This window comes from Catonella morbi ATCC 51271 (assembly GCF_000160035.2).
Classification (GTDB): domain Bacteria; phylum Bacillota; class Clostridia; order Lachnospirales; family Lachnospiraceae; genus Catonella; species Catonella morbi.
On record NZ_KI535368.1, the window covers coordinates 346,029 to 403,699 of the forward strand.

At 36.0% G+C, this 57,671-nt stretch carries 51 protein-coding genes, 2 tRNA genes and 1 CRISPR repeat array (2 of these 54 cut by a window edge); of the genes, 45 read left to right on the forward strand and 8 right to left on the reverse strand.

Translation table 11 applies throughout. The annotated features are described in order from the left end of the window. The 27 genes from radA to GCWU000282_RS08730 form a co-directional block, all read left to right on the forward strand. Window positions 1-287 carry the 3' portion of a DNA repair protein RadA gene (gene radA, locus GCWU000282_RS08605; RefSeq protein ID WP_023354693.1) on the forward strand. The gene continues 1,060 nt to the left of window position 1, outside the view, so only the last 287 of its 1,347 coding nucleotides appear in the window; the start codon falls outside the window, past its left edge; it ends in the stop codon at window positions 285-287. Next, entirely contained in the window at window positions 287-2,305 is a 2,019-nt protein-coding gene (locus GCWU000282_RS08610; protein WP_023354694.1) for a DNA topoisomerase, read from the forward strand. The genes radA and GCWU000282_RS08610 overlap by 1 nt, the downstream gene beginning before the upstream one ends. 74 nt (window positions 2,306-2,379) lie before the next feature. Further along, window positions 2,380-3,048: an acyltransferase gene (locus tag GCWU000282_RS08615; protein ID WP_023354695.1), complete on the forward strand. Its 669-nt coding sequence runs from the start codon at window positions 2,380-2,382 to the stop codon at window positions 3,046-3,048. Further along, window positions 3,041-3,646 carry a cyclodeaminase/cyclohydrolase family protein gene (locus tag GCWU000282_RS08620; protein WP_023354696.1) on the forward strand — a complete coding sequence of 202 codons (606 nt, stop codon included), beginning with the start codon at window positions 3,041-3,043 and terminating at the stop codon, window positions 3,644-3,646. The genes GCWU000282_RS08615 and GCWU000282_RS08620 overlap by 8 nt, the downstream gene beginning before the upstream one ends. Before the next feature lie 190 nt (window positions 3,647-3,836). After that, window positions 3,837-5,441 carry a phosphoenolpyruvate carboxykinase (ATP) gene (gene pckA, locus GCWU000282_RS08625; protein ID WP_023354697.1) on the forward strand — a complete coding sequence of 535 codons (1,605 nt, stop codon included), beginning with the start codon at window positions 3,837-3,839 and terminating at the stop codon, window positions 5,439-5,441. A 126-nt stretch (window positions 5,442-5,567) separates the two neighbouring features. Then, entirely contained in the window at window positions 5,568-5,690 is a 123-nt protein-coding gene (locus GCWU000282_RS17265) for a hypothetical protein (RefSeq protein WP_023354698.1), read from the forward strand. Between the two features lie 103 nt (window positions 5,691-5,793). Further along, window positions 5,794-6,375, forward strand: coding sequence for a hypothetical protein (locus GCWU000282_RS08630; RefSeq protein WP_023354699.1), 582 nt, complete (start codon window positions 5,794-5,796; stop codon window positions 6,373-6,375). Between the two features lie 102 nt (window positions 6,376-6,477). Then, window positions 6,478-6,792, forward strand: coding sequence for a hypothetical protein (locus tag GCWU000282_RS08635; protein WP_456297519.1), 315 nt, complete (start codon window positions 6,478-6,480; stop codon window positions 6,790-6,792). 23 nt (window positions 6,793-6,815) lie between these two features. Next, window positions 6,816-7,598 carry a CRISPR-associated endoribonuclease Cas6 gene (cas6, locus tag GCWU000282_RS15940; protein WP_023354701.1) on the forward strand — a complete coding sequence of 261 codons (783 nt, stop codon included), beginning with the start codon at window positions 6,816-6,818 and terminating at the stop codon, window positions 7,596-7,598. Then, complete coding sequence (cas10, locus tag GCWU000282_RS08645; RefSeq protein ID WP_023354702.1) at window positions 7,579-9,846, forward strand: type III-A CRISPR-associated protein Cas10/Csm1; 2,268 nt, start codon at window positions 7,579-7,581, stop codon at window positions 9,844-9,846. The genes cas6 and cas10 overlap by 20 nt, the downstream gene beginning before the upstream one ends. Next, window positions 9,843-10,235, forward strand: coding sequence for a type III-A CRISPR-associated protein Csm2 (csm2, locus tag GCWU000282_RS08650; RefSeq protein ID WP_023354703.1), 393 nt, complete (start codon window positions 9,843-9,845; stop codon window positions 10,233-10,235). The genes cas10 and csm2 overlap by 4 nt, the downstream gene beginning before the upstream one ends. Before the next feature lie 10 nt (window positions 10,236-10,245). Next, window positions 10,246-10,914 carry a type III-A CRISPR-associated RAMP protein Csm3 gene (gene csm3 / locus GCWU000282_RS08655; protein ID WP_035040114.1) on the forward strand — a complete coding sequence of 223 codons (669 nt, stop codon included), beginning with the start codon at window positions 10,246-10,248 and terminating at the stop codon, window positions 10,912-10,914. Then, window positions 10,914-11,843 carry a type III-A CRISPR-associated RAMP protein Csm4 gene (csm4, locus tag GCWU000282_RS08660; protein WP_023354705.1) on the forward strand — a complete coding sequence of 310 codons (930 nt, stop codon included), beginning with the start codon at window positions 10,914-10,916 and terminating at the stop codon, window positions 11,841-11,843. The genes csm3 and csm4 overlap by 1 nt, the downstream gene beginning before the upstream one ends. Continuing rightward, window positions 11,843-12,988 carry a type III-A CRISPR-associated RAMP protein Csm5 gene (csm5, locus tag GCWU000282_RS08665; RefSeq protein WP_023354706.1) on the forward strand — a complete coding sequence of 382 codons (1,146 nt, stop codon included), beginning with the start codon at window positions 11,843-11,845 and terminating at the stop codon, window positions 12,986-12,988. The genes csm4 and csm5 overlap by 1 nt, the downstream gene beginning before the upstream one ends. Before the next feature lie 134 nt (window positions 12,989-13,122). Further along, a CRISPR array of direct repeats spans window positions 13,123-16,215; the repeat unit is 36 nt; unit sequence AGAAATAAGAAGAAAACCCCGATAGGGGATGAAAAC. A 33-nt stretch (window positions 16,216-16,248) separates the two neighbouring features. Further along, on the forward strand, window positions 16,249-17,253 hold the full coding sequence (gene cas1 / locus GCWU000282_RS08670) for a CRISPR-associated endonuclease Cas1 (protein WP_035040119.1): 1,005 nt from the start codon (window positions 16,249-16,251) through the stop codon (window positions 17,251-17,253). A gap of 5 nt (window positions 17,254-17,258) precedes the next feature. Next, entirely contained in the window at window positions 17,259-17,546 is a 288-nt protein-coding gene (gene cas2, locus GCWU000282_RS08675; protein ID WP_023354716.1) for a CRISPR-associated endonuclease Cas2, read from the forward strand. Window positions 17,547-18,957: 1,411 nt separating this feature from the next. After that, entirely contained in the window at window positions 18,958-20,310 is a 1,353-nt protein-coding gene (gene csm6 / locus GCWU000282_RS08680) for a type III-A CRISPR-associated CARF protein Csm6 (protein WP_023354719.1), read from the forward strand. A gap of 51 nt (window positions 20,311-20,361) precedes the next feature. Next, entirely contained in the window at window positions 20,362-20,841 is a 480-nt protein-coding gene (locus GCWU000282_RS08685) for a hypothetical protein (RefSeq protein WP_023354720.1), read from the forward strand. 113 nt (window positions 20,842-20,954) lie between these two features. Next, a complete protein-coding gene (locus tag GCWU000282_RS08690; RefSeq protein WP_023354721.1) occupies window positions 20,955-21,974 on the forward strand; it encodes a hypothetical protein in 1,020 nt (339 codons plus the stop codon). Window positions 21,975-22,128: 154 nt separating this feature from the next. Continuing rightward, window positions 22,129-22,401 (forward strand): type II toxin-antitoxin system RelB/DinJ family antitoxin, encoded by a 273-nt coding sequence (locus GCWU000282_RS08695; RefSeq protein WP_023354722.1) that lies wholly within the window; start codon window positions 22,129-22,131, stop codon window positions 22,399-22,401. Further along, window positions 22,398-22,679: a type II toxin-antitoxin system YafQ family toxin gene (locus GCWU000282_RS08700; RefSeq protein ID WP_023354723.1), complete on the forward strand. Its 282-nt coding sequence runs from the start codon at window positions 22,398-22,400 to the stop codon at window positions 22,677-22,679. Before GCWU000282_RS08695 ends, GCWU000282_RS08700 begins: the two co-directional genes overlap by 4 nt. A gap of 148 nt (window positions 22,680-22,827) precedes the next feature. Next, window positions 22,828-24,087 (forward strand): hypothetical protein, encoded by a 1,260-nt coding sequence (locus tag GCWU000282_RS08705; protein ID WP_023354724.1) that lies wholly within the window; start codon window positions 22,828-22,830, stop codon window positions 24,085-24,087. Window positions 24,088-24,105: 18 nt separating this feature from the next. Further along, window positions 24,106-24,618, forward strand: a complete 513-nt coding sequence (locus tag GCWU000282_RS08710; protein ID WP_023354725.1) for a nitroreductase family protein — start codon at window positions 24,106-24,108, stop codon at window positions 24,616-24,618. 273 nt (window positions 24,619-24,891) lie between these two features. Then, window positions 24,892-25,176, forward strand: a complete 285-nt coding sequence (gene groES / locus GCWU000282_RS08715) for a co-chaperone GroES (protein ID WP_023354726.1) — start codon at window positions 24,892-24,894, stop codon at window positions 25,174-25,176. Between the two features lie 38 nt (window positions 25,177-25,214). Continuing rightward, window positions 25,215-26,843 (forward strand): chaperonin GroEL, encoded by a 1,629-nt coding sequence (gene groL / locus GCWU000282_RS08720; RefSeq protein ID WP_023354727.1) that lies wholly within the window; start codon window positions 25,215-25,217, stop codon window positions 26,841-26,843. A gap of 526 nt (window positions 26,844-27,369) precedes the next feature. Continuing rightward, window positions 27,370-28,764 (forward strand): NHL repeat-containing protein, encoded by a 1,395-nt coding sequence (locus tag GCWU000282_RS08725; RefSeq protein WP_023354728.1) that lies wholly within the window; start codon window positions 27,370-27,372, stop codon window positions 28,762-28,764. A 244-nt stretch (window positions 28,765-29,008) separates the two neighbouring features. After that, window positions 29,009-29,653 carry a hypothetical protein gene (locus GCWU000282_RS08730; protein WP_023354729.1) on the forward strand — a complete coding sequence of 215 codons (645 nt, stop codon included), beginning with the start codon at window positions 29,009-29,011 and terminating at the stop codon, window positions 29,651-29,653. A 246-nt stretch (window positions 29,654-29,899) separates the two neighbouring features. Here the strand turns inward: GCWU000282_RS08730 and GCWU000282_RS08735 are convergent, their stop codons facing one another. Next, window positions 29,900-31,915: a TaqI-like C-terminal specificity domain-containing protein gene (locus tag GCWU000282_RS08735; RefSeq protein WP_023354730.1), complete on the reverse strand. Its 2,016-nt coding sequence runs from the start codon at window positions 31,913-31,915 to the stop codon at window positions 29,900-29,902. A 494-nt stretch (window positions 31,916-32,409) separates the two neighbouring features. Here GCWU000282_RS08735 and GCWU000282_RS08740 point away from each other — a divergent pair, with 494 nt between their 5' ends. The 11 genes from GCWU000282_RS08740 (at window position 32,410) to GCWU000282_RS08790 (ending at window position 42,406) form a co-directional block, all read left to right on the forward strand. Continuing rightward, window positions 32,410-33,579 (forward strand): iron-containing alcohol dehydrogenase, encoded by a 1,170-nt coding sequence (locus GCWU000282_RS08740; RefSeq protein WP_035040126.1) that lies wholly within the window; start codon window positions 32,410-32,412, stop codon window positions 33,577-33,579. 333 nt (window positions 33,580-33,912) lie between these two features. Next, complete coding sequence (locus GCWU000282_RS08745) at window positions 33,913-34,389, forward strand: NfeD family protein (RefSeq protein WP_023354732.1); 477 nt, start codon at window positions 33,913-33,915, stop codon at window positions 34,387-34,389. Window positions 34,390-34,681: 292 nt separating this feature from the next. Then, window positions 34,682-35,632: an SPFH domain-containing protein gene (locus GCWU000282_RS08750; protein WP_035040388.1), complete on the forward strand. Its 951-nt coding sequence runs from the start codon at window positions 34,682-34,684 to the stop codon at window positions 35,630-35,632. Beyond that, window positions 35,632-36,267, forward strand: a complete 636-nt coding sequence (locus GCWU000282_RS08755; RefSeq protein ID WP_023354734.1) for a YczE/YyaS/YitT family protein — start codon at window positions 35,632-35,634, stop codon at window positions 36,265-36,267. Before GCWU000282_RS08750 ends, GCWU000282_RS08755 begins: the two co-directional genes overlap by 1 nt. A 402-nt stretch (window positions 36,268-36,669) precedes the next feature. Next, entirely contained in the window at window positions 36,670-38,466 is a 1,797-nt protein-coding gene (locus GCWU000282_RS08760) for an ABC-F family ATP-binding cassette domain-containing protein (RefSeq protein WP_023354735.1), read from the forward strand. Beyond that, on the forward strand, window positions 38,467-39,276 hold the full coding sequence (locus tag GCWU000282_RS08765) for a TraX family protein (RefSeq protein ID WP_023354736.1): 810 nt from the start codon (window positions 38,467-38,469) through the stop codon (window positions 39,274-39,276). Window positions 39,277-39,282: 6 nt separating this feature from the next. Further along, window positions 39,283-40,248: a GNAT family N-acetyltransferase gene (locus GCWU000282_RS08770; protein WP_023354737.1), complete on the forward strand. Its 966-nt coding sequence runs from the start codon at window positions 39,283-39,285 to the stop codon at window positions 40,246-40,248. Between the two features lie 12 nt (window positions 40,249-40,260). After that, complete coding sequence (locus GCWU000282_RS08775; protein ID WP_023354738.1) at window positions 40,261-40,437, forward strand: DUF4250 domain-containing protein; 177 nt, start codon at window positions 40,261-40,263, stop codon at window positions 40,435-40,437. A gap of 586 nt (window positions 40,438-41,023) precedes the next feature. Then, a complete protein-coding gene (locus tag GCWU000282_RS08780) occupies window positions 41,024-41,860 on the forward strand; it encodes a DegV family protein (protein ID WP_023354739.1) in 837 nt (278 codons plus the stop codon). A gap of 45 nt (window positions 41,861-41,905) precedes the next feature. Then, window positions 41,906-42,127, forward strand: a complete 222-nt coding sequence (relB, locus tag GCWU000282_RS08785; RefSeq protein WP_023354740.1) for a type II toxin-antitoxin system RelB family antitoxin — start codon at window positions 41,906-41,908, stop codon at window positions 42,125-42,127. Beyond that, window positions 42,128-42,406 (forward strand): type II toxin-antitoxin system RelE family toxin, encoded by a 279-nt coding sequence (locus GCWU000282_RS08790; RefSeq protein WP_023354741.1) that lies wholly within the window; start codon window positions 42,128-42,130, stop codon window positions 42,404-42,406. It begins immediately after the preceding gene. Window positions 42,407-42,497: 91 nt separating this feature from the next. Here GCWU000282_RS08790 and GCWU000282_RS08795 read toward each other — a convergent pair. Continuing rightward, window positions 42,498-42,570, reverse strand: a tRNA-Thr gene (locus GCWU000282_RS08795). A 90-nt stretch (window positions 42,571-42,660) separates the two neighbouring features. Between GCWU000282_RS08795 and GCWU000282_RS08800 the strand changes: the two genes are divergently transcribed. The 6 genes from GCWU000282_RS08800 to GCWU000282_RS08825 all read left to right on the forward strand — a co-directional run bounded on the left by GCWU000282_RS08800 (window position 42,661) and on the right by GCWU000282_RS08825 (window position 51,563). After that, window positions 42,661-42,734: transfer RNA gene (locus GCWU000282_RS08800), tRNA-Arg, on the forward strand. Window positions 42,735-42,886: 152 nt separating this feature from the next. Then, a complete protein-coding gene (gene gap / locus GCWU000282_RS08805) occupies window positions 42,887-43,912 on the forward strand; it encodes a type I glyceraldehyde-3-phosphate dehydrogenase (protein ID WP_023354742.1) in 1,026 nt (341 codons plus the stop codon). 77 nt (window positions 43,913-43,989) lie between these two features. Continuing rightward, a complete protein-coding gene (locus tag GCWU000282_RS08810) occupies window positions 43,990-45,201 on the forward strand; it encodes a phosphoglycerate kinase (protein ID WP_035040129.1) in 1,212 nt (403 codons plus the stop codon). A 157-nt stretch (window positions 45,202-45,358) separates the two neighbouring features. After that, window positions 45,359-46,105 carry a triose-phosphate isomerase gene (gene tpiA / locus GCWU000282_RS08815; protein ID WP_023354744.1) on the forward strand — a complete coding sequence of 249 codons (747 nt, stop codon included), beginning with the start codon at window positions 45,359-45,361 and terminating at the stop codon, window positions 46,103-46,105. A 634-nt stretch (window positions 46,106-46,739) separates the two neighbouring features. Beyond that, complete coding sequence (thrC, locus tag GCWU000282_RS08820; RefSeq protein ID WP_023354745.1) at window positions 46,740-48,245, forward strand: threonine synthase; 1,506 nt, start codon at window positions 46,740-46,742, stop codon at window positions 48,243-48,245. 336 nt (window positions 48,246-48,581) lie between these two features. Continuing rightward, a complete protein-coding gene (locus GCWU000282_RS08825; RefSeq protein WP_023354746.1) occupies window positions 48,582-51,563 on the forward strand; it encodes an Ig-like domain-containing protein in 2,982 nt (993 codons plus the stop codon). A 1,210-nt stretch (window positions 51,564-52,773) separates the two neighbouring features. Here the strand turns inward: GCWU000282_RS08825 and GCWU000282_RS08830 are convergent. The 6 genes from GCWU000282_RS08830 to GCWU000282_RS08855 all read right to left on the reverse strand — a co-directional run bounded on the left by GCWU000282_RS08830 (window position 52,774) and on the right by GCWU000282_RS08855 (window position 56,629). Further along, a complete protein-coding gene (locus GCWU000282_RS08830) occupies window positions 52,774-53,139 on the reverse strand; it encodes an RpnC/YadD family protein (protein ID WP_023354748.1) in 366 nt (121 codons plus the stop codon). A gap of 129 nt (window positions 53,140-53,268) precedes the next feature. Beyond that, a complete protein-coding gene (locus tag GCWU000282_RS08835) occupies window positions 53,269-54,051 on the reverse strand; it encodes an Rpn family recombination-promoting nuclease/putative transposase (protein ID WP_023354749.1) in 783 nt (260 codons plus the stop codon). 270 nt (window positions 54,052-54,321) lie between these two features. Next, on the reverse strand, window positions 54,322-55,320 hold the full coding sequence (locus GCWU000282_RS08840) for an asparaginase (protein ID WP_023354750.1): 999 nt from the start codon (window positions 55,318-55,320) through the stop codon (window positions 54,322-54,324). Then, window positions 55,317-55,532: a helix-turn-helix domain-containing protein gene (locus GCWU000282_RS08845; protein WP_023354751.1), complete on the reverse strand. Its 216-nt coding sequence runs from the start codon at window positions 55,530-55,532 to the stop codon at window positions 55,317-55,319. Before GCWU000282_RS08845 ends, GCWU000282_RS08840 begins: the two co-directional genes overlap by 4 nt. A 37-nt stretch (window positions 55,533-55,569) precedes the next feature. Further along, window positions 55,570-55,752 (reverse strand): hypothetical protein, encoded by a 183-nt coding sequence (locus tag GCWU000282_RS08850; protein ID WP_023354752.1) that lies wholly within the window; start codon window positions 55,750-55,752, stop codon window positions 55,570-55,572. 25 nt (window positions 55,753-55,777) lie between these two features. Then, the gene (locus GCWU000282_RS08855) at window positions 55,778-56,629 is read right to left on the reverse strand and encodes an RpnC/YadD family protein (RefSeq protein WP_035040131.1); all 852 of its coding nucleotides are present in this window, start codon (window positions 56,627-56,629) and stop codon (window positions 55,778-55,780) included. A gap of 394 nt (window positions 56,630-57,023) precedes the next feature. On the opposite strand from GCWU000282_RS08855, the gene asnS reads away from it, so the two are divergent. Further along, a protein-coding gene (gene asnS / locus GCWU000282_RS08860; protein ID WP_023354754.1) for an asparagine--tRNA ligase crosses the window boundary here: on the forward strand, window positions 57,024-57,671 show its 5' portion. Its footprint extends 744 nt past the window's final position; 648 of the gene's 1,392 nt are visible here — the first part of the coding sequence; its start codon is at window positions 57,024-57,026; its stop codon lies off the right edge, out of view.

Genomic DNA, 57,671 nt, shown 5'->3' on the forward strand with positions numbered 1-57,671 from the left:
ATGTAGCCGGTGGACTTAAGATAAATGAGCCTGCTCTCGACCTTGCTATAGTAGCGGCTCTTATATCAAGCTACAGGAACAGGGAGAGCAAGGGTAAGATTATAGCCTTTGGTGAAGTCGGACTTACCGGTGAGGTGAGAGGAGTAAATCTTGCGAGGCTGAGACTTGAAGAAATAGCCAAGTTTGGAGAAAATCTTATTATCATACCAAAGGTAAATTATACTAAGGATTTACCTTTTAAGGTGTTGCCGGTGAGCAATGTAAGGGAGTTAATGGATATAATATAATGGGAAAAACGTTGATTATAACTGAGAAGCCGTCAGTGGCAAGAGAGTATGCAGACATACTCGGAGTGCCAAAGCGGGGACAGGGAGCTTATAATAATAATGACTACATAATTACCTGGTGTGTGGGACATTTGATAGAGATGAGTTATCCCGAAAAGTATGATGAAAAATACAAAAAGTGGCGGATGGAGGACTTGCCGTTTCTCCCACAGACCTATAAGTATGCGGTTATACCAAGTGTTAAGGAACAGTATGAAATTGTACACGGACTGATGAACTCTGCTGAAGTGGACACCATCCTCTACGCGGGCGACAGCGGACGTGAAGGAGAGGTTATAATAAGGCTTATCAGGAATTTTGGTGGGGTAAGAACAGGAATTGAGGAAAGAAGAGTCTGGATTGACTCTTTTACCGAAGATGAAATAAAACGCGGTATGCGTGAAGCTAAGCCCATTTCAGCCTATGATAATCTGGCAGGTGCAGGGATAATGCGCGGAATAGAGGATTATGCTATGGGAATTAATTTTTCCAGAGCCCTGTCTGTAAAGTATGGTGGTTTGTTAAACAATAAGGCAGGTACTAAAAAATATTCCGCTATAGCCATAGGCAGGGTTATGACCTGCGTGCTTGGAATGGTAGTAAGAAGAGAAAGGGAAATAAGAAACTTCGTTCAGACAAATTTCTATAAAATATCAGGAAATTTTGGAGCAGAAGGAGCAAGCTTTTTAGGAGAATGGAAGTCAGGTAAGACGAGTAAATATTTTGAAAGTCCTTTGCTTTACAATGAAAAAGGATTTAAGAAAAAAGAAGATGCCGAAAAGCTGATTAGTGAACTGGATATTTCTACCGCTGTAGTCCTTAAAAAGGATAAGACCAGTGAAAAGAAAAAAGCGCCTCTGTTATTTAACCTGGCTGAACTTCAGGCGGAGTGCACCAAGCGTTTCCATATAAGCCCCGAAGATACCCTGAAAGCGGTTCAGGGGCTGTATGAAAGTAAGCTTACCACTTATCCGAGAACAGATGCCAGAGTTATAACCAAGGCTGTGGCAGGGGAGATAACTAAGAACTTAAGCGGTCTTTATGCTTATAAACCCGTAAGTGAATTTGTGCTTAAAATCAGGGATGAAGGGCTTTATAAAGGCCTTGAAAAGACACAGTATGTGGATGATAAAAAGGTAACCGACCACTATGCTATTATTCCGACAGGCAATGTAAATGCACTTGCGGGGCAAAGTGATTTGAATAAAAAAATCTATGATGTAATAGTCAGAAGATTTTTAGCCATTTTCTATCCACCTGCTGTCTATGATAAGGTAAGTCTTGTGACGGGAATTAAGCATAAGGAAGGCGATTTCACAGAGGAGTTTTATTCTTATGTAAAGGTACTTAAGGAAAAAGGTTATTTGGAGGTTTCGGGTTTGCCCTCTAAGGAAAAAGAAAAAAAGGAAGAAACTTCGGATAAAGAGGATAGCGAAGATGAAGTTTCCGACAATGAAGCCTTGTTAAACCTGCTTTCTTCGCTTACAAAGGGGAGTTCTCTTTTGGTTAATAAACTTGAAACCAAGGAAGGCAAGACAACTCCGCCTAAGCGCTATACCTCAGGTTCAATGATTCTTGCCATGGAAAATGCAGGTCAGTTGATAGAGGATGAGGAACTGCGTGCTACCATAAAAGGAGCCGGTATAGGTACATCTGCAACAAGGGCGGGAATTATAGAGAAATTGGTAAAAATAGGCTACCTTGCCCTGAATAAGAAAACGCAGATACTTACTCCTATGATGTTCGGAGAAATGGTATATGAGGTTGCGGATATGGCTATTCCTGCCATGCTTAACCCGGAGATGACAGCAAGCTGGGAAAAAGGACTTTCGGGAGTTGAAGCAGGAGAGATAACTACTGCCAAATACGAAGAAACACTCAATACCTATGTAAGGAAGTATATAGAAAATATAAGACATAAAGACCTTAGCAGGGAGCTTGGAAGCAGGCTGGAAACGGTTAAAAAACACAGCAAATAAAAACAAAATATTCTACATATGTAGTAAAAAAAGTATTAAGTCAGAATTAAATTTGTCAATATAAAGGAGTAAAAATGGAAAGTATTAAAATTACGGAACTTTTCGACCCTACCAAAACTATTGCGGTTGATTATTTAAGTAAATTTACTTATCCCTTTGAAGCACTTCAAGGAATAAGCGAGTTGATAATCAGTTTAGGTGAGAGTCTTGACAGCTCGGTTTATGAAAAAAGAGGGGAGAATGTCTGGGTGGCGAAGTCTGCCAAAGTGGCTCCTACTGCGTTTTTGGGAGCACCTTGTATTATAGGTGAAAATACAGAAGTAAGGCATTGTGCCTTTATAAGGGGAAGCGCTTTAGTCGGAAATGATTGTGTGGTAGGTAATTCCGTAGAGCTTAAGAATGTGATTATTTTTGATAATGTACAGGTTCCGCATTATAACTATGTGGGAGATTCCATTCTTGGATATCATTCACATATGGGGGCAGGCTCTATTACAAGCAATGTAAAGTCGGATAAAACTAAGGTGGTAATTAAGTCTGAAAATGAAAGTATGGAAACAGGGCTTAAGAAGGTAGGAGCATTTTTAGGTGACTATGCAGAAATAGGTTGTAACAGTGTACTTAATCCGGGTACAGTGATTGGAAGAAACTCCAATGTATATCCGCTTTCCATGGTAAGGGGAGTAGTGCCTCCAAATAGTATATATAAGAAAAAAGGAGATATTGCAGAGAAAAATGCGTGATTTAACTCTTGATAAATTTTCAGAAGAGCTTTTTAGCAAAAATGCTGTTCCGGGAGGCGGAGGAGCCACAGCTCTGGTTGGTTCACTTGCTGTTTCTCTCGGAGCTATGGCGGCTAACCTTACAGTAGGTAAGGAAAAATATGTAGAGTACACCTCAAGGCTGGAAGAAATTTTAATAAGGGCGGAAGAGCTGAGACTTCGTTTGCTTGAGCTGATAGATGAGGATGCAAAGGGCTTTGGCGAGGTAAGCAAGGCTTATAAATTAAAACCTAAAGACGAGGAAGTAATTGAGAAAGCCCTTGTAAGTGCAGCAACTCCTCCGTTAAATATGATGGAAGCTCTAAAAGAGGTGATAGAACTTCTTGATGAACTTTCAGATAAAACAAGTGTGCTGGTGGTAAGTGATGTGGGAGTTGGCGCCAAACTTGCAGGTTCGGCCTTAAGTTCGGCTTATTTAAACGTAGTGGTAAATACAAAGCTTATGAAGGATAAGAATACAGCGGAAAGTATTGAAAAAAAGGCTGAAAGTCTGCATTCATATCCGGGAAAAGCTGATGAAATATATGAGAAGATTCTTAACAGGTTAAAGGTACAATAAATTACCTGAAAATAATTACCAATAAAAGCAGAAATACTTATAATAATTTTGTAAAAAATAATAATTAATACCTTGATGATTTTTCTTGTCTTTTAGTGTATAATCACACTAGGGAAAATTTTAAAAAAATTTTCATGTTTGGTTAAACTAACAGTACAATATATTTAAAGAAAGAAAGAGGTACAACAGAATGGCGAACATTGATTTAACACAGTATGGCATTACCGGTACAACTGAAATCGTACACAACCCTTCTTATGATGAGCTTTTCAAAGAGGAGACCAAGGAAAGCCTTACAGGGTTTGAAAAAGGACAGGTTACAGAGCTTGGCGCTGTTAACGTAATGACAGGTATTTATACAGGTCGTTCACCTCAGGATAAATTCATCGTTATGGATGAGAATTCTAAGGATACAGTTTGGTGGACAACACCTGAGTACAAGAATGATAACCATCCTGCCACAAAGGAAGCTTGGGATGTAGTTAAGAAGCTTGCTCAGGACGAGCTTTCGGGCAAGAGACTTTTCGTAGTTGATGCATTCTGCGGTGCTAATAAAGATACAAGGATGGCAGTTCGTTTCATCGTTGAGGTTGCTTGGCAGGCTCATTTCGTAACAAATATGTTCATTCAGCCAACAGCAGAAGAGCTTGAGAACTTCAAGCCTGATTTCGTTGTTTACAATGCTTCTAAGGCTAAGGTTGAGAACTATAAGGAGTTGGGACTTAACTCAGAAACAGCGGTAGTATTTAATATTACAAGTCGTGAGCAGGTTATCCTTAATACCTGGTACGGCGGAGAGATGAAGAAGGGTATGTTCTCTATGATGAACTACTACCTTCCGCTTAAGGGAATGGCTTCTATGCACTGCTCTGCAAATACAGATATGGACGGAAAGCACACAGCTATCTTCTTCGGTCTTTCAGGAACAGGTAAGACCACACTTTCAACAGATCCTAAGCGTCTTCTTATCGGCGATGATGAGCATGGTTGGGATGACAACGGAGTATTTAACTTCGAGGGCGGCTGCTATGCTAAGGTTATCAACCTTGATAAAGAGTCTGAGCCTGATATTTATAATGCAATCAGAAGAGATGCTCTTCTTGAGAACGTAACTGTAGATGCTAACGGAAAGATTGATTTTAAGGATGGAAGCACAACAGAGAATACCCGTGTATCTTATCCTATTAACCATATTGAGAAGATTGTACGCCCTGTTTCAGCAGCTCCTGCAGCAGAGAACGTTATCTTCCTTTCAGCTGATGCATTTGGAGTACTTCCTCCGGTATCTATCCTTACACCGGAGCAGACACAGTATTACTTCCTTTCAGGATTTACTGCTAAGCTTGCAGGTACAGAGCGTGGTATCACAGAGCCTACACCTACTTTCTCAGCTTGCTTCGGACAGGCTTTCCTTGAGCTTCACCCTACAAAGTATGCGGAAGAGCTTGTTAAGAAGATGAAGAAGAGCGGAGCTAAGGCCTACCTCGTAAATACAGGCTGGAACGGAACTGGAAAGAGAATTTCTATTAAGGATACCCGTGGTATCATTGATGCCATCCTTAACGGAGATGTAAATAAGGCTCCTACCAAGAAGATTCCTTACTTTGATTTTGAAGTTCCTACAGAGCTTCCGGGCGTTGATACAGGTATTCTCGATCCTAGAGATACTTATGCTAATGCTTCTGAGTGGGAAGAGAAAGCAAAAGATCTTGCAGGCAGATTTGTAAAGAACTTTGCCAAGTATGAGAACAATGATGCAGGTAAGGCACTTGTTGCAGCAGGTCCACAGCTTTAATTTATAACTTAATTATAATATCTAAAAATTTCCTCCCCTTAGCCCGTCTAAGGGGAGGATACTTTTTACTAAGTATTTGTTTCCGGAAGAAAGAACGGACTTTATAAGAATATTTATCATGTAGAAATGATAACAGGATATAATTTATATGGAGTAGATGAAAAAGGGTGTCCAAATGTAGGATTAAAATATGTAAGACTTGCTGAATCTTCGGATAAAATGACAGTTGCAAGAGTGAAGGTGAAATAAATAAAAATATCAGATAGCTATGTTTTTTTGTTATATTTTATTATATAATAGAAAATGTGGTTTGTCTGGTATTTTTTTGTGCATATATTACAAAGGAGGGGTTATGCCATTTTTTATAAATGATGATCAAAGATTAAGTGTTAATCTAAGTGATTTTGCAAATTACATAATTGAGACTGATATGGTAACATTTAGCATAGAAAATAGATCAACTTTTATCAATAGAATGTTAGAGAATTTTATTGATAAAGCCAAATCAACTATCTCTAATTCATCGGATGAATACAGAGCTAACTTAGAAGAAAAGCTTATCAATAGAGGTATAAATATTAAAGAATATAAAAATATTATAGATGCTTTAGTTAATGACTATGTTGATAGTATTAAGAATAAAAAATATAAAAGAGGAAATTCATTTAAAATAAGGTTAAATAATGGTAATACTAAGTATTTTAAAGGGGCAGTCATAGATAGTAAATATTATGATAATACACTGGGAGCTTATGTAAATGCCTTAATAGAAGAATATGCAGAACTTAACTACAAAGATAGGGAAGCTATAATATATAGAGAAGAATTTAATCAAATAACTAGTGCAATTAAAGACGAAAAACTGATTAAAACTACGCTTGTTTTTGGGGAAACTTTGAAAATTAAACCGTATAAATTACTTATGGATAATTAAAAGCTGTACTATTATTTAGTGGGATATGATAGGGAGAGCATGAAAAGCGTATCATATAGAATTATCGATTTTGATAGTATTAACTGTCAGCAGGGAAAATCAGTGTTAACTAAATCAGATATAGAAAATATTGAAAAAGAGATACGTAATAAAGGTGTGCAGTTTATGAGGGGAGAGTCTCATGAGATTAAAATCAGGTTAAATGAAGAAGGTCAAAAATTGTATAACAGAATTCTTCACTTGAGACCTAAATATGTAAGAATTGAAGAAAAAAATATTTATGTTTTTGACTGTAGCTTAAAACAGATTGAATACTATTTTTTTAAGTTTGGCAAAGAGGCTGAGATTATATCGCCACCACAATTAAGGGAAAAATTCAAAAATGACCATTTAGAGGCTTATGAAGTATATAAATAGCAACTTTAGAATTGGAGGAAATAATGCCGGGGAGATTAGTTATTGAGTTAGAAAATAATAAAGGGATACCCTATAATTACAGCTTATCTACAGCTTTTCAGGGCTATCTTATGGATTTGATTGATGAAGGCTTTGCGGATAAAATGCATAGTTCCGGATATCATCCTTATAGCCAGTTTGTGATGATTGCGGATGGGAGGCTAAGATGGATAGTAAATGTGTTAGATGAAGAAGCAGAAAAATTTATTGTAAAAAAACTATTGGAAGATGATGTAAAAACTGTTCATATCAATAAGCTGGAAGATGATTTGAATATAATAAATAAAGAATATTCTGCGACAACCTATGATGAATTATTTAAGGAATGTTACTTTAAGAATGATAGTCGATATATTGAGGTCAAATTTTTGACACCGACTGCCTTTAAGCAGAATAACAGATATCAGTTTTTTCCGGATATAAAGCTGATATTCCAAAGCCTTATGATGAAATATGATGCCGCATCCAGTCAGAATGTAATTTTTGATGCAGAACTATTAATACATTTTGAAGAAAATGCAGAAATAGTATCTTATAATTTAAGAAGCACTAATTTTTTTGTAAATTCAAATAAGATACCTGCATTTACAGGAAGAGTTGTATTTAAGGTAAACGGACCTATGCAAATGGCCAATTTAGCTTACCTATTGCTTAAATTTGGAGCTTTTTCAGGAGTTGGAATAAAATCAGGAATGGGTATGGGAGGAATAGAAGTGAATATAAATAAGGGAAAGGAGAAAAAGTCAGATGTCAGAGAAACAGAATAAAATAATACTTGCAGCTCTGCTTCATGATATTAATAAAGTATTTATTCCGGATACTTCATACAAAACTTTAATAGAGAAATTTAATATTAAAGATAGTGAATTAGAAAATGGAATAAAATGCCATCATGAAAAAGACTTTGAGAATGTAGAACTGGCAGGGAATAGCATAGCCTATGTCATATATGCTGCAGATAAAATTGCTACTGCAGCAGAGAGAGGCAGGGAAGAAAGCGGTAAGTTAGAATTTACACCTCTAAAGAGTATATTCAATACCTTAAATGAAAATAATCAAAACAAGGTATATAACCCTGAGATAATATCGAAGAATAGTACTATAAATTATCCGGTGGAGAACTGTACAGAGGATATTGCAGACAAGTTAGATAATATAAAGCAAGATTTACAGAAGAAGATAGGGACTATAGTTTACGAAAGAGAATACTTGAACTATCTTTTAGAAACTTTTGAAATATATTTATCTCATTTTCCATCTTCATACTTAAATGAAGAAAGAGCTGATATATCGCTTTATGACCATATAAAGATAACTACAGCAATAAGTAGCTGCATATATCAATATTTAGAAGAAAAAGGGATAAAAGATTATAAAAGTGAACTCATTAATTCCAAAGAGGAGTTTGAAAATAAGAATATATTTTTGCTTCAAAGTATGGATCTTTCGGGTATTCAGCAGTTCATATACAAACAGTATGATACTAAGGATGCTTTGAAAAATCTAAGAGCCAGAAGCTTTTATCTGGAAATTTTATTGGAAAATTTTATAGACGAGATTTTGACTGATTTGGAGCTTTCAAGGGCAAACCTCTTATATTCAGGAGGTGGACATGCATATCTCATTCTGCCAAATACTGATAATGTAAAGAGATATTTAGATGAGATAGAAGTGAGAATGAATAAATGGCTTTGTGAAACTTTTGACATAGATTTATATCTGGCGATGGGGTATGAAGCCTGCTCACCACTAAACTTGCAGAATAAACCTGCAGGCTCATATAAGAAAATGTTTATCAATGTATCTCATACTTTGTCCGGCAAAAAGAGAAAAAGGTACAGCTATGAGCAGATACAAGCCTTGAATAACAGAGCGGTAAAGGATGATACAAGAGAATGTAGAATCTGCCATCGTTCAGATAGGGTAGACTCTGATGGAGTTTGCAGGGTTTGTAATGGACTTATAAGATTGTCTAAAGGAATATTGGATAAAGATGTTTTCTGCATTACAGGTGAAGAAACAGAAGCTTCTATGAAGATATTTGAAAATGAATATTTATCTACAGCTACAAATGAAGAGATAGGCAAACTTCAAAGTGAAGGTGTACTGATAAGAAGATTTAGTAAAAATCTCAGAAGTTTCGAACCATTTAAATCCGGTAAGCTTTGGATAGGAGATTATAGCAGTGAAAAGACCTTAAGTGGACTCGTAGATAAAGGAATTGGAATAAAAAGGCTGGGTGTGTTAAGGGCAGATGTTGATAATCTCGGACAGGCTTTTGTAGGAGGATTTAGTGAAGAAAGGCAGACCTTTTCAAGAAGTGCAGCGTTTTCCAGAAAATTATCCTTATTTTTCAAATACCATATAAACCATATTTTAAAAAATGGTGAGTACTTTCTTACATCTGATAGAAATGATAAAAATAGAGGGGCTTCTATCATATATTCAGGTGGAGATGATTTGTTCATAGTAGGTGCTTGGAAGGATATTATTGAATTTTCAGTAGATTTACATAGGGCAATTAAAAAATATACACAGGACAAGCTTACCATATCAGCAGGAATAGGCATATATCCGGATAAATACCCGATTTCCTATATAGCAGATGAGGTAGGAAGGCTTGAGGATTGCTCTAAAAATGTAGATGGAAAGAATGCTGTAACCTTATTTGACAGGGAATTTGCATTTGGTTGGGATGATTTTATAGACAAGGTTTTGGAAGAAAAGTTTAAGCTTATAAATGAATTTTTTGAAACAACTACAGAGAGGGGAAAAAATTTCCTTTATAATCTTCTTGAGCTGCTTAGAAATAAATCAGAGAAGATAAACCTTGCCAGACTAGCTTATACCTTGGCAAGAATGGAGCCTAAGAGTGAGGCAGATGAGAAAGAAAAGAAATTATATGCCAAGTTTTCACAAAAACTGTATGAATGGATGCAGAATGATGAAGATAACAGGCAGTTGATAATGGCAATATATATTTATGCATATTTAGTGAGAGGAGAAGAAGAATGATATTAACAAATGAGAACTATCTGAAGGAAGCAGAAAAGGTTATTGACAATCTCTGCAAAGACAAAAGAACAGGAAAACAATTGTATGCACCTAAAATAACAACAACCAAACTCAGGAAAATATTATCTATGGTTTCTGAGATTTATAGTGATGCCAGCAGATTGAGAGAAGAGAAATTAGATACAGAGATGAAAAGCAGGTTGCAGTATCTAAAGCTTCATATAATATATGAGGAAGGAAGAGAAGCGGTAGTTAAAGAATTTGTAGAAGAGTCAAAATTGACAGCAGCACTTGATGAAGTTAAAGATAGTAAGTCACAACTTATTAATTTTTGTCACTATGTAGAAGCTCTGGTAGCATATCGTAAATTTAAAGGTAATGATAAATAGGAGGGGAATTATGTTTGCAAAAATTGAAATATCAGGAATAGTGGAAGCAGTTACAGGTATACATATAGGCGGTAATGACCAGTTTTCAGCAATAGGTGCTGTAGATTCACCTGTAATTAGGGATAAGATGTCAGATAACCCGATAATACCCGGCAGCAGTCTTAAGGGAAAGCTTAGAAGTCTTTTAGCCAGACAATATAATACCGGAATGGTAAAGGATTGTAATGAAGATGATGTAAGGATTAAAAGACTTTTTGGTTCTTCAAAGAAGGATGAGAAAGGAAGAATATATGCCAGTAGGCTGATATTCTCTGATTTAATGCTTGATAATGCTAAGGAGCTTAAGGAAATAGGAGTGTCAGTAACAGAGGTAAAATTTGAAAATACCATAAACAGATTGACGGCTATTGCAAATCCAAGGCAGATAGAAAGAGCTATAAGAGGAACAAGATATAAGCTAAATATCATTTATAACCTTGAGAATGAAGCAGAATTTGAAGAAGATATGAAGACCTTAAAAGACGGAATGAGACTGATCGAATATGATTATATTGGTGGACATGGTTCAAGAGGCTATGGAAAGATTAAGTTTGAGAAACTTGAAATTAAGTGTGTAACAGGACAGATAGCTGATGACAAACTGGAAAAAGCAGTTAAAATATTAAAGGGTGATGAATAATGAAATATAGTTTTTATAAACTAAAATTTTTAACAGGTGTGCACATAGGAGCAGGTGCACTTACAAGAGGAAAGTATACTCTTTATGCAGATACTGTTTTCTCGGCACTTTGCAAGGAAGCCTTAAAACTTGGCGAAAATAAGCTGAGTAGGCTTGTAGAGGCTTGTAGAGATGATAAGATAAAACTTACAGATGGTCTACCTTTTATAGAAGACAGATACTATGTTCCAAAGCCTATGTTAGAGCTTGATATTAGTACAGAAAGCGACCGTACTGTAAAAAAAGCAGCAAAGAAGCTTGAATACATATCCATAGAAAAAATGGATGATTATCTTTCGGGCAGTCTTGATGTTAAGCAAGAGAATGAATACTTTTCTAACAATATAGGAAGACATAATCTGGTTGGTAAAGCCAAGATTATTATAGGTGAGGATGCCAATCCCTATGTAGTTGATACCTTTGTTTATGGTGAAAAAAGTGGATTATATGTATGTGTAGGAGTTGATAATGATGAGCTGGAAGCCTTTGTAAAAGAGATATTTACATCACTTTCGTACTCAGGTGTAGGGGGAAAGATTTCAGCCGGTTACGGTAAGTTTGAACTGGAGGTTGTGCCTGCCACTGAAAACTTTGTTAAAAGACTGGATAATACAGCTTACAAAAAATATATGTCTTTATCTATTTCACTACCTAGTGATGATGAACTTAAAGATGTACTATCGACTGCTGATTATCTGCTTATAAAAAGAAGCGGCTTTGTTTCTTCGGAAACTTATAGTGAAACTCTTAGAAAAAAGAAGGATAAATACTGTATGGCAGCAGGCTTTGTATTTGAGAAAGAATTTAAGGGAAGCATTTTAGATGTCTCAAATGGTGGTACTCATCTGGTTTACAGATATGCCAAACCATTTATTATGGGGGTGAAGTGATGGAAGATTATTTAATAAATTATGAACTAAAAATAAAAATCCTTACACCGGTTTATATTGGCAGTGGTTATACGGTAGGAAAAAGAGAATATATACATGACAAGTCTAAAAATCTTGTATCATTTTTAGATTTGGAAAAGCTGTTTAAAGGAATTCTTGATAATGGCTTATATTCAGAATATGAAAAATATTTTACAGCAGATAACAAAAACAGGGAAATGAATGTGGAATTAAAGCAATTCTTAGAGAGAGCAGGAATTGGAGAAGATAAATATTCTGAGTGGATAACTTATAGTGAGTATATGGGCAGCAGTAATTTGAGTCTCCAAAATACACATGAGATACAGACATTTATAAAAGATGCCTATGGTAATCCGTATATACCGGGAAGCAGCCTTAAGGGGGCTATAAGGACTATACTGGAGTCCAATTATATAAGAAAGAAATATAATGAATTTGACAGAAGTAGAGCTGAAGTTAAAAAAGAGGGAATGAAAGGGAAGACCAGATATATGTCAGTTCCTCAAAATCATCTAAAAGAAAAGGTTTTTCATCGCCAAATTACTGATGAGAGGGTTAAACTTGAAAACATGCAGAATGACATCATGCGTGGAATAATAGTAGGTGACAGCCTTTCTATTGATAAGAATTCACTCTGTATCTGTCAGAAAATAGACCTTTCAACTAAAGGCAATAAAAAATCTTTGAATGTACTTAGAGAATGCCTAAAGCCGGGAACGGTAGTTACTGTGCCGCTTACCATAGATAGTAAGATAGTGAGAAATATGTATGGTAAGAAATTTGACTTAGAAGATATAAAAGCTGATATAAATATGTTTTATAAAAATTATAAAGATGAATATATTACCAAGTTCAAAAACTTTCCTCAGATTATAGAGGAGAAGAATGCTTTTTATCTTGGTGGTGGCAGCGGTTATGTATCTAAGACAGTGACACATTCTTTATTTAATGAGGATAATGCAACAAAGGTTGTAAGTGAAATTTTAAATGAAGTATTTACTCAGAAAAGCAAACCATCTGCTAATAAAGATGATGAAGTGTTGGGAGTATCACCACATACCTTGAAGTGTACATATTATTTGGAAAATCTCTGTCAGATGGGATTATGTAGGATAGTAGATTAGTTTTAACACGATGCACATTGCAAGAGGGTTGTAGACTGTTTTGCAATGTGTTATCATTAAAAAGAAGCGATAAATGTATTTCACACGCAATCTGCTTTTAGAAGTGGCTTAGACAGTAGCTTACAAAGGGTAGGAGAAATAAGAAGAAAACCCCGATAGGGGATGAAAACTTGTCCCCAAAGACCCTGCGGTGAACATCGTGTCATAGAAATAAGAAGAAAACCCCGATAGGGGATGAAAACTATTATGTTTTTGACCGAAATAGGCAAACCGTCCAGAAATAAGAAGAAAACCCCGATAGGGGATGAAAACTTACTGTCAGAGTCAGAATCGACACTATCAGTCCAGAAATAAGAAGAAAACCCCGATAGGGGATGAAAACACATACGCTTGATTGCTTTATATACATGGGGGTGAAAAGAAATAAGAAGAAAACCCCGATAGGGGATGAAAACACTCTCAACATGTCTTTTGTTTCCTTTCTTAAAAGAAATAAGAAGAAAACCCCGATAGGGGATGAAAACTTGATAAAATGGCTTTATTCATACAATCTCCTTCTAGAAATAAGAAGAAAACCCCGATAGGGGATGAAAACACATGCATACTTAATCTAGATCGCATATTATCACAAGAAATAAGAAGAAAACCCCGATAGGGGATGAAAACCTACAAAATTGTTATTAGTAAACATATTACCTCTTAGAAATAAGAAGAAAACCCCGATAGGGGATGAAAACATAGGTATAGTGTATCATTGCGACGTCGTATCAGAGAAATAAGAAGAAAACCCCGATAGGGGATGAAAACTTTTACCATTAGCACTTAATCTAGTACTGAAATTTAAGAAATAAGAAGAAAACCCCGATAGGGGATGAAAACAATGCATTCTTTTCATTATTACTAATATCTCCCATCAGAAATAAGAAGAAAACCCCGATAGGGGATGAAAACTGTATCAGTTTTATATGCCGAATTTGATTCTTCGAGAAATAAGAAGAAAACCCCGATAGGGGATGAAAACGCAGTCTTTAAGGGCTGCAGAAAACTTTCATATTACAGAAATAAGAAGAAAACCCCGATAGGGGATGAAAACAATATCTTCCAACATATCTTCGATAATATACATTGAGAAATAAGAAGAAAACCCCGATAGGGGATGAAAACTATCAAAACTTTACCTACCAAATTCAACATACCTGTAGAAATAAGAAGAAAACCCCGATAGGGGATGAAAACTCGAACATAGTTGTTTCTCCACCCTTATCGGCACAGAAATAAGAAGAAAACCCCGATAGGGGATGAAAACTCAGTACTATTTACAGTTTCAATAGCTTCAATAAAGAAATAAGAAGAAAACCCCGATAGGGGATGAAAACATTATTAATGACATTGAAATTTACCATAATATCTAGAAATAAGAAGAAAACCCCGATAGGGGATGAAAACGTTCAAATATCTAACATATAAAAATATAAATAAAAAAAGAAATAAGTAGAAAACCCCGATAGGGGATGAAAACACGTCTGTTGCCTTTGTTGTTAATCTCTCTTCTAGAGAAATAAGAAGAAAACCCCGATAGGGGATGAAAACTTTAATAATTTCTTTTTCAATGCGGTTACTTCTGGAGAAATAAGAAGAAAACCCCGATAGGGGATGAAAACCAATTCGGATTTTCAGATAATGTAAGAAAGGAGGAGAAATAAGAAGAAAACCCCGATAGGGGATGAAAACATTATCTGGACTAGATTCTCCAATTATAAATGCATTATAGAAATAAGAAGAAAACCCCGATAGGGGATGAAAACTTCATAAATACCTCTTTCCGCCTCAATTATTTGAAGAAATAAGAAGAAAACCCCGATAGGGGATGAAAACTACAACACCGACCATTTTAGATAAATCTAAGTATAGAAATAAGAAGAAAACCCCGATAGGGGATGAAAACATGTATAAGGATATGAAGACTGGGCAGGTTTCATATAGAAATAAGAAGAAAACCCCGATAGGGGATGAAAACACTTTACAAAAAAATCGTGATAGGCTAACTGTTATAACAGAAATAAGAAGAAAACCCCGATAGGGGATGAAAACTCAGATAATTTTTCAACTTCACTTGTCATTTTTCTAGAAATAAGAAGAAAACCCCGATAGGGGATGAAAACTCTATTGCATCAGTACCAGGCATATACGTTATATAGAAATAAGAAGAAAACCCCGATAGGGGATGAAAACTCCAGAAAATCCGTCGTAACCGTAGAGAATATAAAAGAAATAAGAAGAAAACCCCGATAGGGGATGAAAACCCTATCGCCTCTGCCTTTATGTCAGTTTTTATAAGAGAAATAAGAATAAAACCCCGATAGGGGACGAAAACTCAACACTAACTTATTCTTTTAAGACAGCTTCCTTTAGAAATAAGAATAAAACCCCGATAGGGGACGAAAACAAATCAACTATTGTGCCATCCATATCAAACCATATCAGAAATAAGAATAAAATCCCGATAGGGGACGAAAACTGATCAAGCCCTACAGATGTCAGTGGCTTAATGTAGAAATAAGAATAAAACCCCGATAGGGGACGAAAACTTTATATAAGGTAACTTCTTAGGATTGATAGGTATAAGAAATAAGAAGAAAACCCCGATAGGGGATGGAAACCTGACCTAAACATCATTAGCAGCATTTCTGTCACAGAAATAAGAAGAAAACCCCAATAGGGGATGGAAACACAAGCCTTCCTGAGTTGATAAAGTAATTTTTTGAAGAAACAAGAAGAAAACCCCGATAGGGGATGGAAACACAAAAGAATCGAAGCCTGTTCCTATCTGGTTTACAGAAATAAGAAGAAAACTCCGATAGGGGATGAAAACGCGTCAGTCTGCTTCCAGTAGTCTAAGACCTGTATGAGAAATAAGAAGAAAACCCCGATAGGGGATGAAAACTTACGGTTAATAATTATTCTTCAGTTTCTTCCTAGAAATAAGAAGAAAACCCCGATAGGGGATGGAAACTCCGATTTTGTTTATTTATAACCTTTTCTGAAACAAGAAATAAGAAGAAAACTCCGATAGGGGATGAAAACTTTTACAATCTTCTTCACAATTGATAAATTAATACTAGAAATAAGAAGAAAACCCCGATAGGAGATGAAAACCCTTGATTTTAAGCCACTTTTTAAAACATTTGTTAAGAAATAAGAAGAAAACCCCGATAGGGGACAAAGCAAACAATAATCACTATATGAGAGAGGAAACAGCTATGTCATGCTTATATGTTGTAGAACAAGGAAGTAAAATAAAACATATTGGAGGACAGTTCATCTTAGAAGTAAAAGATGGTGAAAACAGGGTTGTACCTGATGAAATATTGGAAAGCATAAGCATATTTGGTAATTCAGTACTTACAACTCAAGCTATAAAAGCTTGCCTTGAAAAAAATATAAATGTATCATTTTTATCTACAAAAGGCAGGTACTTTGGAAAATTAATGTCCAATACAGCAACCAATCCGGATAGATTAAAAGCTCAGGCTTATCTTTCTGATAATATTGATGAATGCCTTAAATTTGCTAAGATTATATTAAAAGCCAAGATAAATAATCAAGATGTAATTCTAAGAAGATATGCAAAAAGCTCCGAAGCTGATATTAGTAGTCACATTAAAGACCTTAAAATATATGAAGAACATATAGAAAAAGGGAAAGATATAAATAAAATAATGGGATATGAGGGGATTGCAGCCAGAACATATTTTGAAGCCTTATCAAAGCTTATAAAGCCCGAATTTAAATTTTCAGGCAGAAATAAAAGACCACCCAAAGATGCTTTTAACTCAATGTTAAGCTTAGGCTATTCACTTATTTATAATGAAATATTTTCAGAGATTGAAAATAGAAATTTAAGCCCATATATAGGCTTTATACATAAACTAAAAGACAGGCATCCTGCGTTAGTCAGTGACCTTATTGAAGAGTGGAGAGCTGTGCTGGTAGATGCTACAATGATGAGTCTGATACAGGGAAATGAGATACTGATAGAAGAGTTTACTAAAGATGAGTATTCAGAGGCAGTTTTTATATCCGATTTGGCTGTAAAACAGATAGTGAGAAAAATAGAAAATAAGCTTCGTTCACAAAATAATTATTTAGAATATCTAAATGAGCCTATCAGCTTCAGAAAAGCAATCTGGTGGCAGGTAAAATCTTTGGCATCTTGTATAGAAAGTGGTAATTTAGCAGAGTATAAGCCAATAAGGATAAGGTAAAGGTGATGGAAGGCAGAGAAGAGATTAAATATATAATTCTTATTATATATGATATTACTGATGATAAACATCGTAGAAACTTAGTTAAAATATTGTCAAGCTTTGGACTTAGAGTGCAGAAATCTGCTTTTGAAGCCCGATTGAATAAAAGACAGTATAATAAATTGTTGTCTAAGATAGAGAAATTTTATAGAGATAGTGATAATATAAGGATATATAGGCTACAGGAGTATGAAGAAGTAAGGGTGTATGGAACTGAGGATTATTCTGCTGAAGAAGTAATTGTGATATGAAGAATTAAAAGATATTAAAAAAATTAAAGGACAGCCTGAAATCTAAGACTTAGTGCTGTCCTTGTTAATGGAAGCAAGAAAATCATTTACGGTATAAAAACATCATAGGTAGAAAGGAATTAAAGGATAAAAGAAGTAAGGGTAAAAATATTATTTTTTGATATAAGAAATCTCCTTAAAAAGATGGTTAATATTGTAACTAAAGGAATTAGAGGAAGGTGGATTAAATATCCACAACATCCTCACCCAAAACAGCATGGATAACCTCGATAGAGGTAAGACCAAGGACAGATGCAATATTAGTATTCATAAGTATCTCCTTTGCATTGAAAGTTAACAGCTTATAATGAATGGAAAGCAAATGGGTAAGGCTGAAGAGATTAACTCTTCTTAATAGCCTTAATAAGGGCAGAAACAGCAACAGAAACGAGCACGCGACCTGCAAATGTAATTATTTTATTCATAATGACCTCCTATAAAAATAGATGTTTGACTTCTAATATAATGGTATTATAGAGAGTCTAAAGTAGAATCTCATTTTTTGATAATGTAATTACCATTTGATTGACAAGCAAAGAAGAGTAGAGGGAGGTTAAGCTCCCTTTATAGCCTCTTCTATAGCAACAGCAATAAGCTTAATAGCGGCAACAGCAAGAATAGATACAATTTTAGATTGCATAAAATAACCTCCTAAGTGTTAAACAATTTATTGTTAAGATGATAATAGTACATTAGAGCCACAAAGAGGGATTAACCCTCTTTAGTGTACTCCTCAACAAGAGTGCGGATGACATCCACAAAAGCATAACCAATAATAGAAAGGATCTTGTTCTTCATAGAAAACCTCCTTAATGACAATGTTTACTTGTTGGTATTATTATAACAGTTTATTTGTTTAGGGGTAAATGGGGAATGTTAAATAGCATTTGGTTCACAAATTAAAGCAAATCTGATTAAAATCTAATAAAATTGGTTCATACTATCTGAATAGCTTTAGTTGAAATCTTTTGAGATGATAGCAGAACATCAGAGCCACAAAGAGGGATTAACCCTCATTAGTGTACTCCAAGACAATGGTGCGGATGACTTCCGCAAAAGCAAGACCGACAATAGAAAGAATTTTGTTCTTCATATGAACCTCCTTAGTTGAAGTGGTTTTTGCTTGATGATATAATTATAAGATTATTTCCTTATTATGTAAGAGGGGAAATTCAAAAATATTTTTGGTTCATATTAGGTGAAAAATTAGTTCAATATATTAAAAATTGGTTCATACTATAGGAACTAAAATATGGAAATTAAAAAAATAAAGGTAAATATATGAGCTATATAATGGAATATTTCTTAAAAATATGGTAACTTAATAGTAAGTTAAGCATTATAAAATACAAAATATATTTGGGGGTATTATATGAGAATATTATTTTCACCTGTGGGAACGACTGATCCAATATCAAATAATAATTATAAAGATGGCTCTATGCTCCATATTGCTAGGGTTTATAAGCCGGATAAAATTATTTTATATATATCAAATGAGATGTTGGAAAATCAAGAAAAAGACGATAGATATCGTTATTGTATAAGACAGTTAGATAAATTTGCCTCAACCTCAACCGAGATAGCAGTTATTGAAAGACCTGATTTAAAGGATGTAAATGACTTTGATTATTTTTACAAAGATTTTAAAGAGATATTGGATAAGTATGTGAAAACGTTGAATGAAGATGATGAACTTTTAATCAATATTTCGTCAGGAACGCCACAAATGAAGAGTGGTTTGGCTGTATTGCAAACAATGTTAGAATATAGTAACTGTAAACTTATACAAGTGTCTACGCCTGAAAAAAGGAGTAACGAACATTATACTAGTAGTGATGAAAACATTGAGGAGTTATGGAATATCTATATTGAATATAATGGCGTAGAATCTTTTGAAAATAGATGTAAGGAGGTAATTTTTCCAAGCCTGTCTACAATAAAAATGGAAGAAATAATAAAAAAGCACATTTTAGCATATGATTATGCAGCAGCCTTGTCAATAGCAGAAGAACTTCCCAAAGAAAGCACAGAATCATATATTCATTTATTAAGATATGCAAAAGCAAGATTACAATTAAATGAAATTGACGTTAATAATATTAAATCTGCAAATAATGAGTGTGATTTTTTGCCGGTAAAAAAATCGGAACAACGTAAAATTGTGGAATACACTTTGGCATTAGATGTAAAAAGAAAAAGAGAGGAATATGCGGATTTTCTTAGAGCAATTACACCTTTATTAGTAGAACTTTTTGCGAACATATTAAAGAACTGTTTTGAAATTGACTTAAATCCATATACGGAAATAGAAAAAGGTGAGTTCAGATGGAATGGTACAAAAATTAGTGAAGATATTGAACAAACACTGAAGGATGGGAATATAGATTTATATAAGAATTCATTTAAACCTTCAGTGACTTCATTTCATTTGTATACAATCATGAAAAATTTGCCTAAAAAAAATGATAATATGAGGAAAGCATTTGAAATAATTGATATATTACGTGCAGTAGAACAGAATATAAGGAATAAGGCAGCACACCAAATGGTAAGTGTAACAGATGCTAAAATTGAAAAAATTACAGATATGAATGCGGAAGGAATTATGAAGAAAATTAGAGAACTATTTACTTATTCAGACATTAATATACCTAAACAAGGTGGATGGAACTCTTATGAGTTGATGAACGATAGTATTATAGCAAAAATATCACAAAAATAATAAAATAATTTTAAGATACCCATCAACCTTATAACCTGAAAGGAGTCCGTTATGAAAAAGTATTTATCAATTTTTACCCTATTAGTACTTGCTTTTGTTTTATGCACCAATACGAGTGTTTATGCGGCTAATAAAAGCAAAAAATCATCTTCAAAACAGAAAATTTCTGTATACTATGAAAATGATGTAAAGTCCAAATACAAAGATTACAAAACATACAAGCTTAAATCCGGCGAGCCTGCGTACAGGGTTTTCTTTGTCCCAAACAAAAAAGTTAAGAACTTTAAGATTTTAGCCTTAACTTTCGTGTCTATGGATAAAAACAGTAAGATTACCTATGATACAAAGATGCTCTACTCCACCAAAACTCTTACTCCTAAGAAACCGTTGCTGGCAGATATTGAATATCTTTCGGAAGGAATACCTAATTTGGGCATATCATATGTGGACAGTTCAGGCAAGATACAAAAATATATTGTTTATGAGAGTGGAAAGGACGGCTCGATACAGCTTGGCAAAGAAGATTTTTAACTTATAATGACAAGATGTTGACAATAACCGAGTTTTGGCGTATTGCTCTTTAGAGGGGGGATTATTATGAAAAAATTTATATTAACTTTTTAATACTTGTTTTTGCATTTTTTTTGTGCACCAATGTTTATGCAGATACAGATGATGAGTCAGAAAGCTATGCTGACAGCTATGATACAGTTATAGATGATTATTATGACTATGTGGCAACCTATAACAGTAAGTCTTCAAAGGCTGAAAGATATAAATGCCTGGCTGAAATGGCATTGTTTAGCGGAAAACTTAATCTTAAAGATATTGGTTACACTATTGAAGATATCACAGGAGATGATATTCCTGAGCTGATATTCGGCAAGGTTGAAAAATATGACGGAGAGAATTCTACAGGAAAACATGTCAGGGCAGTTTACAGTATTGTAAAAGGAGAGCCAAAGCTGATATTCCAGAGTAAAGATGGCAACAGCTATTCCAATATTGGTGACGGTAAGTTTGCCTACTCTGGAAATAGTGGTCAATATCAGACCTTTGGTGTATGTGGTTTGACTGAATCAGGCAATAAGCGTAAATGGGATAATTTTTATTTTATAAAGACTAAAAAAGTCTACGGTTATTATAGAACAATACTTTTTAATAATAAAACCGGAAAAACAGATGAAAAATCTTCAAAAGAAAAAACCATCAGAGATACTGAATTTACAAAAGTATGGAAAAAAGTGTTTGACAGGGTTAAGCCTATGGAAATGACTCCTTTCAGTCTTTACACAAGAATGTCGGTATATTATAAAGAGGATGTGAAAGGAAAATTCAAAAATTACAAAAAGTATGAGTTAGAGTCGGGTGAACCGGAAGCAAGAGTTTTCTTTGTACCAAGTAAAACTGTAAAGAATTTTAAGCTGATAGGTTTGACATTTAAATCTAGTGATGATGAGGGTAATATTGTTTATGACCAAAATGTACTATATCAGACAAAAACTCTCACCCCTAAAAAGCCATTGCTGGCAGATGTCCATATGTTTGGGACTATTCCAAATTTAGGTATATCTTACGTGGATGATTCAGGAAGGACACATAAATATATAGTGAATCAAAGCGGAGAAGATGGCTCCTTACTTTTGACAAAAGAGGATTTTTAAGCATTATTGATATTAAATATATGCAGGATAATAATTGGGCTTGTTGATGATTATCCTGCTATTTTTATCTTATAATCTGTAAGCTTATGTAATGCTATTATGTTGACATTAACCGAACTCTTCGATATACTTCTTTAAAAAGGAGGAAGCTTATATGGTAACAACAAATTTAAATATTCGAACAGATAAAGTTATTAAAGAACAAGCAGAGCAGATTTTTAATGAATTAGGTCTAAATATGACAACTGCTATAAATATGTTTTTAAGGACAACAATTCGTGAACAGGGAATTCCTTTTGAATTAAAGCTAAATGTTCCAAATGAAACAACAGAAGAAGCTATTAAAGAAGGGAAAAGAATGATGGCTGACCCATCTACACCTAGATATTCCAGTATTGAAGCTCTGAAGGAAGCGCTTGAAGTATGAAATATGATATTGAATTTACCGGTAGTTTTAAGAAAGATATAAAGCGGGCTAAGAAACAAAATAAAGATCTTGATAAATTGTTTGAAGTAATTGAAATTATCGCAAATGGTGAAAAGTTAGAAAAAAAATATAAGGATCATACTCTTAAAGGAAAATATGAAGGAAGTCGCGAATGCCATGTAGAACCTGATTGGTTGTTAATCTATGAGATTTGTGATGATGTTTTAATGCTTATGCTCTATAGAGTTGGAAGTCATTCAGACTTATTTAAAATGTAGATTTTATAAAACAAATAGAAAACTAAATCAGTATAAATTATGTCAAAATTATTAACATTTCTGTAAAGTGTTGCTATATTTACTCAAAAAAGGTAGAATGAAAGAAAATACAAATAATTTACGGTATGGCACTTTATAGGAGGTGTTTATGAGAAAACAACTTAAGGGGCTATTACTTGGCGCAGCATTCTTAACAGCTTCCTTTGGAATATTTGGAGAAATTAAGGCAGATACAACTACCGAAGATATAATTCCTAATGTAAATATAATAAGAAGCCTTGAGGAAAAAGACCGGGTAAATATGTACAAGACTGTGGTGGATGAAACAGGCTACCAGAATATAACCTTGAACTTTGATCTTGCTCAAAAAGATAAGGTAAAAAATGGCTGGACATTGAAGGTATATGACGAAAATAAAGAAGAAATTTATAAGGTTGAAGGCATAAAAACACAGTTTACCAGTGGAAATTTCTCGTTTGCTAAAGACAAAACAATATATATTTCGGTTGAAAGTTCAGGCACTACTGCTCTTTTCATCCCCAAAGGCGTAGAATACAATCTGAACTTTCATACCTATGCAACAACTGATTATGAAAGTGAGCCAAATAACAAATATACCGATGCAAATGAGATATCATTGGGTGGTTATGTTAAGGGTAATCTTATAAATAAAGCGGATGAGGATTATTACAAAGTTAAAATAAGTGAAACAGGTTATGTAAATCTTTTCTTTGAAATAGTGGATTTTGTTCCCGACAAGATAGGAAATGGTTGGAATATAGAAATCTATGATAGGAACAAGAACCTTTTATACAGAGAAGAAAATATTAAAAAAGATGTGAAGCTTCCTGAATTGCCGTTTGCTAAAGAACAGGAAATTTATATCAGGGTTATGGCGAATGAAAATGTACTTTCGTCCGCACCTGAAGAAGTAGAATATAAGCTAAAAGCTGATATAACTAAAACAAACAAATGGGAAGTAGAAGATAATAATACCTTTAGTAAAGCTAACAAGTTAAAGGGAACAATGTCAGCCAATATCTTAAACGATAATGATGTGGACTATTTTACTTTTAATGCTTGGAAAACAAGCAGTTACAGGGTAAGCTTAAATACAGGTGATAATGTAGCTGGTGAATATAAGGTTGAAATTTTTGTTAATAACAAGAGCAAAGCTAAGGTAAATAAAATTACAAAGGCTGATAAAAATTTCACATTTAAGGCTAAAAAAGGACAGAAGATTTGGGTGAAAATCAGCGGTGTATCGGGACGTTCTCCGATAGGCAACAAGTATATGCTTAAGTATAAAGCGGTAAAGACTGTTAGAAAACCTAAGAAAAGTATCAAGAAGGGAACAACTATATCAAAAAACATAATAAGCATAACACAGATGATATTACAAAATTGATTTTGTAAAGGAGGTTGTATGAATTTTTTAGAACTGGCAAAAGAAAGATATTCCTGCAGGCAGTTAAGTGACCAAAAGGTAGAAAAAGAAAAACTGGATAAGATTATAGAAGCAGGCATACTTGCACCTACGGCAACCAATGCACAGCCTTATAAAATCTGGCTTATAGAAAGTGATGAAGCTAAAGAAAAACTTGCTAAAGCGAACAGATATAAGTTTGGAGCTGAAGTTTTCTTTGTGGTTGGGGCTAAGAAGGATGCAGCCTGGGTACGCAAGTTTGACAATCATAATTTTGCGGAAGTAGATGCCTCCATAGTGGCTACACATATGATGCTTGAAATAACTGAGCTTGGACTCGGTACGACTTGGGTAGGACATTTTGATGAACCTTTGCTTAAAGAAGAATTTCCTGAAATGAAGGATTATGAACTTATTGCTATTTTCCCGGTGGGTTATCCTGCAAAAGAGGCGAAGCCTGCTGAGAAGCACACTATAAGGAGAACGGTAGAGGAAGCGGTCACATATTTATAAAGATTAGTGTGTCAAATACTTGTGACATCTTAATCTGATAAGAAAATAAAACTTTTAATAATAGTCACAAACCTGTTTTAGAGACACTGGGGTATGCTTTCGGTGTCACATGGTTTGTGTCTATTTTTAATTGTGATTAATTTGTGATAATTTAAAAAAATACTTGCAAATTTGGGTTAAAGAGGTTATTATATGATTATGGTTTAGCACTCATAAAGAAAGAGTGCTAATAAAGTAAGAAAAAATGATTTAATATACAAAGGAGGAACTAAAATGAAGTTAGTACCGTTAGGAGACAGAGTAGTATTAAAGCAGATAGCAGCAGAGGAAACCACAAAATCAGGTATTATTTTACCGGATCAGGCACAGGAGAAGCCACAGCAGGCAGAAGTTATAGCTGTAGGTCCGGGTGGAGTAGTAGATGGAAAAGAAATAACCATGCAGGTTAAAGAAGGACAGAAGGTTATTTATTCTAAGTACGCAGGAACCAATGTTAAGCTTGAAAATGAGGAATATATTATAGTTAAACAGTCCGATATACTTGCGGTTGTTGAATAAAAAACAGAAAACTTTAGATAAATTTAAGGAGAAAGAAAATGGCAAAACAGATTAAATTTGGTACAGAAGCTAGAAAGGCTCTTGAAGCCGGTGTAAATCAGCTTGCAGATACAGTTAGTGTAACTTTGGGACCTAAGGGAAGAAACGTAGTGCTTGACAAGAGTTATGGCGCTCCTCTTCTTACCAATGACGGTGTTACTATTGCAAAAGAAATCGAACTTCCTGATGAGTTTGAGAATATGGGAGCACAGCTTGTTAAAGAAGCAGCTACCAAGACAAATGATGTAGCAGGTGATGGTACTACTACAGCTACCGTACTTGCACAGGCTATGATAAATGAAGGCATGAAGAACCTTGCAGCAGGAGCAAACCCTATCATCCTCAGAAAAGGCATGAAGAAGGCTACTGAGTGTGCGGTAGAGGCTATTTCCAAGATGAGCAGCCCTGTAGAAGGCAAGTCTCATGTACAGAGAATTGCGGCTATTTCTGCGGGTGATGACGAAGTAGGAACTCTTGTAGCGGACGCTATGGAAAAAGTTAGCAAAGACGGTGTTATCACTGTTGAAGAAAGCAAGACCATGAAGACTGAGCTTGACCTTGTAGAAGGTATGCAGTTTGACAGAGGTTATGTATCTGCTTATATGTGCACAGATATGGATAAGATGGAAGCAGTTCTTGACAATCCATACATCCTTATTACTGATAAGAAACTTAGTAATATTCAGGATGTACTTCCGCTTCTTGAGCAGATTGTACAGCAGGGAGCAAGACTTCTCATCATCGCCGAGGATGTTGAGGGTGAGGCTCTTACAACACTTGTAATCAATAAACTTCGTGGAACATTTAATGTAGTAGCTGTTAAGGCTCCGGGTTATGGCGACAGAAGAAAAGAAATGCTTCAGGATATAGCTATTCTTACAGGCGGACAGGTTATCTCAAGTGAGGTAGGTCTTGAGCTTAAGGATGCTACTCTTGAGCAGCTTGGACGTGCAAAGAGCGTAAAGGTTCAGAAAGAAAATACAATTATAGTAGACGGTGAGGGTGATTCAGAGGCTATTAAGTCAAGAATTGCTCAGATTAGAAGCCAGATTGAAGAAACAACCTCTGATTTTGACAGAGAGAAGCTTCAGGAAAGACTTGCCAAGCTTGCGGGCGGTGTTGCGGTTATCCGCGTAGGTGCTGCTACTGAGGCAGAAATGAAAGAAAATAAGCTTCGTATGGAAGATGCTCTTGCAGCTACCAAAGCAGCTATCGAAGAGGGAATAATTGCAGGTGGCGGTTCAGCTTATATCCACGCTTCTAAGGATGTAGAGAAGCTTGCGGACACACTTGAAGGTGATGAGAAGACAGGAGCAAGGGTAGTGCTTAAGGCTCTTGAAGCTCCGCTCTTTAAGATAGCGGCAAATGCAGGCCTTGAAGGTGCAGTAATTATAAGCAAAGTTAAAGAAGGTAAGGTAGGTTTTGGCTTTGATGCTCTCAAAGAAGAGTATGTTGACCTTGCAAAGTCAGGTATACTTGACCCTGTTAAGGTAACCAGAAGTGCACTTCAGAATGCTACCAGCGTAGCTTCTACACTTCTTACCACAGAAAGCCTTGTTGCAGATATCAAAGAAGCAGTTCCTGCCGCACCTGCAGGAATGGGTGCCCCAGGCATGGGAATGATGTAATGATACAAGAATAGAGAAGAAGAAGTGCCCGCTGCGAGCTCGCTCGTAAGCGGGCACTTCTTTCTTCTCTATTCGCCAACAATACGCACGCGCCGCCATTTTTCGAAGAAAAATGAGCAGAGCGTGCGTATTGTTGTAGGACTGCGAGAGTGCGAAGCACGGAGCAGTCCGGTATCATTAAATGATACAAGAATATCAGTAAACTAAGCCGCCATTTTTCGTAAGAAAAATGAGCAGAGCGTGCGTATTGTTGTAGGACTGCGAATGCACAAAAATTGAAGTTGCTTCATATGCAAAACAGATAAATTGATAACTGTAAGACAAAACTAAAGATTTATTCGTTAATAATTAATAATAATGGCATACTTTTGACACCAAAACATGAAATTGTATGCATAGATAACAGAAGGGAGGGGAGTAAAGCATGAAAAACAGTAATCCTCAAAGGTATAAAAATGGAGACAGTTATCAGGCAATGTAAACTGAAGCAATATAACCACGATTATTAAGGAGGGAGCACGTAATTATGATGACGAAAAGCATTAAAAATTGTTGTATTGTTTTTTTGTTAGCTTTGATATGCAGTGTTTCGGCTCCTTCTCCGGCCTTGGCTGAAACAGCCGACTTAGACCTCAAAGAAAAAGACAGAGTAGTGTTGTCCGCTGAAATCGGAAAGAGTAAGGGAGAGCTTGGTTACCCCGAGAGCTTTGTGGGAGGGGCGAAAGGACCTGATACATTCGCGGTATCTGAAGATGAGACTGTTTATATTTCAGACAATATAAATGACAGGATAAATGTGTACAGGGACGGTAAGTTTTTATATGATATAGAAACTCCTTACGCAGCTTACATCAAGAGCATAGCTATTTCTGATGAACTTATATATTTGATGGATTATGACGGAGCGAAAATCTTTGCTGTAGATAAAAAAGGTAATTTAGTTAAGGATATAGACCTGCCGGAAGATATGGCAAATTTTCTTATGACTGATTTATATGTACGGGAGGACGGCAGCGTCTGGGTATGCTGTCTGGATGGTGAAGAAGAAGGAGATGATTTAAGTTCAACGTATTTTCTTGTTGATTCTTTCTCCGACAGGCAAAGAGTTAAAACAAGTGAGTTTCCGGTAAGCAGAGATGATTATTGTACTATAGATTATACTGATGGAAAGACTATATCAATAAGGAAAAGCAATAATCCGAACATAACGGGGACTGACAGAACTGATGATATTCTGATAGATACCAAAGGCGGAGATGTATCTGCCTCTATATTGGAAGTCGATAAATATGGTTCTGTATACTTGGATGTGGATGAAAGCGTAGGTACTTATATGTTTGCCGGTGAAAATACGGTAAGAAAGTATTCACAGGGTAAATGTGAAGGGATTGCAGGGATTGATTTGGATGATTATTGCTATATTCCTTACGGATTAACCTGCGTAAACAAAAACGGGGAATTATATCAGATGGTCTGCTATGATAATAAAGTGGATGTAATAAAAAAGACGTTTGTGCAGCCTTACGGTTTTGAGTCAAGGGTCAATGAAATCAGGGAAAAAACCTTGAGACAAGAAGCAAAAGAAGATGAAACGGATCTTAGAGAAGCAAAGAAAATTATAAACGCACCGAATGACGTAAGTACTACAAGGCAAAATACCAAAAAACCATCAAATCAAACCGGAATACCTTACTGTTGGGGAGGATTTAATGGATTTAAAATAATTAAAGGTACTTCATGGGTGAGTTTCTTAACAGCAATGAAGAAAGTAAATTTGCAGGTAATATTAAAGCTACCGCTTCAGGTTATCAGACCGATACGGCAGGTCTGGATTGCTCAGGCTTTGTATCCTCCACAGCCGGTTTTTCGTATAAACTGTCGACAACCAATCTGGCGTCATCTGACTACACAAGAACAATAAATAAAAATAAAGCAGTTGCCTATGATATTTTTGTTATTAGCGGGAAACATGTGTTTTTTTACATTGGATATGATAAACAAAGAAAATTATATAAAACGTGTGAAGCAACAACAGATGGAACTGAAAAAGTGAAAATTTTCTATAGGTCAAAGAAAGAGTTGGATACTTATAAAGCAAGGAGATTTAATGGCTGGTAATAATTATAAATTGTAGCTGTTGGCAAAGTCAGCAGGAAGGAGTTTTTGTGAAGAATAAAATATCTCTTATTCTCAATATTGTTTTATCGGTAATGCTGATTTGTTTGCTTATTTATACAGTAATATACAAAGATTCTGATAGAGGTAAGGGTGGTAATACTGTTGCCGTTTCCGATACAGCAGCCGACAACGGTAATGAGAAAGGAAAAGTGAAAGAAAAGGAAGAAGGCGAAGTTACAGCAACCGAATCAGTAACGACCAGAATCGAGGAATTCGTAAAGTCCAGATTCGGATTCGATTTTGAAAATCATTACGGCACTGTAAGTATAGATAATGACGCAGGGGAATATACTGTGAATATTGAGTTTGTGCCCGTTGTTTTTTCCTATATTGTTAAATCCGATATATATGAAACTGCCGGAGAAGAATCATATATGATAGCTGCTTTTTTTCCTGAAGTGAAAAGGTTTAATTATACAGTCTTATGGAATTGGCTTGAGAAAAAAGAGGCTATGAAGCTGATAATTGATGAAGAAGCTGTGGAAGATTTGTACGACCGTTATTGGGACGCGGTTGGTCGTAAAAATGACGGAGAGGAGAATCCTTACAAAGATATTTTTTCATCAATAATTGAAACGGAAGAGTCAAAGACATGGAGAGAGGTTGTGGACAAAAATGCTACAGTACCGTGAGAAATTTCACATTCGTAAGTAAGAATAGTCAAAGGAACCGGCTGGTGTCAATCCTTTAAACAAGATTCAGGCGGCAGGAGATTGTTAAAGTCCCCTGCCGCTCAATTTATATAATAGGAAATTCATCCTAAATTTTATAGCGTTTTGTGAAGGATATAAATATATGAAAGAAACCTTAGCCGGTGCTTCACCATATAGCGAATATGAGCCCTTTCATAAAGTTCTTGAAGAGAAACCTGGTGTTTGTTATGGCAAAAACAAATTTTCCTTATCCATACTCTTTACGATAACATCATATTCTTTTTCATTTATATCATACAGTCTTGCAACTCTTATATCCAACTCATTATAAAGCTTAATTGTCCTGAAAGTATCTACTTTAACACCAAGCCTTAATATCTTATCCACAACTTCAATAATCTTATTTTGTTCGTCTATCCCCACAACCGGGATTGGAATTTTCTCTATATGTGCCCTCAATACTTTGACGGAATCAAACATCTTCCTAAAGTAAAATTGCACTATTCTGGAGTTTAGTATTCCCATTACATATTTTGTATACAGTCCCGGAATCTGTGGAATAAGCACATTACAGCTGTTAAGGGTAAGTGTACTCTTGTTATCGTAAGCCATAACTATCCGGTTGCTGATAAATCTGTATATCAGCTTTTCTTTTGCTCTGTAATATTCAGTCGGAGCAACCTGTTGATAAAGTTCGGGCCTAAATTCAATATATTTTGAAGAGTTTTTGAACTTATACTTAAATATATTGTTACCGCTGAGAATTTGTTCATTTTTATCTGATTTAATATTCGACAAAAATCTTTTATTGTCTCCGGTAATTATTCCGAGTGCAAAGGTAGACTGACCGGCTAAAGTGGTATGTCCGGGGGTAGCCTCTATTTTTTCTATTACCCTATATTCGTCGTCGGTAGTATTAAATGAACAACAGTCAGGATTTAATTTTCTTTCAATATCTATGGTATATTCTCTGTGTTCCTCTTTAACCTTCATTCCCAAGGCAGAAAATGGAAGTCCGGTATATTTCATTTGTAAAATTATGCTTGGACAACATACATTGTCGAAGGTTTTGCTCAAAAATTCAATATAATCAAAGGAGCATTTTTCTAAAATTAATTTTCTTATAGGTGTATGTGACTTAACGTTTAAGACTGCATGCGGAAGGATGAATGAAAGGGTTCCGTTTATTTTCAAATTGTTTAAAGCCTGTTCAATAAATACATCATAGGATTCAATTGAAAGTGAGGTTGCACAGTTAAATCTGCAATGGAGTTTGATTTTTTCTTCGTGTGAATATTTATAGCCCCAGGGCGGATTACCCAGGATATAGTCAAACTTCCTGTTTTTAGGAAAGTATAAATAGTCAAGTTCCGTAATATGATTGTAAATCAATTCTTTATCGCCTACTTTGTAGCGAAGAGCATAATTTATTCTTGCTAACTTAACACTCAGACTGTCTATATCATTTCCATATACATTTTTATAGTCAAAACAATCCGGTATTTGTAAAATGAAATTTCCGGTTCCGCAGCAGGGATCTAAAATTTTTTTATTCTCTGTTTTGCCGAAAATGATGAGATTATCACAAATTTTTTTAGCAACCTTGGAAGGGGTATAGTAGCAGCCCTGGCTCTTTCTCTCTCCGGTATTTTTTAAGGAAATATATAAAAGCCCTATTACATCAACGTCTTTTTCGTATACATAGTTGACATTGAAGAGTTCAGGATATTCATCTGTTATATCGTCTGCATCGTCTGCGTCTTTAAGCAAATCATCTATAAGAAAGGTGTAAGGTTTCGGTGAGTATTCTCCGCTTAGATATGACTTGAGTACAGGTTTATAAAATTTTAAGCCGGATTGTGAAAGGATTAGCTTTAAAGCGCAGTCTGCTATGATTGACAATAAAATATCAATAGTTACCTCTATATCATTTTCCTCAATATATCTTAAAATCTCCTGAACAGGGGCGAGATTTTTTGAATCATTTGGAATATAAGAATAATATAAGCCTCTTCCTGAAACAAAATTTTTATTACGCCTGCTTTTCAGGGCAGAATTTTTACCGTTTGAAATATCTGATTTAAGCTTTTGCATATACTCTATAGAGAAATATGTAGTGCCAAGTTCGGCCGGTATTAATTTGCCAAGCTTAATCCAATTTTTGGCAGTGGCTTCCGAAATAGATAATTCCCTGCATACATCAGCAAGAGAAAGCATATTCTTGTAGGACTGTGTCTTCATGTCGCACCTCCTCTGCACCAAGCTGTTAACGTGAATGATACAGGATTGCTTCGGCTTCACCTCTGCGGGTCCTTGCAAAAATATTCGTAATCCGCTCATTTTTTTGCAAAAAATGGCTACTTACTCATATTTTTGCATGTCAAAAGATAATAAATTCTCTTGCAAGCAAGCTTGCATCGAATTTTTATACTTTTGACACTTGTATCATTATATTGTACGGGAAACTGTAAAGCTTCCTTCTATGATTTTACTCCCTATCTCTATTATAGTCTTTAAAATGACTATTGTCGATATAAATATAATATTTTTTTGATTATTATATATTTCAGGTTATCCTACTCTGCTATACGGAATAAGAGGCCCGTATCCTATAGCTTAATAATTGGGATATATTTATACTTTTTGTTTTGAAAAATAAAGAATGCTTGACACTAAAAATATAATAATGGATAATGGTTTATAGAAGCTGTCAACCCACAATAAAGGAGAAAAGAATGGAAAACTATGTACACTCAATCCCTACTCAGGTATATTTTGGTAAAGGTCAGATTTCTAAGCTTGCAGAATCTCTTAACCGCTTCGGAAAGAGGGTTTTGCTTACCTATGGCGGAGGCTCTGTAAAGAAAATCGGCCTCTATGATGAAGTAATTAAAATTCTTAAAGAAGGGGAGTTCTTTGTTGTTGAATGTGATGGAATTGAACCGAATCCACGCATAGAATCTGTAATTAAAGGTGTTAAGCTTTGTAAGGAAAATAATATAGACGTTATCCTTTCGGTCGGAGGCGGAAGTACACTTGACTGCTCAAAGGCTATTGCCTCAGGTGTATATTATGAGGGTGATGATCTTTGGGAAATGGTAAAATCAGGCTGGGAGCTTAAAAAGTCATTGCCGCTTGTTGACATTCTTACCCTCAGTGCTACCGGATCTGAGTTTGATGGAGGAGGGGTTATAAGCAATATGGCTACCAATGAAAAGTTAGGTGCTATGTATACCTATCCTTCGGTGTCAATCTGTGATCCTACTTATACTTTTACGGTATCCAAGTATCAGACGGCTGCGGGGTCGGCTGATATTATGAGCCATATTATGGAAGGCTATTTTTCAAGAACGGATGACTGCGATATGTCAGACGGACTGGCAGAGACTGTACTTAAAACAGTAATAAAGAATCTTCCGGTCGCACTTGAGAAACCTGACGATTATGCAGCCAGAGCAAATCTTATGATGGCATCCTCGGTGGCCTGTTCAGGTATACCGGAATACGGAAAACTCGGCACAGGATGGCCTTGTCATGGTTTAGAGCATGAGCTCTCGGCTTATTATGATATTACGCATGGAGTGGGACTTGCTATCCTCACACCGAGATGGATGAGACATATACTTAAAAAAGATCCTTCTGTAACAGCCAGATTTGTTAAATTTGCAAAGAATGTATGGGGACTTTCAGAAGGAAGTGACGAAGAACTTGCGCAAAAAGGTATAGATGCACTTGAAAACTTTTTCAAAAAGGCGGGCATTCCTTACACTCTTACAGAGCTTAATATAAATGATGAGAATTTTGGTAAAATGGCGGAACATGCAAATCAATTAGGAAGGCTGACAAAGGCCTATGTTCCTTTAACCGATGAGGATATAGTTTCAATTTATAAGGCCTGCCTGTAGAATTCAAGGCTTTTAATACAGTATTTTTGCAAGGATTGTGGGAGGTAAAGCCGAAGCAACCCTGTATCATTGGGTGTCAAATACTTTTGACACCCGCACCATTTTATATAGTAATAAAATAAAATTCCAGTAAGAATGATATTGCTTGTACCTTGGGTATAGTAACATCATTCTTTGCTGTATTCTAAGGAAAGTAAAAAAATTCTCAGAGGGATTTGTTATTCTTCCTTAAGGAATTGTTTTGAAAAAAGTAAACAAAAATAGAAGCAAAGGGTTTATAATAAAAAGAAACAGAATATTTTAAATGCTTGAATTATATTAAGGAGGTGGAGTATGGATTTTCAGTTTTGGCTTATGGCATTTATCATACTTGTTGTAATGGAATTCTTAACTATGGGACTTACGACTATATGGTTTGCAATAGGTGCTCTGACAGCTTTTTTTGCAAGCTTGTTCGGGGTTTCGTTTTGGATACAGATTATACTGTTTTTAGTAGTTTCGCTTGTAGTACTTGTAGTATACAGGCCGCTTGCGGTTAAGTATGTAAATTCCAGGAGGACTAAAACCAATGTGGATGACTTGGTTGGAAAAGAAGCCAAGGTTACCGAGAAAATTGACAATCTTAACCAGACAGGCAGGGTAGTCTTAAACGGAATGGACTGGTCGGCAAGAACTACAATAGGAGGAACTATAGATGTAGATACTATAGTAAAGGTTGTAGAGGTTCAGGGTGTTAAGCTGATAGTAGAGCCTGTTATATCTGAGGGAGTTTCAAGCTTTGACTCCGGTGTAGCTCAGCAGGTTCAGTAAGATATTTAATTAAAATAATTCAGATATCGAAAATATGTTAAATTTATGATATAATGTGAACACTTAATGAATGCAAGCTGTAAAGCGAAGCATGAATTTAGTGACGACGCACCGAAGGTGCTAGTGCTGTGCAAGGCGAGCCGATTTTGGCGAAGACTGAACTTAGTACTTATGATATAATATTTTGGAGTGGATGTAATGGTTTTTCCATTTACATATAAAATTAAAGAAAAGAGGTATTTTTATGGGCGAATTGTTTAACATGGCAAATATTGCAGTGGCATTTGGAGGAATGATAGATGGACCATTTTTTGCTCTGGCTTTAGTAGCCATAGTAATCATTTTGGTTTTTGCATCCTGTATCAAGATTGTGCCACAGGCAACAGCTCTGGTTATTGAAAGACTGGGTGGTTATCAGGATACCTGGCACGTAGGTGTACACGTAAAGATGCCTTTCATTGACAGAGTAGCAAAAAAAGTTACGTTAAAAGAGCAAGTGGCAGATTTCCCACCACAGCCGGTTATTACCAAGGATAATGTTTCTATCAGAATAGATACCGTTATTTTTTATCAGATAACCGATCCACAGCTATATACTTATGGTGTGGAAAGCCCTATCTCGGCGATTGAGAATATCACTGTTACCACGCTACGTAATATAATCGGTGATCTTGAACTTGATCAAACGCTTACGTCACGTGAAAAGATTAATAGAGATATGTGCAAGGTACTTGATGTGGCTACCGATCCTTGGGGAATCAAGGTAAACAGAGTAGAGCTTAAGAATATTATGTGTCCTCCTGATATCCAGGGAGCTATGGAGAAGCAGGCTAAGGCAGAGCGTGAAAGACGTGCTGCTGTTACCAGTGCAGAAGGTGAGAAGAAGGCAGCCATCCTTGTAGCGGAAGGAAATAAGGAGTCTACCATCCTTGAAGCAGAGGCAGAGAAAGCAGCTCAGATTCTTCGTGCTGAGGCTAAGAAGGAAGCTACTATCCGTGAAGCGGAAGGTCAGGCTCAGGCTATACTTGCAGTTCAGAAGGCTAATGCAGACGGTATCAAGCTTCTCAATGAGTCAGCTCCTTCAAGCGAGGTAATAAAGCTTAAAGGGCTTGAAGCTTTTGGAAGAGCAGCAGACGGCAAGGCAACCAAGATAATTATTCCATCTGAAATACAGGGACTTGCAGGACTTGTAAGCGGAATTACAGAAGTAGCTGCACAGGCTAAGAAGCAGGTGGAGGAATAATGAAAATAAAACTTCCTGAAAAATTTCTGCCAAGACTTATAATGACATTGCTTGGAGTAATAATATGTGCAATAGCAGTAGGATTTTTTAAGAATTCACTTTTTGGAATAGATCCGTTTCAGAGCTTTGCACAGGGGTCACATGCAAGACTGTTTTCAGGGGTTAGTTACGGAACTTATTATATGGGGATAAGTTTCATTATGCTTGTTATAGTTCTGATATTGGATAAGCATTATATTGGAATAGCAACTATTTTAAATTTATTTTTTTCAGGCTATATTGTAGATTTTGCAAATAATTATATTGCGGTAATGATTCCTGAACCGACTCTTGTTGTGAGAGTAGTTATGTTGCTTATAGGGGTAGTGGTGCTGTGTTTTGCATCATCACTGTATATGACTTCTGATTTGGGAGTTTCAGTCTATGATGCAATACCGATTATTATTTCAAAGAGGACAGGTAAACAGTTCAGGATTATGCGTATATGCAGTGACTTAATCTGTGTAATCATAGGAGCTCTCTGTGGCCTACTGCCGGGGCTTGGAACTCTTATAACCGCATTTTTTATGGGACCGCTGATAGACTTTTTTAACCGAAAGTTTTCAGCACCACTACTTGAAAAATTTAAGGCGTAAAATGGTAAGGAAGTACAATAACCTTACATCAATAAAATCAGCTTATATCTTATTAAGGTATGGCTGATTTTATTTTGTTTAATAGGATATATTGAAAAAACGGTAGTTTTATGTGAAAAAAGTTTTGAAAAAACGGTAGTTTTATGTATAAAAAGTTTTGAATAAATGGTACCTTTATGTGTAATAAGCTTGGAATAAATGGAACACACACTTAAAACTAGAAGTTTAAGTCTTTTAATATATAGCTTACTATATTTACAACAAAGTTTGATATATGATATTATAGGACAGAAATTTTTAACTTCTTAATTATATTTAGAATAAGACTGTTCCTGAACGTGACAATGAGGGGATATGTGAGAAGAGGTTTTTTAATAATTTGAGATAGATTTAGGAGAAAATATGAATTTACTTACAGCAGAAAATATATCGAAAAGTTTTAACTCAGATAAGATTTTATTCGATAATATTTCTTTAGGTATAAATGAAGGCGATAAAATAGGACTTATAGGTATAAACGGTACAGGGAAGTCCACCCTTTTAAAAATCCTTGCAGGAGAGGAAGAGGCAGACAGTGGTAAGCTTACCAAGGGAAATGCGGTTCGTATAGCTTATCTTCCGCAGAATCCTGAATTTGACGATAACGAAAGTGTAATATCAGAAGTAATTAAAGGCAAAAAAGCCAAAAATGAGTTTTGGGATACGGAAGGTGAGGCAAGAAGTCTGCTTGCAAAGTTTGAAATAGATGATGTGGAAGCTAAGGTAGGTACACTTTCAGGCGGACAGAAAAAGAGGGCTGCCCTTGTGCGTACCCTGCTGGACGATGCGGAGATTCTTATTTTAGACGAACCTACCAACCACCTTGATACGGCTATGTCGGAGTGGTTTGAGGATTATTTGAAAAAAATGAAACAGGCACTATTCATAATCACTCATGACAGATACTTCCTAGACCAAGTAACCAACAGGATAGCAGAGCTTACACATGGAAAGCTCTATTCCTATGTGGGCGGTTATATGAAGTACCTTGAGCTTAAAGCAGAACGTGAAGAAATGGAGATTGCGACCGAGAGAAAGAATGCCGCTCTTTATAAGAAGGATTTGGCCTGGATGATGAGGGGAGCAAGAGCACGCTCAACCAAGCAGAAGGCACATATAGAACGTTTTGAAGAGCTTAAAAACAGAGATAAGATTATAGTGGATAAAGAAGTAGTAGTTGATTCAGTATCAAGCCGTCTTGGAAAGCAGATTATAGAGATAGACAACATTTCAAAGTCTTACGGAAATAAAGTTTTGTTTACCGATTTTACCTATATGTTTAGAAGGATTGACAGGATAGGTATAATCGGTAAAAATGGTTCAGGCAAGTCAACCCTGTTAAAAACAATTTTAGGACAGGTAAAGCCTGACAGCGGAAATATTATCATAGGACAGACTGCAAAAATAGGCTATTTCTCACAGGATTCGGGAGAACTTAACCCTAATCAGACAGTTATAGAATCGGCAAAAGATATAGCAGAATATGTACAGACCAAAGACGGCACTATTTCAGCAAGTAAAATGCTTGAACGTTTCCTTTTTGAAGGGGCTATGCAGTATACAAAGATAGAGAAACTTTCAGGTGGAGAAAGACGGAGGCTGGCACTTTTACATACCCTCATTTCAGCTCCTAATATCCTTATTTTAGATGAGCCGACCAACGACCTTGATATAACCACACTTTCAATTTTAGAGGACTATCTTGACAGCTTTGACGGAGTGGTTATTACAGTTTCGCATGACAGATACTTCCTTGACAGGGTGGCAAATAGGATATTTTCATTTGAAAATGGCTGTATAAAGCTTTATGAAGGCGGTTACAGCGATTATCTTGAAAAAGCAGAGCCTAAGACAGAGGAAGTGAAGGCAGAGAAAATAGAAAGCTCTGCGAAAAAGGACTGGAAGGCGAACAAAGCTACCAAGCTTAAGTTTACCTATGCTGAACAGAAAGAATTTGAGACTATAGACGAGGATATTGAAAAGTTAAACGAGGCTATAGAAAAGCTTGATGCGGAAATAGAGGAAAATGCTTCAAGGTATGGAAAACTGGGTGAGCTTATGGCGGAAAAAGAAAAGCTGGAAAAAGAATTGGAACATAAAGAAGAGAGATGGCTTTATCTTACGGAACTTAATGAGAAAATAAAAGCCGGAGGAAAATAAATGCAGGTTACATCATTTGTACTTAAAATAATTGCGATAATATCTATGCTTATAGACCATACTACAGTTGCCCTTTATTATTTTATTCCTACTGAAATGGATTATATATATGATATAGGGAGAGGAATAGGAAGAATTGCATTTCCGCTTTTCTGTTTTATGATAGTGGAAGGATATTATCATACACGTAATAAATGGCGCTATTTGGGGAGTTTGATATTACTGGCATTTATATCCGAATTGCCGTTTGATTCCTTATTTTCGGACAATGGCTTTCAACTTGAGTATAATTCACAGAATGTATTTTTCACGCTTGCAATGGGGCTGCTTATGGTAATCCTGCTTGATGCCACTAATAAAAGAATGAAGGCAATCATAGAAAAACAAGAAAAAGGAGTTAACAGATTTGAAGCAGTTGCAACCAATGTAATCGTACAGATTTTAATCATACAGCTTATGTATATGCCTATGAGCTATATAAAATCAGATTATGATAGTTTTGGTCTTGATTTAATCCTTTATATTTATTATTTTGAAAAAATACCCGGTTTGCTTAAAAAAATCAATGAAAAATTCGAAGGTGATAAGGTAAAGTTTATATTTGCGGGACTTGCGGTTCTTTTCTGGTTTATTGAATTTGATTTTGCAAGAGGCGGTATAACAGAAAGTCCCGGTTTGCCGGCAGTCATCCTGATTATGCTTTACAACGGTCAAAGAGGAGACTACAAAATACCTAAGTATGTATTTTACTTTTTCTATCCGATTCATTTGCTTGTGCTGTATTTTATAAGAAAAATGCTGGTCGGGTAATAATCTATGACGGAGAAGTTGAAATTTGTACTTGTCTGCTATGAAGGACTGCCTGAAAAAGAGATTGATTTTGTTCATAAAATACTGAAAGATTTTAAAAAATATAAGATTGTTTGTCTTGAGTATAAAAGACTCCCGGACTGTGGAGCAAAATTAGTTAAACAATTAACAGACTATTGTAATGAAACTGATAACTTTGCTTCCGCCGGAGACACCGGGGTGCATCAAGCCTCTTTTTTGTTTAGCTTGCAATCGGTAATCAAAAATTTAGCATATGAAGAAAAAGACGGAATAATTTTTATTTCCGCTGATAACTGTAGTGAGGAGCTGCTCAGTTCGGGTCTTACAACTGTTATATATGATAAAAATATGGGAACAGGCTTGCCTTATGGATTTGACCTTATAGTAGAAAGTTTTGAAGAAGTGGAAACCGATTTTCTAATCAAGCTCAGGTGTCATAAAAACGGAATTCCTTGTTCTGTTGCAAATACGGAAAGAACCGTAATAAGGGAACTTAGTGAAAAAGATGTTGATGAAATGATAAAAATAAGCAGACAGGAGCATATCATCAGATTTGTGGAAGACGGCAGGATATCTGAGTCTGAGCAGAGAGATAAACTGCTTGCTTATATGGAAAATGTTTATAAATTCTATGACTTTGGTATCTGGGGTATATTTGAAAAAAAGACAGGTATTCTGATAGGTGTTATAAGCCTCGACTTGCTTAAAACTACAGAAAATGCAGAGTATGAAGCAGGATTTTTTATCAGAAAAGAAAAACTTGGTCTGGGCTTAGGAAAAGAAGCACTGGATGCCGTAGCATATTATGCGAAGAATAAGCTTGAAGCTTTAAGGCTGACAGCGGTTACTGATAAAGAAAATATTGGAGCTGTAAAATTGCTTGAAAAATGTGGATTTAAGCAAAAATGTATAAATGATAAAAGAATTTTTATAAAGATATTAAAGGATTAGAAGGAGAGAGAAATGGAATTACCAAAGGATGAAGTTATACTTTTAAGTTATGTAAACACAAAGCTTAGAGATTTTTATCCAAGTCTTGATGAGTTTTGTAAGGAGGTAGGGGTAGACAGAGGTTATATCATAGAAAAACTTGGCAAGATAGACTATGTGTATGATGAGCGGTTGAATAAGTTTGTGTAAAATAAAGTCTTGAAAAGATTAGTTATTTAGGCTATAATGTTGATAGCTAAAGTAATAAGTGACATATACACAAACCCCTGAGAGGTGCGAGCTCTCAGGGGTTCTTGTACATATAGGCTAGTTGTCATTATTAATTCCGTCTAACCATTTGCAAATGAGATAGCTAGTCACATTTGCCATAACGGAAATTATAAAAGTAATAAGTTCCATATACACACCCCCTTTCCGCTGTCGGTCTGGAGTATGACAACAAAATAATTTTATATTATAATTTTTTGATAGTCAATTGATTTGAGGTAATAAAGTTACAAAATTTTCTATTTTACTATAAAGTTTTACAAAGAGTAACTGCTTAGACTATAATGGTGATGGCTAAAAAAATAACATTTTGATGACATAAACCCTTGAGAAATGTAAACTCTCAAGGGTTTATGTACATGTAGGGCAGTCGTTATTGTTGCTTCAGCCTAACCGTTTGCAGAGGAGATAGCCTGTAACAAAAAATATTTATAAAAATTTAACTTTAAATATGCGTTTTCGTATGCTATGATATGTAGTATTGAAAACTACATGCAAGGAGAAGCGTATGTCATATTTAATTTTGTGCGATAGTGGAACAGATTTTACTAAGGAATTAAAGGAAAAAGAAGAGGTTATAAAGATTCCGTTGACCTTGAGACTTGGAGATGAGGACTTTGTAGATGATGACAATCTGGATGCACTGTATTTTCTTCAGAAGATGAAAAACTATCCGGATACCCCTAAGTCAGCCTGCCCATCACCTGAGGACTATATGAAGCATTTTGATAAGGCAGATGAAATCTTCATCATAACTATATCATCCAAATTATCTGCCTCATATAATTCAGCTAAGATAGCAATTGATATGTACCATGAGGAGCATGGAAAAAACAAGGTTTACCTGATAGATTCTAAGGGAGCAGCAGCTTCGCAGGCTTTATTGGCACATAAAATAATTGAGCTTAAGGAAGCAGGACATGGGTTTGAGGACACAATTAAAGAAGTAGAAAAACTTAACTCTAAAAAACAGACTATTTTTGTATTGGAAACCCTTGAAAATCTGAGAAAGAACGGCAGGCTTACCGGAATCAAGGCATTTATAGCTGAGGCACTCAATATAAAACCTGTTATGACAACAGACGGAGAAGGAAATATAATTAAGGCAGATCAGGCAAGGGGAATCAACAAAGCCTGCGGCATTCTTGCGGACTTGGCTGCAAAACACGCTGAAAAAACAGGAAGTAAGGCGCTTGTGATTTCTCATTGCAACTGCCCTGAAAGAGCTGAAAAAATAAAAGCTATGATTGAAGAAAAATATAAGTTCGACAGAGTAGACATTGTTATGACAGGCGGTATTGCTACACTTTATGCAGCGGAAGGCGGAATAATAATAGGTTGTTAATTTGCATTGTGTTATGATTTTGCTAAATAGAAAGGGGTATATAAAATGAGTGTTACTATTGATTTAAGCGACATTGAACAGGCCATACTTGAAAATTACGCAAAACAACATTCTTTAACCATTGAACAGGCCATTAAAACAACACTATTAGAGATAATAGAGGACAAAGTTGACTTGTTGGCAGCAGAGGAAGCGCATAAGGAGTTTGTAAAAAAACCTGTTACTTATTCACATGATGATGCTTGGGCAGAGATAATGGGGGAATAAATGAGTTATAGTGTGGAATATTCAAAGCAAGCTGTTAAGTTTCTTAAAAAGCTTGATAGAACTGCCAAGATATTAATTAAAGAATGGATAGAAAATAATTTAATAGGTTGCACAAACCCATTTGATAAAGGTAAGTCGCTGACAGGTGACAAAAAAGGCTACTGGCGGTATAGAGTAGAGAACTATAGAATAATATGTGAAATAGAGCAAGATAAGTTAATTATTACTATTATAGAAGTGGGTCATAGAAGCACAGTTTATAAGAGATTTAAACAATAGGAATTAGTGGATAAAGCGATTAAATTCCTAATGACTTTGCAAATTTACTTGAATTTGTCTGGCTTATCAAGCTTAAAGTACAAATAAAAAAGGCTACTGATCGGACTCGAACCGACGGCCTGCTGATTACGAATCAGCTGCTCCACCAACTGAGCTACAGTAGCAAATTGCCACACTATTATAGCTGAAAAAAATTAAAAAGTAAAGTATCAAGTGTTTACAAAAAATAATAACTATGGTATAAGAAATAATATGCGCTTGTAGCTCAGCCGGATAGAGCACCGGCTTCCGAAGCCGGGTGTCGCAGGTTCGAATCCTGTCAGGCGCATATTTTTAATTTTAAATGAAAAAACATGATAAAGTTTGATAAAAAAATATCAAAATATAATGAATTGATACTTGATATTTTTCTCTATTCAAGTTAGAATAATAGATAGATTTGGTAAACAATATCAACACATAAATTAGGAGGATATTAAAATGGCAGTTAAAGTTGCAATTAATGGTTTTGGTCGTATCGGTCGTCTTGCATTCAGACAGATGTTCGGACATGAAGGTTCAGAAATCGTAGCTATCAATGATCTTACAGATCCTAAGATGCTCGCTCACCTTCTTAAATATGATTCATCACAGGGAAAATATGCACTTGCAGATAAGGTTACATCAGGTGAGGACAGCATTACTGTTGATGGCAAGACAATCAAAATCTACAAGGAGAAAGACGCAAACAACCTTCCTTGGAAAGAGCTTGGAGTAGATGTTGTACTTGAGTGTACAGGTTTCTATACAAGCAAAGAAAAGTCACAGGCTCATATCAATGCCGGTGCTAAGAAAGTTGTTATTTCCGCTCCTGCCGGTAACGATCTTCCTACTATCGTATATAATGTAAACCACGAGAATCTTAAGGCTGAGGATGATATCATTTCTGCAGCTTCTTGTACAACAAACTGCCTTGCACCTATGGCAAAAGCACTTAATGACTTTGCGCCTATCCAGAGCGGTATCATGTCAACCATCCACGCTTACACAGGCGATCAGATGACACTTGACGGACCTCATCCAAAGGGAGATTTAAGAAGAGCAAGAGCAGCAGCAGCTAACATCGTTCCTAACAGCACAGGTGCAGCTAAGGCTATCGGTCTTGTTATTCCTGAGCTTAACGGCAAGCTCATCGGTTCTGCACAGAGAGTTCCTGTGCCTACAGGTTCAACAACTCTTCTTTATGCAGTAGTTAAGAGCGACAAGGAAATCACAAAAGATGATGTAAATGCAGCTATGAAGAAGGCTTCAGATCCTGAGACCTTTGGTTACAATGAGGATCAGATTGTTTCTTCAGATATCGTTGGTATGACATACGGCTCACTCTTTGACGCTACGCAGACTATGGTATCTAAGGTCGGCGAGGGACTTTACCTTGTACAGGTTGTTTCCTGGTATGACAATGAGAACTCATACACATCTCAGATGGTTAGAACAATTAAATACTTCGAGAAGTTTGTGAAGTAAATAAAATGCGGTTAAGCCGCCGGGGGCAATGGCTCTCGGTGGCTTTTTTCATAATGGAAAATAAGGAGAATAAACCAATGGCAGGATTAAATAAAAAAAGCGTTGACGATATCAATGTTAAGGGTAAAAGAGTATTAGTACGTTGCGATTTTAATGTACCTCTTAAAGAAGGCAAGATTACAGATGAAAACCGTCTTGTAGCAGCCCTTCCTACAATCAAGAAGCTTATAGCTGATGGAGGCAAGGTTATTCTTTGCTCACATCTTGGCAAGCCGAAGGGAGAGCCAAAGCCTGAGCTTTCGCTTGCTCCTGTAGCGGTAAGACTTGCTGAACTTCTTGGTCAGCCTGTAAAATTTGCAGCTGATGATGAAGTGGTAGGTGCTAATGCAAAGGCTGCGGTAGAAGCTATGAAGGACGGAGAAGTTGTGCTTCTTCAGAACACCAGATACAGAGCAGAAGAGACAAAGAACGGTGAAGCTTTTTCAAAAGAACTTGCTTCACTTGCGGATGTATTTGTAAATGATGCTTTCGGTACAGCTCACAGGGCACACTGCTCAAACGTAGGTGTTACACAGTATATCGATACCTGCGTGGTTGGTTATCTTATGAACAAGGAAATTGAGTTCCTCGGAAATGCTGTTGAGAATCCTAAGCGCCCATTCGTAGCTATCCTCGGTGGTGCGAAGGTAGCGGATAAGCTTAACGTAATCAACAACCTTCTTGAGAAATGCGATACCCTCATTATAGGCGGTGGTATGGCTTATACCTTCCTCAAGGCTCAGGGCAAGGAAATCGGACTTTCACTTGTTGACAATGAAAAGATTGATTATTGTAAGGAAATGCTCGCAAAGGCTGAAAAGCTTGGCAAGAAGCTTCTTCTTCCGGTTGATTCAGTTACAATCAAGGATTTCCCTAACCCGATAGATGCTCCTGTAGAAGTAGAGACTTATGATTCAGACAGTCTCCCTGCAGACAGAGAAGGTTGCGATATCGGTCCTAAGAGTGCAGAGCTTTTTGCAAATGAAGTTAAGTCTGCAAAGACAGTAGTTTGGAACGGACCTATGGGTGTATTTGAAAATCCTACACTTGCAGCAGGTACACTTGCGGTAGCTAAGGCGCTTGCAGAGACGGATGCAACTACCATCATCGGTGGAGGAGATTCAGCGGCAGCAGTAAACCAGATGGGATTTGGCGACAAGATGAGCCATATTTCCACAGGTGGCGGTGCTTCCCTAGAATTCCTTGAGGGTAAGGAGCTTCCGGGTGTAGCAGCAGCTAACGATAAATAAAAAATAAAATACATTTACTCTGCTAATCTCATACTTAGCAAATATCTGTAAAATATCGTAATTTTAAGCCTGCAGCTTGATTATGATATTTTACAAGATGTTTCGTGAATAATTTGGATTAAATGAGGTTAGCGGAATAATTTGAAAGGTTAATACAATGAGAAGAAAAATAATTGCAGGCAACTGGAAAATGAACAAGACTCCCAGCGAGGCAGTTGCATTAGTAAATGAATTAAAAGATTTAGTTAAAAATGATGAGGTAGATGTAGTTTACTGTGTACCTGCTATTGACATAGTTCCTGTAGCAGAGGCTGTTAAGGGAACCAATGTTAAGATTGGCGCAGAAAATATGTACTTCGAGGAGAGCGGTGCTTACACAGGTGAGATTTCAGCAGCTATGCTTAAAGATGCAGGTGTAGAGTATGTAATCATCGGTCACAGTGAGAGAAGAGATTATTTTAAAGAAGATGATGTACTTCTGAACAAAAAAGTAAAGAAGGCTATTGAGGCAGGAATTACTCCTATTCTTTGCTGCGGTGAAACCTTAGAGCAGAGAGAGATGGGCATAGCAGTTGATTTTATCAGACTTCAGATTAAGTCTGACTTAAAGGATGTTGCTGCGGCAGATGTAGCTAAGCTTGTAATAGCCTATGAGCCTATCTGGGCTATCGGTACAGGCAAGACAGCCACAAGTGAGCAGGCTGAGGAAATCTGTAAAGCAGTTCGTGACTGTGTAAGAGAAATGTATGATGATGATACTGCTGAGAAGGTTCGTATCCAGTACGGCGGCTCTGTAAATGCCGGCAATGCAGCGGAACTCTTCACAAAGCCGAATATTGACGGTGCTTTGGTAGGCGGAGCAAGCCTTAAGGCTGATTTTGGAAAAATTGTGAACTATAAGTAAGAATTTGACTTTTAAGATTAGAATGGATTACAATAAGAATGTATTAATGTTGTAACAACTCCAATGAAATTCAAGAAAACGAACACCCCGGAGTGGCTTCTCCGGGGTGTTCGTTTTTAAAGGCGGTTTAACTTATTAGACTAAGTGTCATATCTAAAAAAATACTCTATTAATCTTCCCCTATCTGTGCTAAAATTCGTCTGTTGCCTCCCCAATCAAGCAACAGAAAGGGGGTGAGTTCATTGGAGTATATTATAGCATTTATTATCTCTGTTATGGCTGGTATAGTTGCCAACTATATAAGCAAATGGTTGGACAGAGAGAAGAAAAAGGGCAACCGGCCTAAAAAGGATTAAGCCGCCTTGTAAAACATAGGAATAGAAAAACCCGGAGTTCTCAGGCTTCCGGGTTTTTCGAGTTTCATTGAAACATATTATAGCTTTTAGCTTTACGCCTATATGTATTATAAGGCATCATTACATAAAAAGTCAATAGTCACCTTAGCTTCATCTTTCTTATCAAGCAGTTATTTTCTCGTCCTGTTATTCTAAAAAATTATCAACTCTATTCTCTATTCATCTTGCTAAATTCCCTCATAAATGCTATCATACAAAACAAAATAAGGAGGTAGAAAATGGAAATAAAATATATAAGTACCAGAGGAGATAAGGAAGCGGTTACGGCTTCGCAGGCAATACTTAGGGGAATAGCCCCTGACGGAGGACTTTACGTACCTGACAAATTCCCAAAACTTGACAAGAGCTTGGAGGAACTCGGGAAGCTTAATTACAGAGAAGTAGCATACGAGGTTATGAAGCTTTTCTTTACCGATTTTACTGAAGACGAACTAAGATCCTGCATAGCTTCGGCCTATGATGAAAAATTTGACACAGAAGAGATAGTTCCTTTAAAAGAAGCGGACGGGCTTACATATTTGGAACTTTTCCATGGCCCTACCCTGGCCTTTAAGGATATGGCACTTTCCATCCTTCCGTATCTTATGGTAACATCGGCCAAGAAAAACGGTCTTAAAGAGAAAATCATCATCCTTACAGCTACCTCGGGAGATACAGGAAAGGCTGCCCTGGCCGGATTTGCGGATGTGGAAGGGACGGGAATTATAGTATTTTATCCAAAAGACGGTGTAAGTCCTTTCCAGAAACAGCAAATGGTTACCGAAAAAGGTAAGAATACTTCTATAGTAGCCATAGAAGGCAACTTTGACGATGCACAAAACGGAGTAAAAGCCATATTTTCAGATAAAGAGCTGGCGGCTGAACTTAAGGAAAAGGGCTATGTATTCTCCTCTGCCAATTCAATCAACATAGGCAGACTTGTACCTCAGATAGTTTACTATGTGTATTCCTATGTGAAAATGTATGCCGCAGGAAAGCTTGCAAAAGGCGAAGCTGTAGATGTTTGTGTGCCTACAGGTAACTTTGGAAATATTCTTGCTGCAAGCTATGCCAAAGAAATAGGGCTTCCTGTCGGGAAATTCATCTGTGCTTCAAACACCAATAAAGTACTTTACGACTTCTTTAATACAGGCACTTACGACAGGCAGAGAGAATTTACCCTTACTATATCTCCAAGTATGGACATCCTTATTTCAAGCAACCTGGAGAGGCTTATTTACAAATTATCCGGGAATAATGCGGCTAAAAATGCTGAGTTTATGAAAGAACTGGTAAATGCAGGAAAATACACCATAGATGAAACTATGAGAGCTGCGCTGTGTGATTTTGAAGCAGGTTTTGCCACAGAGGAAGATACCCTTTCTACTATTAAATATGTATTTGAAAAAACAGGCTATGTCATAGATACCCATACAGCGGTTGCGGTATTTGTGGCAAATGAATACAGAAATAAGAATATTTCCGAAAATAAAATCCTGGTAGCTTCCACCGCAAGTCCCTTTAAATTTGCGGGAAGTGTCCTAAAGGCACTTGAAGGAGAGAAGGCAGATACCTTTGCCTCGGAATGGGACAAGATAGCCGGGCTTGAAAAACTTTCAGACAATAAGCTTCCGAAGGTAGCGCTTGAAATAAAGAATGCAGAGGTAAGACATAAGGAAGTATGCGGTAAAAATGAGATGAAACAGGTGGTTAAGGACAAGATATTAAAGGGAACCATAGCTTAAATTTGAAAAAATATCATAAAATATTGTAAAAATACCAAAAAAAATATAAGTTTGACATATACTTGTCACAAACTAAGGCTATACTGGTGCCTGTAAAGTAAATCTTAGCAAGTAATCTTTTAAATACAAAAAGGTTGTAATATTTTAAGAAATTCTTAAGGTATGAATACTTGACCTTTAGTGAACTTATTGTTATAATCGTTTTGTTATTGGAAAGATTATATCCTGTGACAGGACTCTTACATAAGTCACACTGCTTAGTACCGGCCATGTGTCAAAAAGTAAGATATGGAAACAGGGCATAAGTAAACCCAAATTTAAGGAGGAAGAAAAAAGATGAAGAATTTCAGTAAGAAACTCTCATTCGTTATGGCTACCGCTATGGTAGTTACATCCCTTTATGCACCTCAGAATGCAGAGGCAGCTACAAAGAACGCAATTGTTGTTAAGGGCAGCAAGAAGGCTGTTAAGTCTAAGAACATCTATATAGGTGGAAAGACAGTTGACTTTGATGCAATCGTTAAGGGAAAGAATGTAAAAAAAGGAACTTGGAAGACAAGCAACAAGAAGGTAGCTTCTGTTGATAAGAACGGTGTTGTTAAAGCTCTTAAAAACGGAAAAGTAACAATCTCTTTCAAGACAAAGGCGACAAAGAAAACTAAGTCTAAAACAGTTAAGATGACAATCTATGCAAGAACAAGAGCATCTAAGATGACTCTTACACCTGCTGCTGTTACAGTTAAGGAAGGCGCTTCTGCTGATGTTGCTGTCTCTTACGAGCTTTCAAAGAAGATTAAGGCTGCCGGTGGAAAGACTACAACATACAAGCTTTTCGCTGAGTCTTCAGACGAGAAGGTTGCTACAGTTAGCGTAGACGGAAACAGCAAGGTTACAGTTAAGGGTGTTGCTAAGTCAGCTACTCCTGTATCTGTTACAGTATACGCAGCTCAGGTATCAAGCCTTGCAAAGGCTAAAGAAGTTAAGTTTAAGCTTACACAGAAGTTTGATGTTAAGGTAAATGCAAACCTTGAAGCTAAGCAGACAGGTGCTAACAAGATTACCGTTACCGGTAGTGATTTTATAGCTAGTAAGGCTGCTTTCGTAGTTAAGAATTCAAGCGGCGTTGTTCTTCCGTTAAAGGATGAAGTTAAGGTTAACGAAGCTAAGACAGAGGCGGTTCTCGAAGGAGATACAGCACAGATTCCTGTCGGAAAGTATACACTTTCATACAACAACAGCGATCCTGTTGAGTTTGAGGTTGTTAAGGCTGTAGTTAAGAGAATTGAAATTGTTCCTACAAATACTGCTATTATGATTAAGCCTGCAAATCCTGCAGACCCTGTTACCAAGGCTCGTGTATATTATAAAGTATATAACCAGTTTGAAGAGGATGTAACTAAGAATCCTATTGCCGCAAGAATTCAGGTTTCAGGTTCTGATAATGCAACAATGGTATCCAGAGGTGTGATTGAGTTTACAACAACTGTTGCAGGTGGATATCAGCTCAATCTCAGCAAGTTTAGTGTTGCAGTAGTTGACCTTGAGACAGGCGTTAATGCTCAGGCTGTACTTACCGCCGGTGAGGCCTCTAAGGTTTGGGAGACTGAATACAAGGGACTTTATGACACAACCAAGAGAAAATTTGTAGAGAGCATAACAGATGCCGATAAGCTTGCTAATTATTCTGTTATTTACAAGGCAAAAGATCAGTACGGCAATCCACTTGTAAATGATGCTAATAAGAAAGAAATTCAGCTTAATCTTATCAGTGTTACAGGTGTAATCACAGATGTTAATGCAGTAAAGGTTATAACAATTGCTGATGAAGATTATTATGCGTTTCCGCTTAAGGAGGCATCAAATAAGGAGACAGCTTCAAGACCTGGTGAGGTTTCGGTTCAGAGCATAGTTATCAATAACGGAAAGGCTGAAAACCACAAGTTTGAAGTTGTTTCTTCAACAAAGGTAGACACTCTTAATGTAAGATCTGGTGCTTTAGGTGTATATGCTTCTCAGGATAACTTCCTTGATTTCACAGCACTTGATGCTAACGGTAAAGAAGTGACAAGCTGGGATGTGTTAAAGGAACTTAATGATTCTAAATATATTCAGAACTATGCAAACGGCAGCGGTGCAGATGGCAGAAAGTTAATGTTTGTTAAGAAGTCAGACGGCAAGGTGGCCCTTGTTTACAATCCTGGTACAGTTGCCGGAGCGACAGGTACATCATCAGTAACTCAGGTTCTTACATTTGTAACAAAGACAAGTAAGTTTTCAACTGCAACTATAGCTGTTAGAGCTAAGAGAGTTCCTAGCACAATTCTTGGTCTTGCTTCAGATGCTGCAAGAGGTGTTACAAAGACAAAGACATTGACAGTAAAATCCGGTAAGATCAGATTCCAGGATCAGTACGGTAACAACATGTCTGCAAGTGAAGTGAAAGCTTCAGCAGAAACTGGTAAGAGCTACAAGGTTAAAGTTACTTTACTTGATGATAACAACTTTACTTTGGCAAATACCGGTACTACAAATATAACAGGAAGTGATGATGAAATTATCAAGCTTACTGCTAAGGATGTAGATAAGTCAGGAACAACTAAAGTTAAACTTGAATTATACTACAATGATACTGCAACTGCGGTAACTCCTAATGATAAAGTTAAATCTAGCGAGGATAAAACCGTAGAGATGAGTGTTGCTCTTCTTGCAGATATGAACAACTTTGCTATAGAAGATCCGGGTCTCAGACCTGCTAAAAACCTTGATGCAGAAGCAGCTAAGGGCTTTGAGCCAAGTGTAATCGGTTATTATAATGGAGATAAGATTTCTCTTGCTAAGACACAGGATTTCACCGTTTATGGTGCTATAGCTCCTGATCTTACATTCGCTCCTGTTCCTGAAATTGATTCATCTATAAAGAAAACTGTTGTAGAGAAGACAAAGGTTAGAGTAATTATTGCTGATAATAAGGGAACTGAAGTTGAAAGAGAATTCTCATACTCAAATGAAGCACGTAAGGTGAACAAGGTTGAGATGAGCAATACTACAATAAATCTTGCTGATGGTAATGCTAAAGCTTGGACAGATATTAGTGGATCATTTGAGATTAAAGATCAGTATGATGCAGTAATTAATAAAGCTCCATACATCACATACAGTGATTATGATAAAGATAAGGTCGAGGTTGCAAATAATGGTACTTCAACTGCTACAGTTAAAGTTGATAGTGCAAATACTGAGACAACACTTACAGTTAAGTTTGCATTCCCTGGTTCAAGTTATGTATTTGAAAAGGTTATAACACTTAAGAGAGCTTAATCTCTTGTTAAAGTTGTTGTTATAATAAGTGCATAATGTACTTATCAGTTAGGATGTAATTATTTGCCGCTGTATTTATGATATTATTATCGTAAATACAGCGGTATTTTTCTGTTTTAAATTTGGCTGTTCTGTACTCCAAAATCGCTGAATTTTGCATGCATTAAATATTGTAATTTTTCCGTCAGCATTATGTAATTATTTTATTATGTGAATTCCCAAAGTATCTAACACTTGTATCTTATTATATTATGATGTAGAGTTGACGCAACAAGCAAAAGTGCAACACGATATAGTAAATTTATCATCAAATTATCACTGTATTTTGTGTATCTTATTCTTAATGCGACAACCCCAATGATACAGGATTGCTTCGGCTTCACCTCTGCGTGTCCTTGCAAAAATAATCGTATTTCGCTCATTTTTTGCAAAAAAATAGCTATTTACTCATATTTTTTGCGTGTCAAAAGATAATAAATTCTCTTGCAAGCAAAGCATAATCGAATTTTTATACTTTTGACACTTGTATCTTCTTATATTAGTCAAATTTACAAGGTATCTTATTGTTTGAATAAGTGATATTTTTATATTTTAACCCAAATTATTCACGAAACATCATAATCAAGCCGTAGGCATCAATTACGATGTTATATAGATGTTTGGTAATATCCCCCATAGTCAGGATAAAAAAATGTTTGTACTACTGCACTATGCAGAATTAGAGGGCTGTGACCAATTGCGTGAATTTCGGGTTGATAATTTCGATAATTATCATTAAATATATAATTAACTCCCTATGTGAAGTTCAAATTACTCTATTCCGGCACAGGGAACAATAGGTGTATGGAATATGGCTTAGTATTTGAAACGGAGATTTCTGAATAATCTTAGAAGGTGATAGAAACTATGCAAATGGGTAGTATTAAAGCCCTAAAATATCATTGACTTAATTCCGGTAAGAGTTTATTATAATTGGAATAAACTAACTCATAAGTTACTTCTTTATGATTCAGTTAATTTTTATGATGAAGAATAATCTAAGGCAGAGATTTTTTGCTGAGAAATTGCAGACTAAAAAAAGTTGGGACTCTCGCCCCAACTTCTTTACATCGTGAAAAATCTCATCCTTTAACACGGTCAAAACTGATAATTTTCTTGAAATTACCCTCTATATATTCCCGGATTCTGTTTTCTCCGGCAATTATACACATTAGCTTTGTGAGGGTAGTAGCCTTTCTATTTGCTCCCTAGACAAACCTGTAATCTCCATTATGCTATCAATACTATAATTATTCTTAAGCATATTTCTGGCAAAGTTAAGGCTGGTATCAAGTTTGCCCTGTTCAATACCCTGTTCAATGCCCTGTTCAATCCCCTTGTTATACTCCTCAAGTTTTATATACTCCAAAGCCTGTTCAGGTGGAATCACAGTCATCATCATATCTTCTACCTCCTTCTGATGTAGTGTAAGGAAATCTTTAAGGATTCCGTTATCAATACAGTCTTTTATTACTTTTTTTAGGCTGTATGCCTTTTCTTTGGAAGGTTTTACACTACGTACTTTTTCATCATACATTTCGCAAAATTTCAGGTATTCCTGTATAAATCATGATACTGCGTAATCCATTTTTCTTTCATAGTTTTCCATAGGTTGTCTTAAGTTATTATTGGTAATACCTCTTTAAAATTTATCTTATTTTACATCTTACAGTGACAGAATCTCATCTTCGGTAAGCCCGGTCAACTCTGAAATCAGGCTAAGTTCAAGACGTTTTTTCTTCATATCACTTGCTATTTTCTTGGCTTTATTTATTTCCCCCTCAGCAAGCCCTTCAATACGGCCATCTTCTTTCACTATTTCCATTATTTCACACATAGTTTGTATACCTCCTTCTGTTTCTTTATACCTTTGTTTGATTTCGCTCGTTTTAGGATAAAGCTCACTATAGGCATCATCTTTAGTAAATACTTTCATCAATTCCGAAATATTAGAGCCATCATCAATAGTTGCATTTACATAGATTTCTGACAATCCGTTTTCAACAACCTTATTAGTTTCTCTTACAACTCTGTCTACATGATAAAGTGGTAAATTTCCTTTAAATATGTCAAATTTTGATATAAATACAATGCATACATCAGGTATAAGCTCAAACTTGGTTCCGGTATCTGTAATATTGGTCGTTAATATAGAGCCATTGTATCGAACTCTCTTTTGGTGATTATCTTCATCAGACTTCTGTATTTCCACATTTATATGTTTCCCGTATTTAGTTATACACTTAGCATCAAGGATAACTGAACGCCCTTGTAGATTTTTGCCGGGCCATTGTGGAATATTTTCAGTAATAATCAGTTCATTATCACTTAGTATAACTCTGAGAATTTCCTCACAGAATTCTCTGTCCTCTGCCATTTTACAGAACATCGGATCATCAATCGGATTTAGCATTTTTGCATATTCACGTACTTGTTTCTTGGTAAGCATTGGTCCGTTAGCTTCCTTTCTTTTATTTTAACATTTTTTTGCCTATAATTCCATAGTTGGGGAAATTAAGATGCAGATAAATATTTTAATATTATTGATTCTGATATTAAGATATCTTTCAAATTTGAATCGGACAAAATAATTATAAAAGGTTGTTTGAGAATTCACAATGTTTAAAGTATACAAAAAAATGAGGTTTGGCATACAGAATAACGTAAACCCTTAAAAAGTTGGGACTCTTGCCCCAACTTTCTTACTTAGTGAAAAATCTCATCCCCTAACACGGTCAAAACTGATAATTTTCTTGAAATTATCCTCTATATATGCCCAGGTTCTGTTTTCTTTGGCCAGTACCCACATTAGCTTTGTGAGGGTAGCCTCTAAGGTCATATCGGCGGCTTCAAGGTATTTATATTTTTTAAGTTTCACACCTACTTCATAAATATCTGTGTCACTGCCCTCATTTTGAACCTGTGTGGTTATAACCAGAACCTTATCCTTTGCTTCATATTTATCTAAATTTTTAAATATTGTTTCCTGTATGCTGTCGGGAACTCCCCCTGTACCAAAGCTTTCCAGAATGATTCCGTCATATTTTTCAAAAATAGTAGGAATAAGGCTGTCTGAAATTCCCGGGATAAGTTTCATTACATATACATTTTCATTTAAACTATGGTAAAATACAGGCTTCATATCATTTTTATTCTGAGATATATAGCGAATAATCTTGCCGTCATATATTTCGGCTAAAAATGGATAGTTGATACTGGAAAATGCTTCAAAACTAAATGTCCTTGTTTTTTTAGCTCTGGTGCCAAGGATAACCTTTCCGCTGAAAACTATCTGTACCCCACAGGAACTGTCATCGGCAGCATATATTATACTGTCACGAAGATTAGACTTAGCATCCGTAATCTCCATTCCTATAGGCTTCTGAGCCCCTGTAAGAACTATTGGCTTAGGAGAATCCTGTATAAGATATGATAATGCCGATGCGGTATATGCCATTGTATCGGTTCCATGGCAGATAACAAAGCCGTCATAATTGTAGTACTCATCCTCAATAGCCTTAGCTATAAGCAACCAATGTTTAGGACAGGTATTGGTACTGTCTATACTGTAAAGCTCCCTTGTATTTATTTGTATATCTTCCTCAAGTTTAGGAAGATAGGATAATAATTCTTCAGAATTAAGGGTAGGAATAAGCCCGTAAGGTGTACTGACGGATGCGATAGTGCCGCCGGTGGTGAGCATTAGTATCTTTTTCATAGTTTGGCCTCATCTTTAGGTACAAAAGTTATAATGTCCTCAATCCTGCAATTCAAAACGCTGCAAAGTCTTCCTAAAGTATAGGTAGAACTTGGAAGATTATTTTTCATCCGTCTAAACATACACTGGCTGAAATCATGATACTGCATAAGCCTATACTGCGTAATCCCTTTTTCTTTCATAGTCTTCCATAGGTTGTCGTAAGTTATCATTGGTAATACCTCTTTTAAATTTATCTTATTTTACATCTTACAGTGACAGAATCTCATCTTCGGTAAGCCCAGTCAGCTCTGAAATCAGACTAAGTTCAAGACCTTTTTTCTTCATATCACCTGCTATTTTCTTAGCTTTATTTATTTCACCCTCAGCACGCCCCTCAGTACGCCCTTCAATACGGCCATCTTCTTTCACTATTTCCATTATTTCACACATAGCTTGTATACCTCCTTCTGTTTCTTTATAGCCTTTTTATTTGCTCCCTGGATAAACCTGTAATCTCAATTATGCTATCAATACTGTAATTATTCTTAAGCATATTTCTGGCAAAGTTAAGGCTGGTATCAAGTTTGCCCTGCTCAATACCCTTGTTATACTCCTCAAGTTTTATATACTCCAAAGCCTGTTCAGGTGGAATTACAGTCATCATCATATCTTCTACCTCCTTCTGATGTAGTGTAAGGAAATCTTTAAGTATTCCGTTATCGATACAGTCTTTTATTACTTTCTTTAGGCTGTATGCCTTTTCTTCGGAAGGTTTTACACTACGCACTTTTTCATCATACATTTCGCAAAATTTCAGGTATTCCTGTATAATTCCTTCCTTTACGTTATTGCCTCCAATTACTTTTACAACAAGTTCAATATTAGGAGCAGTGCCAGACTCGAAACAATCTGACAGCCGGATTTCTGTAATATCAGTTTTTTTGCTGCCTGAGTATATTACTATAAACTCAGGGTTTGGCAGTCTTATAAGTTTCTCGCTGAAAATATTAAACTTATATTCAGATATATAGTCATGATAAGATTGTGCTATGTAAATAAGAAGTCTAAGTCCCATATTAGGATTAAAGGTACTTTGAGCCTCAGCAAGTATAATAACTTTGTTCTTCACAGTAAAACCTAAATCATTATATGGGGCATTTATAAATACATTTTCTAAAGTTATTATCTTAAAGTCTTCATCTGAGTAGCTGTCGGAATCATCATGTAAACTTTGATACAGTTTCCTTATATTTTTTATATCGCTGAATAGTAGTGTAAATACGCTGTCCTTAACTGCATATTTTATTTCCTGTGTCTTACCGTCCATTAGCTTCCTTTCTTTTATTTTAACATTTTTTTGCCTATAATTCCATAGTTGGGAAATTAAGATGCAGATAAATATTTTAATAATACTGATTCTGATATTGTGATATCTTTCAATTTTGAATCGGACAAAATAATTATAGAAGGTTGTTTTAAAATCCACAATGTTTAAAGTACACAAAAAAATTGAGATTTGATGTACAGAATAACCAAAGATTAAGCGGACTTATACAAAATAACACATAAATATTTTTAATAAAAATTACATAATGATAAATAAATATAATAAGAATATATGCTGGTAGAAGAGAGGAAAATATGATATACTAATATGATATCAGATTTATATAATTCTTGTTTGAAAATATAATAAAGGACTAAAAGAGCAGGAGGATATTATGGAACTTATTACAGTCAGAGAGCTTTTCAAAGAAAAAGAAAAGTTTGCGGGAAAAGAAGTGACAGTAGGCGGATGGATCAGAAGTGTAAGAGATTCAAAGACCTTTGGATTCATAGTGCTTAGCGATGGTACATATTTTGAAACCTTACAGGTAGTTTATCATGACAAAATGGAAAATTTTGCTGAAGTAAGTAAGTTAAATGTAGGCTCAGCCATCATAGTTAAGGGAGAACTTACACTTACACCTGATGCAAAACAGCCTTTTGAAATACAGGCTACAGAGATTATAATAGAAGGAAAATCCACCAGTGATTATCCTCTTCAGAAAAAACGCCACAGTATGGAGTACCTTAGGACTATTTCTCATCTTCGTCCGAGAACCAATACTTTTCAGGCTGTATTCAGAGTGCGTTCACTTATAGCCTATGCTATTCATAAGTTCTTTCAGGAAAGAGACTTTGTCTATGTGCATACTCCAATCATTACAGGCTCGGATGCTGAGGGTGCGGGAGAGATGTTCAGGGTAACAACTCTTGACCTTGACAACCTTCCTATGGGAGAGGACGGAAAGGTAGATAACAGCAAAGATTTCTTTGGCAAAGCAACAAACCTAACTGTCAGTGGTCAGTTAAACGGCGAGACCTAT

Bases quoted from the DNA above. Each gene is read 5' to 3' on its own strand.
- cas6 (WP_023354701.1), top strand. From the start codon at position 6,816: ATGCCGGGGAGATTAGTTATTGAGTTAGAAAATAATAAAGGGATACCC.
- GCWU000282_RS08695 (WP_023354722.1), top strand. From the start codon at position 22,129: ATGGTAACAACAAATTTAAATATTCGAACAGATAAAGTTATTAAAGAA.
- relB (WP_023354740.1), top strand. From the start codon at position 41,906: ATGAGTGTTACTATTGATTTAAGCGACATTGAACAGGCCATACTTGAA.
- GCWU000282_RS08630 (WP_023354699.1), top strand. From the start codon at position 5,794: ATGCCATTTTTTATAAATGATGATCAAAGATTAAGTGTTAATCTAAGT.
- GCWU000282_RS08765 (WP_023354736.1), top strand. From the start codon at position 38,467: ATGCAGGTTACATCATTTGTACTTAAAATAATTGCGATAATATCTATG.
- GCWU000282_RS08770 (WP_023354737.1), top strand. From the start codon at position 39,283: ATGACGGAGAAGTTGAAATTTGTACTTGTCTGCTATGAAGGACTGCCT.
- GCWU000282_RS08830 (WP_023354748.1), bottom strand. From the start codon at position 53,139: ATGTATGATGAAAAAGTACGTAGTGTAAAACCTTCCAAAGAAAAGGCA.
- GCWU000282_RS08685 (WP_023354720.1), top strand. From the start codon at position 20,362: ATGAAAAAGTATTTATCAATTTTTACCCTATTAGTACTTGCTTTTGTT.
- GCWU000282_RS08840 (WP_023354750.1), bottom strand. From the start codon at position 55,320: ATGAAAAAGATACTAATGCTCACCACCGGCGGCACTATCGCATCCGTC.
- GCWU000282_RS08725 (WP_023354728.1), top strand. From the start codon at position 27,370: ATGATGACGAAAAGCATTAAAAATTGTTGTATTGTTTTTTTGTTAGCT.
- GCWU000282_RS08775 (WP_023354738.1), top strand. From the start codon at position 40,261: ATGGAATTACCAAAGGATGAAGTTATACTTTTAAGTTATGTAAACACA.
- csm5 (WP_023354706.1), top strand. From the start codon at position 11,843: ATGGAAGATTATTTAATAAATTATGAACTAAAAATAAAAATCCTTACA.
- GCWU000282_RS08620 (WP_023354696.1), top strand. From the start codon at position 3,041: ATGCGTGATTTAACTCTTGATAAATTTTCAGAAGAGCTTTTTAGCAAA.
- cas1 (WP_035040119.1), top strand. From the start codon at position 16,249: ATGTCATGCTTATATGTTGTAGAACAAGGAAGTAAAATAAAACATATT.
- GCWU000282_RS08750 (WP_035040388.1), top strand. From the start codon at position 34,682: ATGATAGATGGACCATTTTTTGCTCTGGCTTTAGTAGCCATAGTAATC.
- GCWU000282_RS08700 (WP_023354723.1), top strand. From the start codon at position 22,398: ATGAAATATGATATTGAATTTACCGGTAGTTTTAAGAAAGATATAAAG.
- GCWU000282_RS08710 (WP_023354725.1), top strand. From the start codon at position 24,106: ATGAATTTTTTAGAACTGGCAAAAGAAAGATATTCCTGCAGGCAGTTA.
- GCWU000282_RS08760 (WP_023354735.1), top strand. From the start codon at position 36,670: ATGAATTTACTTACAGCAGAAAATATATCGAAAAGTTTTAACTCAGAT.
- csm3 (WP_035040114.1), top strand. From the start codon at position 10,246: ATGTTTGCAAAAATTGAAATATCAGGAATAGTGGAAGCAGTTACAGGT.
- GCWU000282_RS08810 (WP_035040129.1), top strand. From the start codon at position 43,990: ATGGCAGGATTAAATAAAAAAAGCGTTGACGATATCAATGTTAAGGGT.
- GCWU000282_RS08835 (WP_023354749.1), bottom strand. From the start codon at position 54,051: ATGCTTACCAAGAAACAAGTACGTGAATATGCAAAAATGCTAAATCCG.
- groES (WP_023354726.1), top strand. From the start codon at position 24,892: ATGAAGTTAGTACCGTTAGGAGACAGAGTAGTATTAAAGCAGATAGCA.
- GCWU000282_RS08755 (WP_023354734.1), top strand. From the start codon at position 35,632: ATGAAAATAAAACTTCCTGAAAAATTTCTGCCAAGACTTATAATGACA.
- GCWU000282_RS08845 (WP_023354751.1), bottom strand. From the start codon at position 55,532: ATGATAACTTACGACAACCTATGGAAGACTATGAAAGAAAAAGGGATT.
- GCWU000282_RS08740 (WP_035040126.1), top strand. From the start codon at position 32,410: ATGGAAAACTATGTACACTCAATCCCTACTCAGGTATATTTTGGTAAA.
- GCWU000282_RS08615 (WP_023354695.1), top strand. From the start codon at position 2,380: ATGGAAAGTATTAAAATTACGGAACTTTTCGACCCTACCAAAACTATT.
- gap (WP_023354742.1), top strand. From the start codon at position 42,887: ATGGCAGTTAAAGTTGCAATTAATGGTTTTGGTCGTATCGGTCGTCTT.
- groL (WP_023354727.1), top strand. From the start codon at position 25,215: ATGGCAAAACAGATTAAATTTGGTACAGAAGCTAGAAAGGCTCTTGAA.
- GCWU000282_RS08780 (WP_023354739.1), top strand. From the start codon at position 41,024: ATGTCATATTTAATTTTGTGCGATAGTGGAACAGATTTTACTAAGGAA.
- tpiA (WP_023354744.1), top strand. From the start codon at position 45,359: ATGAGAAGAAAAATAATTGCAGGCAACTGGAAAATGAACAAGACTCCC.
- thrC (WP_023354745.1), top strand. From the start codon at position 46,740: ATGGAAATAAAATATATAAGTACCAGAGGAGATAAGGAAGCGGTTACG.
- GCWU000282_RS08745 (WP_023354732.1), top strand. From the start codon at position 33,913: ATGGATTTTCAGTTTTGGCTTATGGCATTTATCATACTTGTTGTAATG.
- GCWU000282_RS17265 (WP_023354698.1), top strand. From the start codon at position 5,568: ATGATAACAGGATATAATTTATATGGAGTAGATGAAAAAGGGTGTCCA.
- cas10 (WP_023354702.1), top strand. From the start codon at position 7,579: ATGTCAGAGAAACAGAATAAAATAATACTTGCAGCTCTGCTTCATGAT.
- GCWU000282_RS08855 (WP_035040131.1), bottom strand. From the start codon at position 56,629: ATGGACGGTAAGACACAGGAAATAAAATATGCAGTTAAGGACAGCGTA.
- GCWU000282_RS08825 (WP_023354746.1), top strand. From the start codon at position 48,582: ATGAAGAATTTCAGTAAGAAACTCTCATTCGTTATGGCTACCGCTATG.
- GCWU000282_RS08705 (WP_023354724.1), top strand. From the start codon at position 22,828: ATGAGAAAACAACTTAAGGGGCTATTACTTGGCGCAGCATTCTTAACA.
- csm2 (WP_023354703.1), top strand. From the start codon at position 9,843: ATGATATTAACAAATGAGAACTATCTGAAGGAAGCAGAAAAGGTTATT.
- GCWU000282_RS08735 (WP_023354730.1), bottom strand. From the start codon at position 31,915: ATGAAGACACAGTCCTACAAGAATATGCTTTCTCTTGCTGATGTATGC.
- GCWU000282_RS08610 (WP_023354694.1), top strand. From the start codon at position 287: ATGGGAAAAACGTTGATTATAACTGAGAAGCCGTCAGTGGCAAGAGAG.
- cas2 (WP_023354716.1), top strand. From the start codon at position 17,259: ATGGAAGGCAGAGAAGAGATTAAATATATAATTCTTATTATATATGAT.
- pckA (WP_023354697.1), top strand. From the start codon at position 3,837: ATGGCGAACATTGATTTAACACAGTATGGCATTACCGGTACAACTGAA.
- csm6 (WP_023354719.1), top strand. From the start codon at position 18,958: ATGAGAATATTATTTTCACCTGTGGGAACGACTGATCCAATATCAAAT.
- csm4 (WP_023354705.1), top strand. From the start codon at position 10,914: ATGAAATATAGTTTTTATAAACTAAAATTTTTAACAGGTGTGCACATA.
- GCWU000282_RS08790 (WP_023354741.1), top strand. From the start codon at position 42,128: ATGAGTTATAGTGTGGAATATTCAAAGCAAGCTGTTAAGTTTCTTAAA.
- GCWU000282_RS08850 (WP_023354752.1), bottom strand. From the start codon at position 55,752: ATGTGTGAAATAATGGAAATAGTGAAAGAAGATGGCCGTATTGAAGGG.